Consider the following 57671-nt stretch of genomic DNA (forward strand, 5'->3'; position numbering starts at 1 on the left):
CAAGACTTTGTTCTGTTTTTTTATTTATGTTCATTTGTCTTGTTCTTTTTTATCGAAGAGTGCTTTAGTTTTTAGTGCTCTCTCATTGGCTTCTTGCATAACTTTTTGTTTATCAATTATTAATTCTCCCGCTGAGTTCTCTAAGAGTGCTGTATTAAGACCAATTCGCCCTTTTTTAAGATCAATTTCAGATATTAAAGCTTTTATAATTTCCCCTTCTCTAAAAATTTCTCTTAAAGAACGAATCGATCCGTTTGTTAGTGATGATTGATGAAGAAGTCCACTAGCTCCACCTAAATCAATAAAGAAGCCATATGGTTTTACTGCTAAAACTTCTCCTTCAATTAATTGACCTAATTCTAGACTTGTAAGTTTAGAGACTAATGATGCTTTCTTTTCAGAGAGAACTAATTTTCTGGATTCTGGATTCACCTCAAGAAACGCTACTTTTAGAGTTTTGCCAACAAAAGATTGATAATCTTGACCATCTTCAAGCTGGGATCTTGGGATGAATCCTCTCAATCCATCTACATCACACGTAAGTCCGCCTCTGTTAAATCCATTAATTAAAACTTCAATTAATTCTCCATTTTTAGCGGAATTTGAAACTTTCTCCCAACTTTGCCTGAGAATTAATGCCCTAGCGCTCACTGTTACCATCCCATCAGCATTTTGTTCTTTTATAACCAAAACTTCCATTTCAAGGCCTATGGAGAATTTTTCTTTAAAGTTAGTTATAACGCCCAACCCACATTCTTTTTTTGGCATATAACCAGGTGCTTTCCCACCAATATCAACATATAGCCCATCACTTTCGATTGCTATGACCTTCCCTGAAATTGTTTCTCCTGTAGCCCCAATTGGCTCATTTTCATTTAAAGCCTCCAAAAAAGCACTTTCATCAAAATCGAATTCATCAACTGTTCTTTCTAATTGAAAATCTGTGTTTTGCTCAGAAAAATTAAGGGGTCTATTTAAGTCTTGTTGAGAACTCTCAAAAGCTTTAGTGTTTTTATTACTGTCCTCAATTTCTTTTACTGATTCACCTTTAATTATTTGAGGTTTGATTGCGATATTTTCTTTTTTAATTTCTTCTTGCGAATCGTTTCGCTCATTCTGTATTTCTTGAGATTTTTTTTGAGTATCCTTCTTGCTTATGTGAAGTACCTGAAGAGGTTTTTTAAAATCTTTTTTAATGCCCTTTGGTTGGATATTATCTTGGGCATTTTTATTACTGACTCCCATCGTAGGTAAAATAAGAATAATTAATTAATAACATACTCTAAATGTTAGTACTCAAAATTAAAATTAATGAACTTTAAACCAATACCTAATAAATTTGAATATTTAAATTGGCAAGAAATTGAGAGTATTGCAAAAGACAAAAGATCAACAGTGATTTGGCCATTCGGCGCTGTTGAGCAACATGGGCCACATTTGCCCCTTGCTACAGATAGTATTTTTGTTGATGAAATCATTAGCGAAGTTTTTAAATTATTCTCTTCCGATATTCCATTAAAAAAACTTCCAACACAATATATTGGGTTTTCTCCAGAACATAAGGGTTTTGCTGGGACAATTTCACTTTCCTCAAATTTAATAACCTCAATGATTAAGGAAGTCGGAGGACAATTATCTGAAATGGGTTTTAAAAGATTGATATTGATTAATGGACATGGAGGACAAATCTCACTACTAAATACAGCTGCAAGAGAGCTAAGAAGTTTTGCACCTGGGATAGCTGTATTCCCTTGTTTCTTATGGAGTGGTGTTAATGGATTAAGTGAATTGTTAACAAAAACTGAGATGGAGGATGGGCTTCATGCTTCTTTAGCTGAAACAAGTTTGATGCTCGCTTTAAAGCCAGAATTAGTAGGTGATGAACGTCCTAATGAGGTTATTAAAGGACAGATCCCAGAAGGTTGGAGTCTAGAGGGTAATGCGCCTACTGCTTGGCTTACTGACGACTTCAGTAAATCAGGCGTTATAGGGGATAGCAGAGGAGCAAATGAGTCTTTAGGAAAAAATTTAAAGGAATTATTGATTAATCATTGGTTTAAATTGATAATGAATCTGATGCAATCAGATTGGCCAAACAATTCTTAAATATATTTAAGTAAAAATGGCACTTAACAATTGAAACTATTTTCATGATATTTAAATAAACTCACTATAATCATGTAATATTCATGCATAATGAGCTAAAGATTACTGACATGCAAACTCTAGAATCAAATAAAAAAACTACTGAAGAAACCACTAATACGATTTCTTTAAATTTGCCGGACTTTACTACAGATTCTTATAAGGATGCATATAGCAGAATAAATGCAATTGTTATAGAGGGAGAGCAAGAGGCTCATGATAATTACATTTCCATAGCAACTTTATTACCAAATGAGTTAGAAGAGTTAACTAAATTGGCGAGAATGGAAATGAAACATAAAAAAGGCTTTACTGCATGTGGGAGAAATTTAGGAGTTGAAGCTGATATGGAATTTGCTAAAAAATTCTTTTCTAAATTACATGGTAATTTTCAAATTGCTCTAGAAAAAGGAAACATAACAACATGTCTTTTAATTCAAGCTATTTTAATCGAAGCATTTGCAATCTCTGCTTATAACGTCTACATACGAGTTGCAGATCCTTTTGCAAAAAAAATAACAGAGGGAGTGGTTAAAGATGAATATCTTCATTTAAATTATGGTCAAGAGTGGCTTAAAGAGAACCTGTCTACATGTAAAGAGGAATTAATGGAAGCTAATAAGGTTAACCTTCCTTTAATTAAAAAGATGTTAGATGAAGTAGCAGATGATGCATCAGTTTTAGCTATGGACAGAGAAGAATTAATGGAAGAATTTATGATTGCTTACCAAGATACTCTTATGGAAATAGGTCTAGATAATAGAGAAATTGCAAGAATGGCTATGGCAGCCATCGTTTAATTATACTTCTACTTAATTAAGCATTTTAATAATTAATCTTTCTATTTAAGTAGTTACCTCTGTGCTATTCTTCATTACATCGTATAGAAACCATTTATAAATTTTAAATGTTTGGGTTAATAGGCCACTCAACTAGTTTTGAAGATGCAAAAAGAAAAGCTTCTTTACTAGGATTTGATCATATTGCAGATGGCGACCTGGATGTTTGGTGTACAGCTCCTCCTCAATTGGTTGAGAATGTAGAAGTTAAGAGTGCTACTGGAATATCTATTGAAGGTTCTTACATAGATTCTTGCTTTGTTCCTGAAATGCTTTCTAGGTTTAAAACGGCTAGAAGAAAAGTATTAAATGCTATGGAACTAGCTCAGAAAAAAGGGATTAACATTACGGCTTTAGGGGGATTTACTTCTATTATTTTTGAGAATTTTAATCTTCTTCAGCATAAACAAATCAGAAATACTTCATTAGAGTGGGAAAGGTTTACTACTGGTAATACTCATACAGCATGGGTTATTTGTAAGCAATTAGAAATAAATGCTCCTCGCATCGGGATAGACCTGAAAAAAGCAACTGTTGCTGTAATTGGTGCTACAGGGGATATTGGTAGCGCTGTTTGTAGATGGCTTATCAATAAAACTGGGATTTCAGAACTTCTTATGGTGGCTAGACAACAACAACCGTTAACTCTATTACAAAAAGAATTAGATGGTGGCACTATAAAAAGTTTAGATGAAGCATTGCCTCAAGCGGATATTGTTGTATGGGTTGCAAGTATGCCTAAAACTATTGAAATTGAAGTTGATAACTTAAAAAAACCATGTTTAATGATTGACGGTGGATACCCTAAAAATCTTGATGAGAAATTTCAGGGTGAAAATATTCATGTTTTAAAAGGCGGTATAGTAGAGTTTTTCAATGATATTGGCTGGAACATGATGGAACTTGCGGAAATGCAAAACCCTCAGAGAGAGATGTTTGCTTGCTTTGCAGAAGCTATGATTTTAGAATTTGAAAAGTGTCATACCAACTTTAGTTGGGGAAGAAATAATATTTCTCTTGAAAAAATGGAGTTTATTGGAGCAGCTTCTTTGAAACATGGTTTTTCTGCGATTGGACTTGATAAACAGCCTAAAGTATTAACTGTCTAAATTATGGCTAAACGTTACCTCCTAGATTTTGAAAAGCCTCTTGTTGAGCTTGAGAAACAGATAGAGCAAATTAAAGAATTAGCTCGAGATTCAGAAGTAGATGTTAGTCAACAGCTCCTGCAGCTTGAAACCTTAGCTGCAAGGAGAAGAGAAGAAATATTTAAATCACTCACGCCTGCACAAAAGATTCAGGTGGCTAGACATCCTCAAAGACCTAGCACTTTGGACTTTGTTCAAATGTTTTGTGATGACTGGATTGAATTACATGGAGATAGAAATGGAGGGGATGATATGGCCCTTATTGGAGGGATAGGCTCTATAAATAATCGACCGGTGTTGATGTTGGGGCATCAAAAAGGAAGAGATACAAAAGAAAATGTTATTAGAAACTTTGGAATGGCAAAGCCAGGAGGTTATAGAAAAGCGCTTAGATTAATGCAGCATGCTAATAGATTTTCTTTGCCAATTCTTACATTTATTGATACTCCTGGAGCCTATGCAGGTTTAACCGCTGAAGAACAGGGGCAAGGGGAAGCGATAGCAAGAAACTTGAGGGAGATGTTTGGTTTGACAGTCCCTATAGTGGCTACTGTTATTGGAGAAGGTGGTTCTGGTGGCGCACTTGGAATAGGTGTTGCTGATAGGTTACTAATGTTTGAACACAGTGTTTATACAGTTGCGAGTCCAGAAGCATGTGCATCAATTTTGTGGAGAGATGCAGCAAAAGCTCCTGAAGCTGCATCAGCACTTAAAATTACGGGTAAAGATTTACTTAAATTGGGAATAATAGATGAAGTATTGCCAGAGCCTTCGGGTGGAAACAATTGGGCTCCTTTAGATGCTGGTAATACACTAAAGGAGGCTATTGAAAAACACCTTAATGCTTTACTTCAAATGACTAAAGATGAACTCATTGAGGAAAGATATAAAAAGTTTAGGGTTTTAGGTAAATTTATTGAAGCAAATAATATTGAAGAAATTTATAGTGAAATTCCCCAAAAAACTGAATAAATTGAAACTAGCTTTTATAACAGGTGCTACGAAAGGTATTGGTAGATCTACCGCAATTACTTTTGCTAATGCTGGCTGGGATTTAATTTTACTTTCTAGAAACATGGATTTATTGGAGAAACTAAAGAGTGAATTATTGACTACTAAATCAAAAATTAACCTAGTTAAATGTGATTTATCTAATCCTCTTGGAATAGAGAATTGTGTTAGAGAAGCAATTGATAAATATGGGTGCCCTTCAGTCTTGATAAATAATGCCGGTTGCGCATTTAATGGTTCTTTAGTTGAAATGGATTTTGAGCAATGGGAACAAACTATTCAAACAAACCTCACAAGTGTTTTTCAAATTTGTAGCTCAATAATCCCTCAAATGAGAAAAAATGGTGGTTTAGTTATTAATGTCAGTAGTCATGCGTCTTATAATGCTTTCCCTCAATGGGGAGCATATTGTATTTCAAAATCTGCACTCACTATGTTTACTAAATGCTTGAGGGAAGAGGAGAGATCTAATTCAATTCGAGCATGCACAATAACTTTAGGTTCAGTAAATACTCCTCTTTGGGACTCCAAATCAATTAAGTCTGATTTTGATAGAACTTCTATGCTCTGCTCAAATAAGGTATCAGATACTATACTTTATATGGCACAACAACCCGAATCGCAATTGATTGAGGACTTAACTTTGATGCCTTCTGGAGGGGCTTTTTAAAAATTCTGTTTCTCTTTTTGTTCTTTAAAAGGTGATTTTTTCAGGACTATTTGAACCCGATTTAACAATAGAATGTGATATAGTGTATAAGCAATTAAGCCTTTAGAAGATACAGTAAATTAAGTTGCATACAATTTTCTGTTTAAAATTTTATGACCTCTACATTACCCAACGATAATATTAAAAACTTTGATGACCAGATTACTAATAAACTAATCTCTGAAATCATCAGAGACAGAATTAAAAATGCCGGGATAAGATTCAGTGCAAATGATAACATTGCAGATTTTATAAATCATGGCGAATTAGAAATTCTAGAAAAAGAAGTTGCTTCAAGAGTTAAAGACTTACTTAAGTCCTTAGTAATTGATGTTGAAAATGACCATAATACTCAAGAGACTGCAGAAAGAGTCTCCAAGATGTATTTAAATGAAGTTTTTAAGGGGAGATATCATGAACAACCTAAAGTTACTAGTTTCCCAAATGATAAGAATCTTGATGAGATTTATACTGTTGGCCCTATTTCTGTAAGATCTGCATGTTCACATCATTTAGTCCCAATTTTAGGCGAATGTTGGATAGGTATTAAACCTGGAAATAAGGTTATAGGACTCTCAAAATTTGCCAGAGTTGCCGATTGGGTTTTTTCAAGACCTCATATTCAAGAAGAAGCTGTAATGATACTTGCAGATGAAATTGAAAAATTGTGTGAACCTAAAGGTTTAGGCATTATTGTGAAGGCTCAACATTATTGTATGAAATGGAGGGGAGTTAAAGAGCCAAATACAAGTATGATTAATTCTATAGTAAGAGGGGATTTTAGACATGATTTAAGTTTAAAACAAGAATTTTTTGAGCTTGTAAAACAGCAATCTGCAACCAATAATTATTAATTCTTTTTTAAAAACTTAATTAGATCTCTTGTTTTTTCTAGATCTTTTAATCCTGGAGATATTTCAATACTGCTTGAAATGTCTAGGCCATATGGTTTGATGTCTGTTAAAATTTCATCAATCCATTCAATTGATATTCCACCTGCTAACCACCAAGGTTTGCTGAATTTCAGATTCTTTAGATAAATAGGATTTATTTTTTTCCCTGAACCCCCATAAGTTTCTTTATTCCAAGAATCAAGTAGAATCGCATCTACAAAATCTTCAAAAGGTTTTATTTTATCAAAGTCATTTTTCGTTTTTATTCTGAAAGCCTTCCATAGGCCAATATTTGGAATTTCTCCCCTTATTCTTTTGCAGTAATCAATATCTTCATCTCCATGTAATTGAATGATAGTTTCACTTGGATTGCCTAAGAAATTTTTAATAATTAAATCTATAGGACAATTTTTTACAACAGATACTCTCTCGATTTTTGGATACAAACTTTCTAAGGTTTTGAAAATTTGTTTCTTAAGTTCAGCTGGTATATACCTTGGTGATTCTTCAACAGAAATAATGCCTATTGCATGGGCTCCTAATTTAGCGACTTGAAGAGCTTGTTCTTCGGACGTTAGTCCACAAATTTTTACTAAAGTTTTAGTCTTGGGCATATGATTATCCTGTATGTAAAATTAATATTATTGATAAATATAGCGGAGATTATTTTTGAGAAGTTGGCAAATTTTTAAAATATGGGGAATTCCCTTCAAAATTCATCTTTATTGGTTTGCGTTTCTTTTTTTATTCTCATGGAGTATTAGTAATCAGGTTAATTTAACCTTAGGTGATATCTATAATACTAAAGAGTCTTGGATTATAGGATTTTTAACTTCTTTTTTCTTATTATCTTCAATTATTTCTCATGAGGTTTTACATACTTTTGTTTCCCTTACTCAGGGTGTAAAAATAAAAAAAGTTACTTTTTATTTTCTAGGAGCAATTTTACAAATAGAAAAGTATTGTCAAACTGCTTTAGGTAATATAAAAATTGCAGTTGTTAGACCTCTATTATGTTTTTCTACAGCATCTATTCTACTTTTAATTAGTAATTCCGGTTCCTCTAAAGAACTAATGGCCATCAATATAATTTCTAGAGTAGGTATATTAAATTTATTTTTAGGCTTCTTAAATTTGATTCCAATTAGTTCTTTAGATGGAGGAAATTTATTAAAAAGTATTATTTGGCATTTTTCAGGGAGTAAAAACAAAGGAAGAAATTTACTCAATAAAGTAAATTTATCTTTATCTTTTTTAGTTCTAATATTTGGGATAATTTGTTTATTTAGATTTAACTTTTACTATGGTTTTATTCTTTCTTTTTTAGGTTTGTTTGGAGTGAATTCTTCAAAATCAGAAAGTCAATTTTTTAAAATTGAAAACATACTTAAATTTAGTAAAGTTTCTGAGCTTAAATTAAAGCCTTTGAGAAAAATTGAATTCGATTCTAATTTCTCAGAATTTAATAAATTAATAAAAAACAAAAAGGATACAGCAGATAAATATTTTTTTGTTGCGAATAATGGTAGATGGACTGGTGTTGTTGATGAAAATATTTTGAAAACTGTCTCCATAAAAAAATGGGAACGGAGCTTTGTTGGAGATTTCAAGAAACCAATTAATAGTTTTGTGACTGTATATAGTAATAACAAATTATGGGAAACTATAGAAAGACTTGAAAAAACTAGTGAAGGTTTTATATTGGTACTCAACGCTTCAGATATCCCTTTGGGGATAATTGATAGGTCTAAAATTGGAAACTTTGTGTTGAATAAATTAGGTTTTAATTTACCTTCACAGATTGTCAATAAATTTAATTATAAAAATCAGTATCCTTTGGGAATTGAATTGCCTAGAATAATTAAATCAATGAAGCAGAAAGGAGATCTTTAAGAATTCTTATCATGAAAAATTTTCAATGTTTTTATTATCTATGACAACATTTTTGAACCTTATATTTGATTTATTCTTTAGGAATGAATTTCTTAAATGTTCAACTATTTCATCATTTGTGAGGTCTAGATTTACTTTGGGTGGAGCTTCTTCTTTAAATAATTTGAACCACAAATCTTTTGAAGGATTTGTTTGTATTTCTCCATGTAGAAGAAATCCATCTTTTTTGCGATATTGTGCACTTCCTATTCTCTTGAACCCATCTTGATCAATCAAATCAGAAATTAATGAAGTCCCAAAACAATTAGTTTTTATGGGTGATTTTTGTAAATTACCATTCTGCAAGTTTAGACCTAATTCTTTGAAACTTTTAATTAACCAATCGTTAACCATCCTATAACTTAGGGTTTTGTAATGACTTTTTTTAAAAGTTAATGCATATGTTATGCCACCTGAATGTAAAACAGCTCCCCCGCCAGAGGGACGTCTTATAACATTAATTTCCCCATTAAATAATAATTGTTCCCAATGCGGAGGCATTTCTTTTTGGTGATAGCCAATTGAAAGCCAATCTCCAGACCAATAGTAGAACCTCAATGTGAGAATTATTTCAGAATTTGAAATTGTCTGATCTAAAGAATTTAAATCTAAAGCCATTTGATCAAATCCAGGTAAACTATTTGTCGAAAAAATTAAAGCTTGATTTTTAATTCCCAAAATTAACTTTGTAGGTTTATTTATGATAATTTCCAATAAATTTTTTCTTTCAATTTATTAATTTCGTAACATCATTTTGTAATAGTGTGTCAAATCACCTCTTTTAGGTGGAGAATATAGGAAATATTATTTTTAAACATGGAGCCAACTCAAACAATAAATTTAATTGCATTAAGCCTCATAGTAGTTATGCATGCAGGAGTTTTAGCACTAAGGCTAGGAATTAGTTTAGGTAGAAACTAAAATTTATTAGAAAATATATATTTTTAAGGTAATAATATAACAAGACTGAATTGACTTATTCAGTACAATTACCAAGCACTGAATTTGTCAAAATCTTTTTATAAAAATAGAATTTTTTACAAAAAATATCTAGGCTCAGCATTTAAAATTAAGCACCAGAAGCAGGAGCATTTTGTATCTTTGTTTTTTTTAAGTTTAAAAATGTGCTTTTCCCTTTTGGCGATAATAAGCTTGATTAAACTTGGCTATAGTTCCAAAGTTAGGTTAATCAGATTAAGGGAAATTCAAGACTCATTTTTATACGAAAAAAATCGATTCAATGTTTTGACAAGTAGGTTTGATGATTTATTTTCTTCTGAAGGTGAGCAAAGATTTATGAAGGATCAGGATCAAATGATTTCTAGAGGCATTATCAGAGTAATATGGCGTTGATAAGGATGACCTAGAATCATCTTACTTATCATTTTTCTATTAACTTTTTTGCTAGTGAGTAAGAACATTAAGGGTTTAGTCCTAATAACAGGAACAACTTCAGGAGTTGGATTAAATACTCTAAAACCTCTATTGAGATTTGGATGGGAAGTTATAGCCGTCAATCGATCAAATAAAAGAGCGATTGCAATAGCTGAGGAATTTTTGACAAAAGACGAAATTAAAAATGTTCACTTTATAGAAATAGATCTTTCTAACTTGGATGATATAAGAAAAGGTTGCGATGAAATATTGGGAAGATTTAAAAATCCAATAAATTCCCTTATTTGTAATGCGGCAGTTTATAAGCCGAGATTAAAGAGACCTGAAAGATCTCCTCAAGGTTTTGAAAATTCTATGGCAGTTAATCATTTTGGACACTTTCTTATGATAAACCTGCTTATGGACAATATTTTATCTTCAGAAAGAGAAATTTTCTTAAATGGTAAATCTACTTTATTTAAGCCAAGAATAACAGTATTAGGAACTGTTACAGCTAATTATTCAGAACTGGGAGGGAGAATACCAATCCCTGCTCCAGCGGATCTAGGAGATTTATCTGGATTTAAAAATGGTTTTTTATCTCCAATAAGTATGGCGAATGGAAAGAAATTCAAACCTGGTAAGGCTTATAAGGATAGTAAACTTTGCAATATGGTGACTGTTCAGGAATTATCAAAAAGATATCCTGCAGAGAAAATCATCATTAATTCTTTATATCCTGGATGTGTTGCTGACACTAAACTTTTTAGAGACACACCTTGGATATTTAGATTTCTTTTCCCTATATTTCAAAAATTCATAACAAGAGGATATGTGTCTCAAAGATTGGCAGGAGAGAGGGTCGCTCAAATTGCAACCTATAAAGAATTTGCTAAACCATCAGTACATTGGAGCTGGGGAAATCGTCAAAAAACTGGCAGAAAAGCTTTTTCTCAAAAGTTGTCAAAAAGAATAATTGATAAGCAGACCTCTAAACAAACTTATGATCTAACAAGAAAATTGGTTGGATTAGATTAATTAAAACTAATCAAATCCTAATAAATCAAAAATTTCTCTATCTTTAAGGGGATTTCCTTCTAAAGGTTCTACGTTTTCAAGCATATTTTTGGCAAGAGATAAATATTCATTTTGAACTTCAATGACGTCTTCAGTTGGTTCCATTTCAAAGATGGTACATTTTTTTAGTCTTGATCTTCTAATAGCATCTACATCTTTAAAATGAGCCATAGTTTTTAAACCTGTTCTTTCATTAAATTTATCAATTTGGTCAGTATCTTTTGATCTATTTGCTACTACCCCACCTAATCTGACTTTGTAATTTTTTGCTTTTGCTTTAATTGCTGAGACTATTCTATTCATAGCGAATATTGAATCGAAGTCATTAGCAGTAACAATTAGACAGTAATTTGCATGTTGCAATGGAGCTGCAAATCCCCCGCAAACGACGTCTCCAAGGACATCAAAAATAACAACGTCAGTATCTTCTAATAAATGATGTTCTTTTAATAGCTTAACTGTCTGACCAGTTACATATCCACCGCATCCTGTACCAGCAGGAGGGCCTCCACTTTCCACGCACATTACGCCATTAAAACCTTCAAACATGAAATCGTTTGGCCTCAATTCCTCACTATGAAAATCTACTTCTTCGAGAATATCGATAACTGTAGGTACCATTTTGTGTGTCAAAGTGAAAGTGCTATCGTGTTTTGGATCGCATCCAATTTGTAAAACCTTTTTACCCAATTTTGAGAATGCTGCAGAAAGGTTTGATGATGTAGTTGATTTCCCGATACCGCCCTTTCCGTATACGGCAATAACTAAAGCCCCTTCTTCAATATTTATTTTTGGATCTTGCTTTACTTGAACACTCCCTTCCCCATCAAGAGGTTTATTTATAGTACTTGTCATTTAAAGCTGGAATTTACACGTTAATACTTATATTCTTGCAGGTATATGCCTCCTAGAATGCATTTCTCAACAAATAGTTATTTATTAAGATTAAAGATACAAGATATATGTTTATAACTAAATATTCTAGACTTTTTTATTTGTTTCCTGAGTGAAAATACTCATGCCTAAATAACATTTTATTTGTAAGAATCAACCAAAAAAAGCTTTTGCGTCGTAGAGGGTCTCATCATTAATTTCAGGAAGACCTTTTGATAGAGCATATTTTTCTGTATTTGATTTAACTTTACCTCTCACAAAAAATGGTACTTTTGTAAGTTCTGCTTTTCCAGATTCTGTCCAAAGAATACTTTTTTCTTCTTGAATACTTATATTACTTTGATCGTGCTTAGTTTCTTTATTATCAGGAGCATTAGTCGCAGTATGTCCTAGATGACTTTGATGACCGTCAACAAACTCAAAATCATGTTTGAACATATCAATAAGATGCTCTTCTAATCCCATCATTAGAGGATGAACCCAATCGTCAAAAATCACATTTGCTCCTTCCCATCCCATTTGAGGACTATATCTAGCTGGGACATCCTGGACATGCATTGGGGTACTTATCACTGCACATGGAATACCAAGTCTTTTTGCGCTATGCCTTTCCATTTGAGTACCTAAAACCAATTCAGGGGATGCTTTTTTCATGGCATCTTCAACTTCTAGGTAGCTATTAGTTATTAGTGCTTCTATATTTAAATCCTTAGCTGCAGCTCTTACTTGTCTTGCCATTTCTCTACTGTAGGTTCCTAGGCCTACAACTTCAAAGCCTAATTCATCTTTGGCAATTTTGGCAGCTGCGATTGCATGAGTACCGTCACCAAATATAAAAACCCTTTTCCCCGTCAAATAATTTGAATCAACTGACTTTGAATACCATGGGAGCTTTGACTTGTGCTCTAGTTCTTCTTTATTCGTTAAAGGGAGGTCAAGCTTTTCATGTACTTCATGAATAAAATTAATTGTATTTTTTATACCAATTGGAATAGTAGTGGTATATTCCATTCCGCAATTACGCTTAAGCCATTCACAAGAAATCTCAGCAATCTCATGATATAGGCAAACATTAATATCAGCATCAGTTAATCTCTCAATATCTTCTGGGCTTGAACCGAGTGGTGCAACAACATTAGTATCAATACCTTGCTCTGAAAGTATACGTTGAATCTCGATTACATCATCTCTGCATCTAAATCCTAATAATGTAGGGCCTAATATATTAACTTTAGGTCTTCGACCTAAAGACTTCCATCTTTGAGGGTTGATTTTATCAATTTCATTTACCTTATCTTTTAATAGAGTTCTAATTATTTGATAAAAGGTTTCTGAAGCTCCCCAGTTTTCTTTTTTGCTGTAGGCAGGAAGTTCAAGGTTAACAATTGGAATATCAAAACCCATACCCTTAGCAAGAGCACCTGGCTGATCTTGTATTAGTTCAGCAGTACAACTTTCTCCTACTAAAAGGGTTTTTGGTTTAAATCTTTCAACTGCCTCAGTAATATTCCTTTTAACTAATTCGGCGGTATCTCCTCCTAAATCTCTAGCTTGAAACGTTGTATAAGTTACAGGAGGTCTCTGACCTCTTCTCTCAATCATTGTAAAAAGGAGATCTGCATAAGTATCTCCTTGAGGAGCATGAAGTACGTAATGAATGTCTTTCATTGATGAAGCCACTCTCATTGCACCTACATGAGGAGGGCCTTCATATGTCCAAAGAGTTAATTCCATAATTTAATGAGTCGCTAATGTTTTGGATGTAAGTATTTGATTCCTTTTTAAAGGTCTTGAGAAAAGTCCAGCTAAGTCAGCTGCTTGATCAATTCCGTGGATTGGGCTAAATACCATTTCTATGGACCATTTTGTACTAATACCCTCTGCTTCCAGTGGGTTGGCTAAACCCATTCCACAAACTACCAAGTCAGGACTAGAAGCTCTAACACGATCAAGTTGTTTCTCTACATGCTGACCTTCAACTATTTTTGTATCATCCGGTAATAAATTAAGCTCCTCATCCATCAAATCTTTATTTAAATAGGGAGTTCCAACTTCAATTAGCTCCATTCCACATTCGTTATGTAAAAATCTTGCTAATGAAATCTCAAGTTGTGATTCAGGTAAAAGGAATAATTTTTTTCCTCTTAATATTTCAGTATGTTTTTCTAGTGCCTGCCTAGCTCTATTAGCTAAAGGAGCAATTACCTCATGAACTTTTAGTTCATGAATTTTAAAAGCCTCTGCCGCAGATAAAAACCATTTTGTGCTGCCCTCTACACCTAATGGAAACGGAGCATAAATTATCTCACAACCACGATGCTTAAGGTCCCTGACCGTATCACTTAAATATGGTTGAGTTAATAGAACCTTTGTGTTCTTCCCAATTTTTGGTAATTCAGTTGATTGTCTGGGAGGAAAACTTTCAACATTAGTTATCCCAATTTGATTGAAGATCTTCTTGAATCTATCTTCGACATTATTAGCTAATGTGCCGACTAATAATAATTTTTCATCATCTGTAGATTCCATTAAGGGGACAAGAGCTTTTAATGCGCCATCTTCTCCTTGTGTAAATGTAGTTTCGATTCCACTACCTGAGTAGTTCACAAACCTTACTTGACCTAAAAATCGTTTGTTTAATTTCTCAGCAACAGTTGCAAGATCAAGCTTAATAACTTCGCTAGGGCAAGAACCAACTAGGAAAAGAGTCTTTATTTCAGGTCTCCTAGAAATAAGATCATTTACTACTCTATCGAGTTCTTCGTGAGCATCGGCAAGACCCGCAAGATCTTTTTCTTCAAGAATAGCTGTACCAAATCTTGGTTCAGCAAAAATCATTACCCCAGCAGCACTCTGGATTAAATGTGCGCATGTTCTTGATCCAACAACCAGAAAAAATGCGTCTGGCATTCTTCGGTGTAACCAAACTATTGAAGTTAGTCCACAAAAGACTTCCCTTGGCCCTGTTTCTTTATTAAATTCTACTTTACTCATTAAAAATATTTAGAGCTTATCCTTTAAGCTTGCATAAACTTTTTAATTTAAGAAAGTAATTAATAAGTTCTCTTACAAAATGCACACATTTAAAAAACTTATATGAATGTTTAAATACTTAAATGAGAATTATTAAATAGATTTTTTACAAGTGTTGTTAATTTCTGTAGAAGGAATTCCCTTGACTTGTTTTTGAAATCCTCCATACATTTCTAGCTATTTTTGTAGCTAATAATCCTGCTCTTTCTAACTTAGATTTCCCGGGCTTTGCTCCAATTAAAGCTGTAACTTCTGAAGTCGATAAGGGTGCTCCGGTATCAATAGCTAATTGCGTTAATTCCAATCTATCCCTAAGGTTCTTAAGATTTACTTTCTCTATTTTATCTTCTTCTAACCAACTAAAAGATGGGTCTTTCTGAGATAGTTTTTGCATCAAGCTTAAACTTACTAATCCAAGAGTTTGATCAGGAGTTAATTCTTTTTCAATACCAGAAATATTTGGTTCTTTTTTTTGAGATGTTCCCATAAAAATGCATATCTTTTACTTGAAGTTATCGTTTTGTGGGAAGCATGCAAGTAAATTTAATAGAAAAAATGAACCATTATCCGTTATAGTCGCGTGAATGGAACCAACTTCTAGCTTTAACAGAGGGGAACGGAAAAGATCGAGTTCTCTTGTCACAGGATCTGAGGTGCAATCTCAGGCCAGTGGCGCGAGCTGTTTTATTACTACTGATTCAGAAAAGTCTTTGGTATCCAGACAAGCAAGTCAAGTTGAGCAAATCGAGTTAAGAACATATGTTTTTTTAGATTCTCTGCAACCTCAATTAGCTGCATACATGGGAACTGTTAGTAGAGGTTTTTTACCTATTCCAGGTGATTCATGTCTTTGGATGGAAGTTTCTCCTGGGATGGCAGTTCATAGAGTCACTGATATTGCATTAAAAGCAAGTAATGTAAGACTTGGTCAGATGATTGTTGAAAGAGCATTTGGATCTCTTGCTCTTTACCATAAAGATCAAAGTACAGTTTTACATTCTGGAGATGTTGTTCTAGATGCTATTGGAAGTGAAGTTCGAAAAAGAACAAAACCTTCAACAAGTTGGACTGAAGTTATTCGAGCTATTACTCCAGATCATGCCGTTTTAATAAATAGACAAAACAGAAGTGGATCAATGATTCAATCTGGAATGAGCATGTTCATATTAGAAACCGAACCAGCTGGTTATGTTTTAAAAGCAGCAAATGAAGCTGAAAAAGCATCTAATATAACCGTTGTTGATGTTAAAGCAGTTGGAGCTTTTGGTAGGTTAACTCTTGCTGGGAAAGAAGGGGATGTAGAAGAAGCCGCAGCTGCTGCTATAAGAGCAATTGAAGAAATTTCAAATTATTGAAAATTTTTTAATTTAAACCAATTTCTTTTTTTAAAAAAGGCGACATCATTTTTGCAGCTTTACCCCTACTACCTAATTTACTTAGTTGTGATTGTGAAAGATCTCCATAAACACAGTTAGCTTCTTTAACCCAAAAAATAGATTCGAATTCCCCATTTGGGTATTTTGGATTTTTAAGAATTTCTCCCCAGCATATTCCAGTTGTATCCTTAACTAAGTTTCCTGAGGGATCGCACAAAACCATACAACTTATAAATCTTGCGCTTCTATAAGGACTATCGGAAAGTTCCTTAATCAATTTTTTAATTTTTTCAGCGTTGTTTTTGGCATACCTAGCAGAATATATCCCTGGTCGACCATCTAAAATATCTACTTCAAGACCAGAGTCATCAGCTAATGCCCAAGTTTTTGTCTCTAAGGAAGCTGCCTTGGCTTTTAGTAGTGCATTCTCAAAATATGTGTTTCCAGTCTCTTCGACATTTAAATATTCTGGTTGCTTATTTACCTTTAAAGACAGGACGTCTAGCATTTCCGAAATTTCAGAAACCTTTTTTTGGTTGCCACTTGCAATGGTGAGAACTGGAAGGTTCAAAACAGAATAAATTTATTGTGAATATTATCTTACTTCAAAGGTTGATACGGAGACAGGAAAGGTTGAACATTCCACACCTGTGTAGACAGGGCCCGTCTCGTACGGAAATAACATAATGTAAATTTTTTATTAACACAACAGTATGTTTTGATGTACTAACTAATTTCTATAAGTATTGATATATCAATAGTACCAAGGGTCATAAGTTTATCTTATGAATGATAGAAAAAACATTAATGGAGATTTTATCGAAAATGCTTGACTTATAACTACTAAATGAAGCATTCTTCGGATTGAACATTCCACATTTAGTAATTTAGTAGGCAATGGCTACAGAAACAATGGGTATCGCTCTCGGCATGATCGAGACACGCGGACTTGTACCTGCAATTGAAGCAGCAGACGCAATGACCAAGGCAGCAGAAGTTCGCCTTATTGGTCGTGAATTCGTTGGTGGCGGTTATGTCACAGTATTAGTTAGAGGCGAAACAGGCGCAGTTAACGCAGCTGTAAGAGCTGGTGCTGATGCTTGTGAAAGAGTTGGTGACGGTTTAGTCGCAGCTCACATTATTGCTCGTCCTCATAGAGAAGTTGAACCTGCTCTTGGTAATGGTGAATTTCTTGGTCAAAAGGACTAATTAAGTAAAGCAAGATTTATGAATTTTGCACAATAATTATTTTCCCTACACAGACCTAAATTTATCCTTATGAGTAAGAAGTATGATGCAGGGGTAAAGGAGTACAGAGATACCTACTGGACTCCTGAGTATGTACCCCTAGACACCGATTTACTAGCCTGTTTCAAATGTACAGGCCAAGAAGGTGTTCCAAGAGAAGAAGTTGCAGCGGCTGTTGCGGCTGAATCTTCAACAGGTACTTGGTCAACAGTTTGGTCCGAGTTACTTACAGACTTAGAATTTTATAAAGGACGTTGTTATCGAATAGAAGACGTTCCTGGAGATCCTGAAGCTTTTTATGCTTTTATTGCATATCCTTTAGATCTTTTTGAAGAAGGTTCTATCACAAACGTATTAACATCTCTAGTTGGAAACGTTTTTGGATTTAAAGCTTTAAGACATTTACGTCTAGAAGATATAAGATTCCCAATCGCTTTCATTAAGACTTGCGGTGGTCCACCAAATGGAATCGTAGTTGAGAGAGATCGTTTAAACAAATACGGAAGACCTCTTCTTGGTTGTACCATTAAACCTAAATTAGGATTATCTGGTAAAAACTATGGTCGAGTTGTATATGAGTGTCTTAGAGGCGGTCTTGATTTAACGAAGGATGATGAGAATATTAATTCTCAACCATTCCAGCGTTGGAGAGAAAGATTTGAGTTTGTTGCAGAGGCGGTTAAGCTTGCTCAGCAAGAAACTGGAGAAGTTAAAGGTCACTATTTAAACTGTACTGCTAACACTCCTGAAGAACTCTATGAAAGAGCCGAATTTGCAAAAGAACTAGATATGCCAATCATCATGCATGATTACATAACTGGTGGTTTTACTGCAAATACTGGATTAGCAAACTGGTGTCGTAAAAATGGCATGCTTCTGCATATTCATAGAGCTATGCATGCTGTTATAGATAGACATCCAAAGCATGGTATCCACTTCAGAGTTCTAGCAAAATGTTTGAGACTCTCCGGAGGAGATCAATTACATACTGGAACTGTTGTTGGAAAACTAGAAGGTGATCGTCAAACAACTCTTGGTTACATCGATAACTTAAGAGAGTCATTTGTTCCTGAAGATAGGTCAAGAGGTAACTTCTTTGATCAAGATTGGGGTTCAATGCCTGGAGTGTTTGCCGTCGCATCAGGTGGTATTCACGTTTGGCATATGCCTGCACTTTTAGCGATTTTTGGAGATGATTCTTGTCTTCAGTTTGGTGGAGGAACACATGGTCATCCATGGGGTTCAGCTGCTGGAGCTGCAGCTAACAGAGTCGCTTTAGAAGCTTGTGTTAAAGCACGTAATGCAGGTCGCGAAATTGAAAAAGAGAGTAGAGACATTCTTATGGAAGCTGCTAAGCATAGTCCTGAATTAGCTATTGCTCTTGAAACTTGGAAGGAAATCAAGTTTGAGTTTGATACCGTCGACAAGCTTGACGTTCAAGGTTAAACCAAATTTCAAAATTGAGGAGATTCTTTTTCTCCTCAAACTTCTATAAATCTCGTACTATTTCGAGTAATTTTCATTCACATTTAGATTAATTATGCCTTTCCAGAGCACAGTAGGCGACTATCAAACAGTTGCAACCCTGGAAACATTCGGTTTCTTACCACCGATGACCCAGGAAGAAATATATGATCAAATTGCATACATAATTGCTCAAGGTTGGAGTCCTGTTATTGAGCATGTTCACCCTAGTGGAAGTATGCAAACTTATTGGTCTTATTGGAAACTCCCATTCTTTGGGGAAAAAGATCTTAACTTGGTTGTAAGTGAATTAGAGGCATGTCATAGAGCATACCCTGATCATCACGTGAGAATCATCGGCTACGATGCTTATACTCAAAGCCAAGGAACAGCTTTTGTCGTTTTCCAAGGACGCTAAATCTACTTAATGTAGTAAATACCTTTCTCCAAAAAAAATTGGAGAAAGTTTTTTTAAAAGAGTTTTTTAAAGAGTTTTAAATTTGAAGATTATGTCAAAAAAAACCAGTAGAGAGATTGCACTAGAAAGAAGAAAGGCGATGAGTGATAGCGGTAAAAAAGCTGCTGCTTATTCTTCGACTACTCAAGATAGAGTTCGATCTTCTCAAGACATACAGATTTCTGGTACTCAGTCTTCTTCTAATAATCAAAATATTATTAAACCCGCTACAAAACATATTCCAAAAACTAAGGTAAATAGAAAGTCTTCTTCAACAACTTTATCTGCTAAAGAGTTAGTTATAGAGAGAAGAAAAGCAATGTCTACTCATGGTAAATCAGCTATAGCTTCATCTGATAGAACTCGTACTGATTTTAAAAAAGAAATTTCTGTAAACGAAGTCAAACCAACTGTTGTTGAAAATCAAGAAATGAAAAACTCAAATAATACAGAAACTAAAACACTAAAACCAAACGTTAAAAGAAGAATTAATCAAAAGAGAAAGCCTATCGCTAATACAAGTAGAGATATTGTTTTAGCCAGAAGAGAAGCTCAATCTAAGCATGGTAAATCAGCATCTAAACAAAATACTAGTGCAGCTTCTCTAGCTAGAAGGGGAGATCCAGATTTAAGTAGTAGAGAAATTTCTCAGAGAGTAAGAGAATTAAGAAGTAAAACCGGTGCTACAGGTAGTAATAAAGGTAATGGTAAATGTAGACCATGTGGTCCAAATAAAAATGGAGCCAAACAAAATATTGCTGATGCAAGTTGGAAAGTTGGCAAAAGTGAAACTGATTCAGGTCAAATAGTTACTGGAACACAAGCCAATAGATCTATAAAAACTACAGGTAATGAAGCAAGTACATGTAGAACAGTTACTGGTACCCAATATATGGGAGCAGATGTGATTGATCAATTTTGTCAAGATAGACCAAGTTATAAACAACCACTAAGATCTACTGTTACCTCAACAACATCAGGTAATAAAGTAACTGGGAATGAAGTTGGTAGATCTGAGAGGGTCACAGGGGATGAGCCAGGAACTTGTAAAAACCTAACAGGTACAGAATATGTATCTGCTAATCAATCGCAGAAGTATTGTGGTGAAGTTCCAAAAAATCCTTCAAAGGTTAAACATAGTACTACAACTGATGGATTAAAAGTTTCTGGATCTCTTCCTGGTAGATCAACCCTAGTTACTGGAGATGAATCAGGTTCTGGACATCAATTAACTGGAGATCAATATCTTGGCTCTGAGCCAAATCCAAAAGGTAAAGCATTTGAAAAAGTAGGCATTTACAACACTCTTAATGGCAATAATGTAACTGGTACAGGGGTAGGAAGATCAGACCTTATGACAGGTAATGAACATGGGAGTTGTAAAAATGTAACTGGTGATGAGTACATAGGATCTCAGCAATATGAGAAGTTTTGCGGTTCAAAACCCAAACCAGAAGCTAGGAAAGTTGGTTTAAGTCTTTCTTCAAAGTCTAATTTGATAAGTGGGACTATGACAGGAAGATCAAAAACAGTAACTGGAGATGAACCAGGCTCTTGCAAAGTGTTAACAGGAACACCATACGCAGGCTTAGATCAGATTAATGAGAATTGTAGTACTGAAACTTCTGAAGATGTGAAATCCCGAGCAACAGTTAATTCTGGAAATAATTCCAATGCCAGACTTACAGGCCAGCAACCAGGAATTGGCGGAGTAATGACAGGGGCGAAGAAAGGTGCTTGTAAGAATCTGACAGGAACTCCTTATATTGGAGGAGATCAGTTCTCGAAAACTTGTGATAATCCTCCAGATGATAATGAGTATGCGAATCCGGAAAAGTCAGCAGGTAATTCTTGGAACGAATTTTCTGTTAAGTCACCATCGAGAGAAAAATATTCCGAAAAAAATACTCAAGGCGTTACCGGTAATGAATATGAAAATGGTTCAAAGATAACAGGACCTTTTGATATGGCTGTAGATAAAGTCACTGGAACTGAAAAATTTAGATTCGAACCGAATAAAAATATTACTTATAAACAAAAAATGCAAATTGAAGAGGCAGATCGTGCTGCAAAGACACCAGAAAAAAGAGTTGCATCTAGGATTACTGGTGAGGGACAATCTGTGGGAAACGTAACTGGCGATGATTGGGATCGCGGTGATAAGGTAACAGGAACAGAGGGAGCTTCTTCTAGAAAGAGAAATCCATCAAGAGCAGGAAATATGAGTGCAATGCCCCCTTTAGAAGTTAAAAGAAATGAGGAAACAGAAAAACCAGATTTCTTGATAACTGGATCTAGTGGTAATACTCGTGATGGACAACTTGTTACCTTTTCAGGTGGTGCCAGAGGTTAAGTAAATAATGCCTTTAAGAGGACTGGCTAAAGCCAAGAACTTCACATTGGGGCCAACAGCTCCAATGAAAACTTTTACTGAAAATATTCATATACACACTAAAAAATCAAATGATATAAAAAATCCTGGAAAGTCTCATGAATTAACTAATAATATTCAAAATGAAAATTTATATAGGTATGAAAGCAAAATAAAAAGTGATTTTGACGAAATTGTTCCAACTCTAAAGGAAATTGCTCGAATACAACATCATAAAGATTTTATAAATATGGCTCAGAAAATATCAAGAAAAAATTTAGGAATAGATTTACCCCTTCATATATTAGATAAATCTTGGGTTAAACCTCTTGATATGAGAGCTCTATATGCATGGTGTGCTTTTAAACAACATGAGAAACTAAGTGACAATTTTTTTAAAAATGATCCTCTTGAAGGTGCTTCTGGTAGTAATAGTGCCCAAGACTTTGAAAAACTTCTTTTAGATTGTGGAATACATTTACTTGATATAACTCCTTGTTCAGATGGGCGATTAGCTCATTCAGTGGCATATGTTATGAGAATACCTTTTAGTTCAGTAAGAAGAAGATCCCACGCTGGGGCACTTTTTGATATTGAAAATACAGTAAATAGATGGGTAAAAACTGAACATAAAAGATATAGAGAGAATATCCCTAATGAAGCTCATAAAGATACCAGATACTTAAAAGTTGTAACTTATCATTTCAGTTCTGTAGATCCTTTGCATCAGGGATGTGCAGCTCATGGGAGTAATGACAAGTTAGCTGCAGAAGAAGGTAGAAATAAACTCTATGCTTTCAAAGAGGCTGTAGAGAATAGCTTTTGCTGCGGAGCATCTGTGGAGTTAATGTTAATTGGACTTGATACAGACACTGATTCACTAAAAATACATTTGACAACTAATGATGGGAATATAGATTTAGAAAAAACTATTTCTACTTTAGAAATTTATAACTCAACAATAAACTTTTCTAAAGATGATTCTGAGAGAGAAATATGTCAGATAATTTCTCAACAATCTTCAAAAGATAAACTCCAAGGAATAGAAAAGTTTATCTATAAATTAGTTATTAATAATATTTCTCAAATTGATTATGTGAAAAATTTTCATAATGGCTCTTATAATGATATTGGTCATGCTGAGAGATTTATTGGTGTTGGTATAGGTTTCAAAGAAGTACATCTCAGGAATTTAACTTATTTTTCTCATTTAGATACTGTCGAAGAAGGGGCGCCAGATTTAGATGTAGGAGTGAAGATTTTTACTGGATTAAATGTTTCAAAAGATCTACCTATTCCAGTAGTTATAAGATTTGATTACTCTGGCAAAGTACCTGGTGCAAAAGAGAGAGCAATAAAAGATTGTGAAAGAGTTAATAATGCGATATCAATTAGATATAAAAATTTAGTTGATCAAGGTTTGTTACATACTTGCTCTACTATTAGAGATAGGGACAACATTCATTCCGCCCAAATTATTGGAATGTCTTTAGATAAAAAAACAGAGGAGGCTCACTAGTTATGTTGATTTGCAAGGTTGTGAAACCACTTGTATCTACCAATAGGATTCCTGGTTTTGAACATAAACATCTACAGGTTGTTTTGGATGGATCCTCAAGTAAGGTTGCAGTAGATGCTGTTGGCTGTAAGCCAGGAGATTGGGTTATTTGTGTCGGAAGTTCTGCTGCTAGAGAAGCTGCAGGAAGCAAATCTTATCCAAGTGACTTAACGATTGTTGGAATAATAGATCATTGGGATCCTGATAACTCAAAAAATTAGGAGGACAGAAATCGTGGAAATAATGAAGGTATTAGGAAGGATGGTATGTACTCAAAGAGTCGCTGGCTTGGGTCATATGAATTTAAGAATTTTGGAAAATAATAAGGGAAAGAAATTAGTTGCTGTTGATCCTGTTGGTGCTAGAGAAGGTAACTGGGTTTTTACTGCTAGTGGCTCGGCTGCGAGATTTGCTTGTCCTAATCCAGAAGTTCAAACTGATTTAACAATTGGAGGTATTATTGATTATTGGGAGAGTGATTAAAATTTTTAACTTAAAAAAGTTTATTGAGAAACTTTGCTCACTGTATAGTGTAATTAGTCTTGAATAAAGAATTTAATGTGGAATGAAAGAGAATCACCTTTGAGGATTGAAAAAAGATTTGAATTTGAGGAATACTCAAAAATCAGTAAATTTATCAAGAAAATTGAGGAATTATGTAAAGAAAAGGATATTTATCCAAATATTAGCTTTGGTAAGAATTTTGTTAGTCTTACAATTTTTTTAGATAATAAAAAAATATCTGATAATGAAAAAGATTTTTCAAAGTATATAGATAATTTTTATTTAGAAGATTAATCCCTTTTAATAATTATTAGGTTTGGCAATATCTCTTTTAATTAAAGCCATTAAATATGTAGGTGCTTTATATCTTCCTGGCAAACATCTATTTAAAGTTTCGAGATGCCCCCAACAAACTGTCTTTTCTATATCTTTAACTGAGTTACCTTTTAAAATTAATAATCTAAGAGCTTTACAAAATAAAGGATAACCTGCTTCTAATTCATCTATATTAAGCTTTGCTGCCGACATAGACCAATAAGAAATAACCAATTAATAATCTATACAAATATGGTGCAGAATTGGATCATATTTCAAATTTCTCAATAATTAGAAATTAATCTAGAAATGCAACGCAATCTATTTCAACTAAAACCCCTTTGGGTAAAGATGAAACTTCTACACAGGCCCTTGCGGGAGGATTTTCTACGTTGAAAAAGTCGCTATATATCTTATTGACAATTTGAAAATTACTTAAGTCGGTTAAATAAATAGTTGTTTTCACTACATCCTCTATATTTGCTCCACCAGCTTTAAGAACTGCTGAGAGATTTTTTAAAACTTGAATAGTTTCCTTCTCTATATCACCCAAACATGTTATTTCATTTGTAGCTGGATCTATAGCAATTTGACCAGAACAATAAATAAAACCCGCAGCTTTTATTGCTTGATTATAAGGTCCGACTGGATCTGGAGCATTAGATGTTTTAATTACTTGCTTAGAGGACATTTGTTTAAGATGATACCTATCTATTTAAACCCATAAATCTTTATTTTCTCTTAAAAAAGTAAATTCTTTTAAATTTTTTGCTCTTAAGAAAAGGTTTATTTTTATTTCTTCATCTAGTAAAAATGGAATTGTTAATTCGTTAATAGAAAGTTTTTTTTCAACTTGCAAAAGTTTATTTTTTATATCTTGATCTTTAGGTTTTAGATTCAATGCCCACAATAGATTTGCCTTGGTATATTCATGAGCACAATATATTAAGGTATTTTTTGGTAAAGACTTTATTCTTTCTAGAGAAGAGTACATTTGTTGATAAGTTCCTTCAAAAATTCTTCCACAACCTCCTGAAAATAATGTATCACCAATAAAAAGAACAGGATTTTTACCATTCAAAAAGAAGGCGATATGTGAGCTTGTATGCCCTAATACTTCAATTATTTTTACTTCTTCACCTAAAATATTCAAATTTTCTCCATCCTCTACAGATATATTTTGAAAAGGTATTCGCTTTTTTTCTTTGGAAGAAGCAATCACCTTAACATTTGGCCATCTTTTAATAAGATCTTTTGTTCCTCCAATATGATCTGAATGATGATGAGTTTGCAAAATAGCTTTTAACTTGAAATTGTTTTCTTCTATATATCTAATCACTGGTTCGTGTACAGATGGATCTACAACTACTACTGATGAATCTTTCTCCCATAACCAAATGACATTATCACTTAAAACTCTGAGTCCAATTATATTTTGAGCTTTATTAAATTCCATTGTTAACTTAGAATGAAGAATTCTTGTAAGAAATTAATCTATGATTACTATAGCTTTACCAAAAGGAGCTCTGTTAGAAGATTCAATTTCAATTTTTAAAAGGGCAGGGTTAGATTTTTCTGATGCTTTAAATGATAATAATAGATCATTAACATTTGAATCAAATTGCAAACGGGCTAAAGCTTTATTGGTAAGAAATGGAGATGTTCCTGTTTATGTAAGTTATGGACAGGCTGATTTAGGTATTGTTGGATATGACGTTTTAAGAGAATCTGAATTAAAAGTCGCAAAGTTACTAGATTTAGGATTTGGGGGTTGTCATATGTCATTGGCGGTTAAGAAAAATAGCAATTATTTAAAACCAACTGATCTGCCTGCCAATTGTAAAGTAGCAAGTAAATTTACAAAAACAGCAAGATCTTATTTTGATGAATTAAATATACCTGTAGAAATAGTTCATTTAACAGGATCTGTAGAGCTTGGCCCCATAACAGGTATGGCAGAGGCAATAGTTGATTTGGTGGCAACAGGAAAGACTCTTAAAGAAAATGGTTTAATTAAAATTGATGACCTTTTTTACTCAACTGCAAGACTAATTGGAAATCCTTTATCTATGAGGTTAGATGATAATTATCTCAAAGATACGATTTTATCAATAGAATCAACTAATGGTTTATAGAAGATTAGCTAAATGTTTTTCAATGATTTTAGAAGGATTAAAAAGTTAGGTAAATATTTAACTAAAGATAAAAAATCAATCTATTTAATCTTAATAGTTTTGTTACCCGTGTCTTTCTCTGGCGCTATTCAACCACTATTGGTAGGTCAAGCAATTACTATTCTTAAAAAAGAAAGTACTGATGTTTGGCTAAGTAAAACTTTCTTTGGACAGTCAATAAATGCCATAATCTTAACTTTATTTGTAACTGTTCTTTTTAGGTTGGTTTTGCAAGGATATCAAACATACAATATCCAAGCAGTGGGTCAACGTTTGACAGCAAGGATAAGAAGAGAACTTTTTGATCATTCAATATCTTTATCTCTTAAGTATCACGATAAGATGCCTGTAGGAAAATTGTTAACGAGATTAACAAATGATGTTGATGCTTTAGCCGAGGTTTTTGGGAGTGGGGCAGTTGGTGTTATTGCTGACTTTGTAAGTTTGATAGTAATTTCTTTGACAATGCTTTCAATTGATCGAGGACTTGCTATTTTATTACTCTTAACTCAAATACCGGTTTCATATTTTATTATATGGCTTCAAAAACGCTATAGAAAGGCCAATTATCAAGTAAGAGAAGAATTATCTCAACTCAACTCTGATTTTCAAGAAAATCTTCAAGGTCTAGAAGTCGTTCAGATGTTCAGAAGAGAGGCTTTCAATAGCAAGAAATTTTCAAATACTGGAGTTGCTTATAAGAAAGCAGTAAATGGAACAATATTTTATGACAGTAGCATTTCGGCATTTATAGAGTGGATTTCGCTTGCTGCAGTTTCCTTGGTTTTAGCAGTTGGAGGTTATCTTGTTACCTCTGGAAATATTGGTTTAGGGACATTAACAACTTTCATTTTATATTCCCAAAGACTCTTTGAACCCTTAAGACAGCTTGCAGAAAGATTTACTCAGATTCAAGGAGGTCTTACAGCTGTTGAGAGAATAAATGAATTATTGGATGAAGAAATTCAGATTAAAGACTCTGTTTCCTCAAAAGATTTTTCAGAAGATGCTCAAAATGTAAATAAGGAATTTAAGGGTAAAATTGAATTCAAGAATGTTAATTTCTTCTACAATGAAGGAGAGCATATCCTAAAGGACCTATCTTTCTTGATCAATCCAGGAGAGCATGTGGCTTTCGTAGGCCCAACTGGTTCAGGTAAAACGACCATAATTAGATTGTTATGTAGATTGTATGAACCTCAATCAGGCAAAATTTTAATTGATGATATTGATATAAAAGATATTCCTATAGCAACCCTTAGAAATATGTTGGGAGTAGTTCTACAAGATACTTTTATCTTTAGTGGAAATGTTGCAGATAATTTGAAACTAAATACGAATATAGACAATCTTGAATTAGAAAATCTTTGTAATGAATTAGGATTAAATAGTTTATTAAAAAAATTACCAGAAGGTTTGAACACTTTTCTTAGAGAAAGAGGTGGGAATCTCTCTTCTGGAGAAAGACAACTGCTTTCAGTAGCTCGAGTAGCAATTAGAAATCCTGTTGTTTTGATAATGGATGAAGCAACAGCGTTTATGGATCCATCTACAGAAGCTACTTTGCAGAAAGATCTTGAAAGGATTCTGACAAAAAGAACAGCATTAGTAATAGCTCATAGACTAGCAACGATTGAAAGTTCTGATAAGATTTTAGTCTTAAAAGGGGGATCATTAGTTGAAGAGGGAACGCATAATCAATTAAGAATGAAAAAGGGCTTATATTTTCAGCTCTCTGAGCTTCAGCAAAAAGGATTTGCGAATTTTTAATGATTTTTAGAAACCAAGGTTCATCAATAAAAAAATCGAACAGTATATCTGGAGATAAACTTTTGGATATTTATGGTTTAAATTCTTATGAATTCACTCAAAAAAATAAAGAAGAAATTTTTGTATGTAGTAAAAGTAAAGAGTTAGATCTAATAGACCTAGATCAACTTTTGCAAACTGTTGGTTGGAGCAGACGACCAATAAGAAGAGTTAAAAGAGCTTTGGATTTTAGTATTTTGGTGGTTGGTTTATGGCGTCATGATGATAAATTTCCTAGGCTAGTAGGCTTTGCAAGATGCACTGGCGATGGAATTCTAGAGGCGACAGTGTGGGATGTAGCGATTAATCCTATCTATCAAGGACTTGGATTGGGGAAAGAATTAATGAAATATATCCTAAAAGAATTAAAAAACATTGGCATTTCAAAAGTTACCCTTTTTGCTGATGCGGAAGTGGTTTCCTTTTACAAAAGACAAGGTTGGATATTAGAACCAAGAGGCTCTAAATGCGCCTTTTGGTATTCAAATTAATTATTTTTTATAATAATCAGAATATATAGATTTTAAAGATTCGCCATTTAACCACCTTCTTCTAAAGTTCCAATTCTTGATTGTTTGGAGAAAAATATTAGTTCTTTCCCATTTCCTTGGACTCGTAAAAATAGGTAAATTTAATTGCTTTAAATATTTTTTACTGTTTAATCTCATAAAAAAATCTAAGTCCTCCATTAAAGGAATATTTCTAAAACCATTATTCTTAAGATAAATTGATTTATGAATTATTAAACCTTGGTCTCCATAAGGTTGTTTAAAATATTTGCTTCTAAAATTAACAAGAATCTCTAGGACTCTGTAAATTATTTTTTTATTACTAATTTTAAATTTAAAATAGTAAATAAAATTTTTGTCTCCCTTAAAAACTGATTTTATTTTTGTAAACCAATCATGAGTTAATCTAGTGTCAGCATGTAAAAATATTAGCCATTCTCCTTTTGAATTTTTAGCACCAATATCTAACTGTAAACCTCGATTTCTTTCTTGGGATTTATATACTTTTGCTCCATAAATATTTGCTACATCAATAGTTTTATCTTCACTACCACAGTCCACAATAAGAATTTCTCCCTCTTCCTGAATAATTGACAAGTCTGAAAGCAACAATGGCAAATTATTGGCTTCATTGATAGTTGGAATGATAATTGAAATTTTAGACAAATTGATTACTTCTATTTTCAATATCAATTATCGTATCTATATCTATTTTTTTATCTAACAACTTATATTTCAATTTTGTATGAGCAAAATTATTAATTGTATTTTGAAGAACATTTTCTTTGCTCCAACTAATATTGATAAAAGGTAAATATTGATGTTTTGATATTATTTCTGCTGATAAACCAATCAGCCAATAACCTCCATCATTAGATGGCCCTAGAACAAGATCATTTTGTTTTAGCTGTCTGATAGTATTTAATAAATCTAAATGACATAAATCTGGTAGGTCAGTTCCAACAAAAATAATATTTTTTATTTTATTTCGAGTACAAAATTTTTTATTGATAATTATTTGTCTTTTCATTTTTTCTCCCAGGCAGCCTCTACCCTGTAAATTAAACTTTTTAACACCTAATTCTTTACACCATCTTTTACAATTTCCCCCTCCTAAACCAGATATGGCTAAAGAAATATCTATTTGTTTGATTTTTTGGAGAGATTTGGCTACAGAAATAGTGTGGTTGGTCATCAAACTTTGCACTTTTGCAGAATTAATTTTTCCAATATCTTTTGCTAATCTTGTTTTGCATCTTCCAAAACCATGCCATTTTGCCATAATAATAAGTAATGCTTTATCCAATACTTCAGCAAGATTTATAATAATTATATGCCTATAAAAAAAATATAAAATTTATTCTTATAAATTTAGACTATTCTTTGTTAAGTAATTTTAAATTTGTCGTGATCTTGTGATTAGATAATGGCCAATTATTAAATTCCAACTAGATTAATAATCTAGAGAATAAAATTTTGCAAGCAACTAATCCTATTTGGGCGGAAGTTCAACAATTACTCCAAAAAACTTTAAGTAAACCTTCATTTGAGACATGGATAAGGCCTGCTAAATTTAATTGCTTTGAGAATGGCTTATTGACCTTAATCGCTCCAAATACATTTTCCAGCGATTGGTTAAGAAAGAATTATTGCGAAACTATTGAAAAAGCTGCAAAAGAAATTTGTGGCCATAATGTAAAAGTTGTTTTTAAGTCCGAAACAAATATAAGCAACGATATAACAAATAAAGAGAACATTAATGAACAGAAGGTTTATCATAAAACTAAATCTTTTTCTAAAAATAGCCAAGATAATTCTTCAAAAAATCGCTCTAAAAATCCTAATGGTCTAAATTTACGCTACGTCTTTAAAAGATTTGTTGTAGGTCCAAATAGTAGATTGGCCCATGCTGCGGCTTTAGCAGTAGCCGAATCTCCTGGGAGAGAATTCAATCCACTATTTATTTGTGGTGGAGTAGGTCTAGGTAAAACTCATTTAATGCAAGCAATAGGTCATTATCGAGTTGAAATAGATCCAGAAGCAAAAGTCAAATATGTATCTACAGAGACTTTCACTAACGACGTTATAAGTGGAATCAGAAGGGATGGAATGACTGCTATTAGAGATAAATATAGGAATGTAGATCTGATTTTAATAGACGATATACAGTTCTTAGAAGGTAAAGAGTATACACAGGAAGAATTTTTTCATACTTTTAACGCTCTTCATGAATCAGGAAGTCAAATAGTTATTGCAAGTGATAGGCCTCCAAATCAATTGTCGGGAATTCAAGAGAGATTAATTTCTAGGTTCTCAATGGGCATGACGGCTGATATTCAACCGCCTGACCTTGAGACGAGGACGGCTATCCTTCAAAAAAAGGCAGAACAAGAGAGGATGAGTCTTCCAAGAGATTTAATTCAATTTATAGCAGGAAGATTCACTTCGAATATTCGAGAATTAGAAGGAGCATTTACTAGAGCTGTTGCATTTGCTTCAATAACAGGCTTGCCAATGACAGTCCAATCAATCGCTCCAATGCTTGATCCTACTAGTGTTGGAGTAGTGGTAACTCCAAAACAAGTTATTAACAAAGTGTCCGATTTCTTTAAAGTTTCTATTGATGAATTGATTAGTTCAAGTAGAAGAAAACCAGTAAGTCAAGCTAGACAAATAGGCATGTATCTTATGAGACATGGAACAGATTTAAGCCTACCAAGAATTGGAGATGAATTTGGGGGGAAAGACCATACAACGGTTATGTATGCTATTGAACAAGTTGAAAGGAAATTGTCTACTGATCCTAATATTGCAAGTCAAGTTCAAAAAATAAGAGATTTACTTCAAATAGATTCAAGAAAAAATTTATAGTTTTACTATTAACTAGAAATGAAATTTATAGGATCTTGATCATATCTATGCCTGAAAGGTATCTTATCGATTTCATTGATATCACTGAGTGACTCAATTTTATTTAATGATTGCCTTAATAACCTCGCTGAAATGATTGGCATATCTCTAGGAACTGAGATTCTATTTTTTAAGTATTTTAAAGAGATTCCTGAAATTTTTTTAGGAATTAATACTTCACCTGTGATCATATGAGTCAAAGCTGATCTCAATGATTCCTCAAAGGATTCTTTATTGTATGGGTTTACTTTTAGTAAATTGTCTTTATGCTTTATCACTCTTTTAAGAGCAATTTTTGCGAAATATTTTGAATCATAATTTTTATTTAATTCATAATTACCTAGACCCTCTCCAGTATCAATTAGCTTAGAGAAAGTAATCTGTTGTTCATTGCATTCTTTATAACATCCTCCCATTTGTGGGGGTAAATCATGAGAATGAGTATGAAAATCTCCTTGAGTGCCTCTATAAGCACTTGTCCCTTCAAAAAGGGTAAGCCAGTTATCTATATGACGGTAATTAGATCTTAAATTAAACCCTTTAAAATAAATCAGTGATGCATTCATTCTCTCCATATAGGGAATAAAAATTATATCTCCAACACCTGGCTCTATATCACCCGTATTAGTTGCTGATGGATCAATATACCCTGATTTTGACCTACTTAAGATTTCATCGAGTTTAGAAATGGATTCTTTAAATCTTTTTTTTCTAAAAGAGTTATCTATAAAATTAAAGCTTTCTCGGCAGAGCCAATTACACCAGGATCTGAAAATTTCTCTTTCTAATTCTCGAATTTTGATAAGGTGACTAGATGTAATAAAAGATCCAAGTGCTCCAAATTTATTTTCTAAAAAAGCTATGATATCGTCGCTTTCAGTTATAACTTGCCCTTTAAATTCAATTGCAGGTAATTTCCCCGATCTGACTTTTTCAAGGAACCAACTTTCTTTTTGACCGTAGCAAAACATATTTATTTTTTTGACTCTGTATGGAATTCTCTTAAACTCAAGCCATAACCATATCTTCTGACAGTAAGGACACCAAGAATGTCTATCCCTATAGAGGGTAACTAATACATCATTTTCACTATGCCCAAATAATCTTAAATTTGCGTAGGAATTATTTATACCATGAACTCTATCAAGATCTTTAACTTCAAATTTATTTAAATCAGCCCATGTCAAAATTCCATTCATTATTTGAATTAAAGCTATAAACTAACGTTATAATAATTGATTAAAAAAAGTCTTGGAATTTGAATTTGATTTAATTGTTGTTGGCGCTGGATCTGGAGGACTCGCGGCGGCTAAACGTGCGGCTAGTTATGGAGCAAAAGTCGCAATCATAGAAGTAAATCAAATAGGAGGAACTTGTGTGATAAGGGGATGTGTTCCTAAGAAATTGATGGTTTATGCAGCTAAAAGTAAGAAAAATATGGATTCTTCTGAAGGATATGGATTAAAAAATGAAGGTATTAATTTTGAATCAAATATTTTATTGAAGAATGTTAGAGAGGAGGTTTCTAGATTAAGTAATTTACATAGAAATTCTTTAAAAAAATTGAATATAACTGTTTTTGAGGGTTTAGGAAGATTTACTACTCAAAATCAATTAGAAATTAGTTGTCCAAAAACGAAGAAAATCAAAAATAAAATAAGTTCAAAAAAAATTCTTATTTCAGTTGGAGGTAAACCAAAGAAATTAAATATTCCTGGGGTAGATTTGGCATGGACTAGTGATGATATTTTTGAATTAGAAAAGTTTCCCAAATCAATATTAATAGTAGGAGGAGGATATATTGCTTGTGAATTTGCTTCTATTTTCAGAAATTTAGGTACTGAAGTAACTCAATTAATTAGAGGTCAACATTTACTTAATGGTTTTGATGAGGATCTTTCTTCATGCCTAGAGGAATCACCTACTTTTACTGAAATCAATATAATCTCCAATACTCAATTAAAGTCTATAAAAAGAGTATATGGAAATCTGGAATCTACCCTAGACTCGGGAGATAAACTGCTTACTAATAATATCCTTATTGCTACAGGAAGAGAACCAAATCTTTTGCCTTTAAATTTAGATTTTTTAAATCTAAAGATGGATGGCCAATATTTAGATGTTGATGAACTTAATCAAACAAGCAACGCAAATATTTTTGCAGTTGGCGATATCATAAATAAACCAAACTTAACTCCAGTAGCAATAGAACAAGGGAGAGTTTTTTCAGATAATTTTTTTAATGACCAAAAAAGAAAAGTAAATTATGAAAATATCCCTAAGGCCGTTTTTACTATTCCAGAAATTTCAACAGTTGGCTTAAGTGAGAAAAGAGCTAAAGAGATTTACTCTGAAGAAAATATAAAAATTTTCAAATGCAAATTTACCCCTATGTCTAGTACTTTTAAAGAGAATAAATCAAAATGTATGTTGAAGATTGTAGTTCATAAGCTAACCGACAAAGTCCTGGGATGTCATATGTTTGGAGAAACATCATCTGAGATTATTCAAATGGTATCAATTTCATTAAATGCAGGGATAACAAAAAAAGACTTTGATATTACTATGGCTTTACACCCAACTATCTCAGAAGAATTTGTGACTATGTATGGCTAAAATGATGAATTAGAAAATTTAAATTTTTCTTGAGCAAATAGAATTACTACAAGGAGTGAAAAGTAAATAAATAAACCTATCCTTAATTCATAGAGATAATTAAATCCATTCAAAAAGAGTATTTTATCGAGAATGTAAAAAATATAAAGATTAATCAAAATGAATCCTTCAATTCTAGTGATTTTCCCTTTGCTCCAGAAAATTGGTAAGCATGCAAAGGTAGTTAAAACCATAAAAGGTAAGTCAACTTTTATAAGACTTTGTTCAATTACTAAACCTTTAAATCCTGAAAAAATACTACAACTTCCAAGTATTAGAAGTTGATTTAGCAAATTACTTCCTATTACATTGCCAATCGCAAGATCCGTTTTGCCTTTAAATGCTGCAATTATTGAAGTTACTAATTCTGGTAAGGATGTTCCAGTGGCTACGATAGTTAAACCAATAACAATTTCATTAACACCCAAAAGGGTGGCAAGCGTTTGAGAACCATTTACTAAAATATTTGAACCAAAGCTTAAAAGAACTATTCCCAATATTAACTTTAGTAAAATATTCATCTTCCCTTTATAGTTATCTTTTAATTCTTCTATCTCTGGTTCAGCATCTTTTGTCTCCTCTCCTTTCTCATTGATGGTATTGATTTCCCATATTGTATTTAAGATTAAACAAAATATTAGAAATACCCCTGCTTGCAATGTTAATAAGCCTGTTGATGACATGGCCCAAACTGCACAAGAAATTGCCATTAAAAGAGGCACATCTCTTTTGACTATTCTGCTTTTTACCTTAAGAGGTGTTATCAATGAGCTTATGCCCAAAACAACAAGAACATTAAAAATATTGCTTCCAATTACATTGCTAGCCGCAAGTGAATCACTGCCTTTTAAAATTGAACTCAAACTTACCAACAACTCAGGAGAGCTTGTTCCAAGAGAAACAACTGTCAAACCAATTACTATTTGAGGTATTCCTAAAATTAAAGATAAAAATATGGCTCCTTGAATAAAGAACTCTCCTCCAGCAAAAAGTAGAACTACGCCTAAAACTATTTCTATTATTGGAAATAAAAAATCACTCATATTTAGGCTTTTATTTAGATAATAAAAATTTTCATAATTGGTTAATAACTATCCTCGAATATCTATAATTTATTGTCAATTTTAATTTGCTGTTAAAATTGATTAAATAGAAAAAATTTTGAAGACTTTAACCATAATAAAACCTGATGATTGGCATTTACATTTAAGAGAAGGTCTTGTATTAAAAAATATCATTCAGTTTACTTCGGAATATTTTGGAAGAGCCATTGTCATGCCAAATACTAAAAGTCCCATAACATCAATCAATAGCGCTATTTCTTATAGGAAATCTATTGTTGAAGCATTACCTGAAAGTTCTAATTTTGAACCATTAATGACAATTTATCTTACAGATGAGACTGATAAAGGGCAACTAATTAATGGTTTTAAAAATAATGTTTTTTTTGCAGCAAAATTATATCCTGCTAATGCCACAACAAATTCCAGTCATGGAATTAGGAAAATAGAAAATCTATATAAGATCTTTGAATTAATGCAAGATTCTGGAATGCCTCTTTTAATTCATGGGGAAGTGACTGATTCTGAAGTAGATGTATTCGATAGAGAAGAAGTTTTTATAGATAAAGAACTTTCTCAAATAACCAAAAGATTTCCAAAATTAAAAATCGTTCTAGAACATATAACCACCTCTTATGCAGTGGATTTTGTTCAAGAAAATAATATTGGGGCTACTATCACTCCGCATCATTTGCATATAAATAGAAATGCAATGTTTTTTGGAGGCTTGAATAGTGATTTTTACTGCTTACCAGTTGCTAAGAGGGAAAATAATAGACTCGCTTTAAGGAGAGCGGCAACAAGTGGGGAAAAATGTTTTTTCTTGGGGACTGACTCAGCTCCACACCTTAGGAAGTGGAAGGCTTTTTGTGGATGTGCAGGCATTTTTAATTCGCCAGTAGCAATAGAAAGCTATTTAACAGTTTTCGAAGAGGAGGATGCTCTAGATAATTTTGAAAAGTTTGCAAGTTTGAATGGCCCTAATTTTTATAATGTCCCCCCAAATAAAGAAAAATTAAAATTAGTTTCTAGACCTAATAAAATTAAAGAATATATTGATGTTGTTGAGGAAAAAAATATTGTCGGACAAATAAAACCATTTCATGCAGGTGAAACTTTACAATGGCAAGTAGAAGGGATAGTAAATTAAAAAATTAGATTTAATCTGACAATTAAAAGTGTAAATATTCCAATTTTTCTTGGTTAAATGGGTTGCTTTCGGCTACGATTAAATAGCGCAAATTCCTTATGGGAGTGTGGCGGAATTGGTAGACGCGCCGGACTTAAAATCTAACCGATAATTAAATACACTAGCGTACAGTACTTTTAGGGATTGGGTAAAAACCCAGTCCCTTACTTAATTTATAACCTGTCCACATTCGTAAATTTATCCAACTTATATCTAGCGCGTTTTATTGGCATACTTTACGGTTCTTCCAGACGGGAGAATTACAATTGATATTGCCTTTCATTCCTTTTCCGGTTGTTTTTATAGACCAATCTTTTATTGGTGGATTTTCATATGGATTTAACCCTTTATCTCTACCGTGAGTATCCTGTGGACCCTGGCTATTTGGGTATCGATAATTTGGAACAGGAAGAGCAATCTGCTTTTTCCACCTGATTAATGCTTTTGCAAAATCTCTATGAGCCTTCTCATTCGTAAAAATAAATAAAGCCTCTCTTATTTCTCCATTCAGAGATTTATAAGTTAAATAACTATAGTGATCAACGGAACTATTAAGGAATTTAAAAGGATCTCCATCATTATCGTATCGATAACGGATGTATTGTGAAGATTCAATTCCACCTTGACCTTCAACCCACATTGCAGGTCCTTGGAAACGTATTCGACATTTATTCTTCATTGATCTGCACCAACCATCGTGGTAACTTTTTGGACTGTTTTGAAATGTCCCAATAGGAAAATCAGCATCTCCAAAATCTGCCTTCACTTCATAAAAACAAGAAATTAAGAAGGATAAAAATAATATCTTTATATATTTTTTCAATTTTTTACCTACTCTCCAAACATTCAAACCCTTTGTATTTTAAGTGAAATCTTGCTCTCTGACTCGACATCCAAAGAACTCCTTGTTCTTCACATTGATCAAGATCTTTCATCGGAATAACTGATGATGAAGATCCATTTACATAGCCAGTGAGAATCATATGAGCACTACCCTGACTTATACCACCAGCCTCTTTTAAAACTTTTAGACTTTCAGACTTTGATTTTTCTAATTGATTTAAAGCAAAGTTAGTTTGATTTCTATAATCTTGAAGCGAAGAACTTTTCAACTTATTTAATTCACTTAATATTTCTTCCTTAGCAGTTTTAATTTCATTAAGAGACTCTTTTCTTACTTTTTTTAATTCAATTAAAGTTTTTGAAATTTCAATTTCAGAATTATTGCTTTTCTTAGTTGTATTTAATATTTGAGTAGTTGATAAGGCTAGTATCCCTATGGTACTTATTGTTGCTAGAGATTTATAAAACAGATTATTCATTCTTGAAACTTTTACTTTTTTAAAATAATAATATTATTAAGTTTGGTTGTCTTTGATTATTTAAAAGACTTAAAAGTAATTCCTAAGTAAAACGTTTTAACTAATTGATAGGAATTTTATAACTAATAAAATAGATCTTTCAATTTGATTAGAAATAACTTGATAATCTAGCGCGTCCATTAAATCCACAAAAGTGTAAATATTGGGATATTTTTTGGTTAAATGGGTTACTTTCAGCTACGATTAGAAAGCGCAAATTCCTTTGGGAGTGTGGCGGAATTGGTAGACGCGCCGGACTTAAAATCCGTCGAGCGATTTAGCTCGTGGGGGTTCAAGTCCCCCCACTCCCATTATTTAATTAATTATTTTTAGTTCTGACGATGACTTTCAATAATTGTTATGTTTTAACTAAGCAACCATAAATCAAAATGGAAAGTTTTTTCAATAATTCATTCGCTACTTTAATTGCTTATATTGCTGTTATTTCCATATATTTATTGGTTATTCCATTATTATTATTTTACTGGATGAATAATAGATGGAATGTTATGGGCAAATTTGAAAGATTAGGAATTTATGGACTTGTATTTCTGTTCTTCCCAGGTTTAATTTTATTTTCCCCATTTTTAAATCTTAGATTAAAAGGAAGTGGTAAAGGGTAAATAATTGACTAAAGGTAAAGTTATACAAATAGGTATATTTGTCTCATTAATAGGATTAATTAGTTATAAATTTGCACCGCAATTTGGTATTGATAATTTTACAGCCTCAACCATCTCAAGTTGCATCTTAATTCTGATTGTTATTACTTGGGTAACATCTTATGTTTATCGAGTTGTAAATGGGAAAATGACATTTATGGAACAAAGGAAACGTTATAGAAAAGAGTACGAAAAAGTTGTTAATGATAAACTAGAAACTAAATTCAATTCATTGTCAAAGGAAGAGCAGGAAAAACTAATGGAAGATTTGGAAAAAAATCCATAAGTTTTTCATAGGAAAGAATCTTAAATTCATGCGAGATAACAAAATGCAAATTACTAAAAATGAATCTTCATCAAAGGTAGATGAGAAGTTTGATGAGTTAAAAAATAAAAAAAAATTAGCTTTGATGCCTTTCATAATGGCTGGGGATCCCAATATTGAAATAACCTCTGAGATCTTATTGAAGTTACAAGAAAATGGCGCTGATCTTATTGAATTAGGTATCCCATATAGTGATCCACTTGCAGATGGACCTGTCATACAAGTGGCGGCATCTCGCGCCTTGAAGTCAGGTACTACCCCAAGAAAAGTAATTACACTTTTAGAGTCTTTAAAAGAAAAATTAAATATTCCCATCATACTTTTTTCTTACTTAAATCCTTTACTATGTTTTGGCTTTGAACATTTTTGTGAGATGGCATCTAATGCTGGAGTATCAGGACTAATAATTCCTGATCTCCCTTTAGAGGAAGCTTATAAATTTTCTAAAATAGTTAGTAATCATTCTATGGACTTGATTTTATTGGTTGCTCCAACTACTCCTTTTGAGAGAATGAAACAAATATCAAATCATACAAAAGGCTTTACTTATTTAGTAAGCGTTACAGGTGTCACTGGTGAAAGAAACAAGATGGAAAATAGAGTAGAAAATCTTATTGGTAAATTAAAAGAAATAAATAATAATCCAATTGCTGTAGGTTTTGGGATATCCACCCCTGAACATGTCAATAAAGTTCGTGAGTGGGGAGCAGATGGAGTAATTATTGGCAGCGCATTTGTAAAACGAATTTCCAGTTCAAATGAGAAAGATGTTGTTGATCTTGTTTCTGAATTTTGTAAAGAAATGCGTATCTCAGCTGATAAATAAATATAAATTTAAACTCTAAATATTGGGTTTTATGTAAAAATTTTTGAATTGAGGGTTTAAAATATTATCTTTAATCTATTGATGAATATCTAAGAATCTTCAGTTGGTGTTAATCTGATTTGTTTTTTTGATAACTTTATGTTGTACTCATCTCCAGGTTTTAAATCTAAAAGAGCAGTATAGGCTTTCCCAATCAAAAGATTACCGTTACCTTGAACCGTAGCTACGTAACTTAATTTTCTTCCGCCTTTACCAACAACACTATTCCCACCCATTTTCATCCCTTTAGCTTCAAGAAGTGCTTTATAGTAAGCAGTATAATTTAAGCGAGGCTCCCCATTTTTTTTTGTGGAAACGTATCCACAAGCACGACATTGCTCTGAATCGCTCAGCCCTTCAACTTCTTTGAATTTTGCCAGAAGATCACTACCAGTGAGCATAATTAATTAAAAGAAAGTTCTTCTTAAATAAGATAGCAATTTGTGTGTAATATATGCAATTATTTAGTATGTATTTATTCTATTATTTATCTTTAAAAATGGAAAAGTTCGTAGTTTTTGGAAAGTACTGTGAAGATGCAATTATAAAAAGGGGACCATTTCGTGAACAACATCTTAATAGACTTAAAAACTTAAAAGATCGCAATATTCTAGTTACTTTAGGACCAACAAAATGTAATAAATATTTGTTTGGAGTTTTTAATGCTGAAAATGAAAATCAATTAAGAGATTTGATTGAGGAAGATATATATTGGGAAAAAGGTATATGGATTAATTATGATATTTATCCTTGGGTGCAGGCTTTTTAAATAGAATTCATAATATTTTTTAGTAATTTATATTATTTATTAAGGTAATATTTATTTAAAAGAAAATACTTAAAAATATTTTGATAAATAATTTAATTTATGATTATGTATAAAAATTATTGCGATATTTATTAATTAATAGGTTAGCTTTTTAAGAGTGATATATTAATTTTAAATCTCTTTATTAAGTTTGAAGATTATTTCTAGTAAAAATATAATGTTCTGAAAACATTTATTTACTAGTGTCTTGATTTATCTGTTTTACTAAAGAGTCTATATCTAATTGATTATATGGTGGTGCTTGTTTAGTCTCTTGATAATCATTTTTGATATTGTTTAACCAATTTTGTTCGATTTTTATGAGATTTTTTGCAATGTTGAAAATACCTCCTTTTTTATATAATTCTTTGATTTTTAGAATAATCTCAGATGTTCTACTCGACTTAATATTTAATTCGTAGGCTAAATCTTTTTGAGTTAGTCCATGAGATTTCAACCAATCCTTAATGAAGGAGATTAGTTCTTTTTCTTCTTGTTGAGATAATTTACTCATTTAAAAAAGGGGAATAGCTTATTAAGTTTATTTTCTGCTCTAGCACGAATTGAAGGAGTCATATATTTACTCCATATGCTAAGTACTGCTGTAAGGGCCACAAAATCATCACTAAAACCAACTAATGGCATAAAGTCAGGGAAAAGGTCAAATGGCATAATTAAATATGCTAGTGCAGCCATCAAAGAAACTCTTACTTGTGCTGGAGTATAAGGATCTATAGCCATCTCCAAAACTTCTAAGGCAGGCTTGGCAATTGTTCTTCCTGCTTTTATAAGAATTTTTATAATAATATTCTCATCTAATGTTGAACTTTCTAAAACTTCAGCATCATATATTTTTTCTTGGTTGCTGTAATTCTCTTTCATCTCGATAAACGAAATTTGAAATGTTTAGGCTGTAAAATTTTAGCTAATACTATCAACCAATCCATTTTGTATTCCCGCCTTTCTTAGCTTTCTTAAGGCACGTTGAACGACTTGTCGGCAATATTCCCTACTACAACTCATATGTCTTGCGACTTCAGCTAAAGTTCTCCACTCATTAGAACCGTCTAAACCAAATCTAAGGCTTACTATCTTTCTTTCTTTTTCAGTTAAATTTGCTTTATCTAATAACTTCCAAGCAGAGTCTGTCCTTTCGGCTAATTCAGCTAACTCCATTGGAGGAGTTTGATCACTTGGAAGAATATCAACCAACTCAGAGGGATCTGACTTTGATTTAACAGTACCTTGCAAACTAACAGTAATACTTCTCAACTCGCAAGAGAGAAGTTCATCAATTTCCTCCCTAGATATTTTCATTTCTTCAGCTAGCTCATTACTATTGGGTGGAATACCTTTAAGCTGCATAAGCTTGGATTTTGCCGATCTTAATTTCGTGAGCTTTTCATTGATATTAACTGGTATCCTTATAGTCCTACTTTGAGTTGATAATGCTCTATTTAAGCCTTGCCTGATCCACCAATAAGCATAGGTGGAAAATCTGTGCCCCCTAGATGGATCATATTTTTCGACAGCCCTTGTTAGACCTAATGTCCCCTCCTGAATTAAGTCAAGTAATTCTAGTCCTTTTCCTTGGTATCTCTTAGCAAGGTTTACAACTAATCTTAGGTTGGCTGTTATCATCTCATTTTTAGCTTTCTCACCAATTTTTATCTTTTTTCTTTCAGCTTCTGAATATTCACAAGCAGGCCCTTTGCCACCTGCCTCTTGACATCTATTAACAAGCACAACCATTTCTTGGACTTTTCTGCCCATAGTGAGTTCTCTTTCGGGAGTCAAAAGTTGATGACGCCCTATTTCACCAAGAAAATCGCTTAATGAACTCACGATTTACCTCATTGTTGATATATTTAACTTATAGTCAATTCGGTAATAAGCCATACATGTAATAATTAATTAATAATTAATTAATAATTATTGATTTGTTAGTTAATATTTTTTTCTCAAATTTTTAGATTAAATAATAATAAATTCTAAATTTTTAATTATTTAATTTTTTCTTCTTGATTCTAGAACAGCAAGTACATCTCTCCACTCAACACCTTTGTGCATAAGGGCTACTTGCAGATGATAAATTAAATCAGCAGCTTCATTTGAGATTGAATCTTTATTATTATCTTTGCAAGCCATTATAAATTCAGCGGATTCCTCTCCTATTTTTTTTAAAATAGTATTACTACCTTTTGTTAATAAATGATTTGTATAACTTTTGTCTGAAGGATTTATTGATCTTTCGTTAATGGTATTGAATAATTCAGAACAAATATTTGAGAAGGGAGTTGTTTTTTTCTCTTTTTTATCATTTTGATTAATTTGAATTTCATTGAAAAAACAACTTTTTTCTCCAGTGTGACATGCTCCTGAACCATTTTGTTCAATCAAAATGATTAGTGAATCATTATCGCAGTCAAATCTTATATCCTTAAGTATTTGAGTACTTCCACTTGTAGCTCCTTTTCTCCAGATTTCGGATCTTGATCTACTCCAATAATGAACGTTTTTGGTTTCAAGAGTCATTGTCAATGATTCTTTGTTCATCCAAGCAAGCATAAGAATTGATCCGTCAAGCCAATCTTGTGCTATTGCAGGGATTAATCCATAATTATCAAAGCGTAGATCTTCTATCGAAAAATTAGTTGAATAATCCATTATGTTCGTTATGTTAAATCCTACTCATTATGTTTTATTAAAAATTATCCTAACAGTTAATTGATGTATATTCATTCTCTGAAATTTTCATGCAGTAAAAGTTACGAGGATTTTCCCTGTTCTCATAGGCAATGGCGTCATGAAGGCCACTGCAGATTTGTTCATGGATATTCAAGATCATTCACCTTTTGGTTTACTGCAAAAAAATTAGACTTAAATGGTTTTGTCGTTGATTTTTCAAGTTTAAAGCCCCTTGAAAATAAACTAAAGCAGCAATTTGATCATACTTTTTTGATAAATAAAGATGATCCTTTATTGAATTACTGGGAAAAATTACATGACTTAGATGCTTTAGATCTGAGAATTATGGATAATGTTGGAATGGAGTTCACTTCTGAATTGATTTGGAGATGGGCTAATGAATACTTACAGGATAAGGATAAGGGCAGAACATGTTGTTGGAAAACAGAATCAAAAGAAAATAAATCGAATAAAGCAAGTTATGAGAAGATTCCTGAGTGGTTCCAATGTTAAATTGAAATTGTTAAATTTCAATTAATATAAAATCCTTTAATTTAGATCTTTAATCAACAATTATCTCTCCATTAAACAGATAAATATTAACCTCGTCTTTATTAAGGTAATTATTATTCAATATATTGTTTGAAATTTTTGTCTCAATTTGTTTTTGAATAATTCTTTTTAATGGCCTTGCACCATAGGCATTATCAAAACTATTTTGGACCAGTTGGTTAATTGCCTCATCGGTAATTTTGAATTTTAAGTTTTTTTTGTTAAGTCTGTTTTCTAAATTTTGAAGCTGGATTTTTGCAATTTCTTTTATGTCATTTAATTCTAAATTATTAAAAATAACTATTTCATCAAGTCGGTTTAAAAACTCAGGCTTGAAAAATTTTTTAAGTTCAGAATTTACAACTTTTTTAATTTCATATGTGTCTTCTTTTCTAACTGATAAATCATTTATTGATTGACTTCCTAAGTTACTTGTGAGAACAATGATTGAATTTTTGAAATTGATTGTACGACCTTGACCATCCGTAATGATTCCATCATCAAGAACCTGTAAGAGAATATCTAAGATGTCTTTGTGAGCTTTCTCTATTTCATCTAGAAGTATTAATGAATAAGGATTTTTGCGTACAGCTTCAGTTAGTTGACCTCCTGATTCGAAACCTAAATATCCAGGAGGCGCACCTATGATTTTGCTAACTGAATGCTTTTCCATATATTCAGACATATCCAGTCTTGTAATTGAAGAATTTGAATCGAATATAATTTTTGCGGTTACTTTACTCAGCTCTGTTTTTCCAACACCAGTGGGACCTAAAAAGAGGAAACTGGCTAATGGCTTGCTTGGATCATTTAGACCAGTCCTTGATCTCTTGATGGAATCAGCAACTGCCCTAATTGCACTATCTTGACCAATGATTTTTTCTTTAAGTATCGACTCGAGGCTTAAAAGCTTATCTTTTTCTGACTGGTTTAAGTTCTGTACTGGAATAGTGGTCCACTTTGAGACAACTTCTGCAATATCATCAAAAGTTACCTCTTGTCTTAAAAGACTCGTCTCTCCGTTCTTGTGAGAATTAACTAGGGACTCACTTTTTTCTTTCAATTTTTTTTGTAAAGAATTTAAAGTTCCAAATTCCAATTCTGCAGCTTTGTTTAGGTCAAAACTCCTTTTCGCTTGATCTATTTGTAATTGAACGGATTCAATTTCTTCTTTTATGGTGCTAATCTCATTAATTTGATCTTTTTCTTTTTTCCATTGATCGCCTAATTCTGTCTGTCTATCTTTAAGTGATATAAGTTCATTATTAATTTTTTTTAATCTTTCTATAGAAAAATCATCTATTTCTCTTTTTAAAGATAATTTTTCCATCTCAAACTGTAGAACTTTTCTATCAATTTCATCAATTTCTTCAGGTTTGGAAGTAATGACCATATTTAATCTTGATGCTGCCTCATCGATTAGATCTATGGCTTTGTCAGGAAGAAATCTATCGTTAATATATCTTTCGCTAAGGGTGGCAGCTGCAACTAAAGCATTATCAGAAATTCTCACACTATGATGAACTTCGTATCTTTCTCTCAATCCTCTTAATATTGATACAGTATCATCTATTGATGGAGCATCAATTTTTATTTTCTGAAATCTTCTTTCAAGAGCAGGATCTTTTTCTATATTTTGTTTGTGTTCATTAATAGTTGTAGCACCAATACATCTAAGTTCTCCTCTTGCAAGCATTGGTTTTAATAGGTTGCTTGCATCTAAAGAACCTCCATTGGCGCCTGCACCAACTACTGTATGAATTTCATCAATAAAAAGAATGATCTTACCGTCTGATTCCTTGACTTTCTTTAGGACATTTTTTATTCTTTCTTCAAATTCTCCACGATATTTTGCTCCCGCTAAAAGTGAACCCATATCTAATGAAATTAGTTGCCTATTTTGTAGTGCAGAAGGCACATCGCCATTAATAATTCTTTGAGCCAACCCTTCAACTATGGCTGTTTTGCCAACCCCAGGTTCTCCAATAAGAACTGGATTATTTTTTGTTCTTCTACTCAATATTTGAATTGTTCTTCTAATTTCTTCATCCCTACCAATAACTGGATCTAAGATCCCATCTATTGCTGATTGGGTTAGATCAATACCATATTTATCTAAAGACTCATTAGAAGTCTCAAAGTCATTTTTTACTGCTGGATCTGACTTCATTTTCTTTATAGTTTCAAGAAATTCTGGAATACCTTTTTGATTTAAAATTTGAAATCCATATTTATTATCATAAGTGAAACCGTAAACTAAGTGTTCTGTTGATATCACTACATCATCTAAAGTATTTTTAATATCATTCGCTTTTAAAAATATTTTGTAAAGAGTATCACCAATATATAAATTATCTTGTTTATTTTTCATTTTTGCCTTCGAATTTAATGAAGACATTATTTCTTTCTCAAGCTCTTTTATATTTACATTATTTTTTTTTAAGATCTTTATTGTAAGGTTTTCTTGTTTTAAAAGAGCTAATAATAAATTGTCAGATTCTACGTCTTGTTGATGATTTTTATAAGCAATTTCTTTAGCAAAAATAAAACAGTTCCAAGCAGAATTTGAAAATTCGCTTGGAACTATTTTCATTAATCAAAATATATGTATAACTTTAATAAATATTAAGTAAAAAAGAGTACTTAAGTCTGAGAAGGTTTATTGAACAATAACTTTACCTACCATTCCAGCTCCTCTGTGTGGCTCGCAATAGTAATCATAAGTTCCTGCAGTATCAAATGTTTCTTCCCAAGACTCTCCTGGAGCAAAAGCTAGGTCTGCATGACTTAATTCCTCATGCCCATCAAAAACAGCATTGTGAGGGGCAAGTTTATTATTGACGAATTTAACTGTGTCACCAGCACTAATGTTTACTGTACTTGGTTCAAAAGCAAGCATTCCTGCATCCGTACCAAGTTTAACTTCAACAGTCTTAGCTGAAACTGATGAAATACCTAGGCCTAGAGTTAAAACTATTGCGAATAACCCTGCAAAGATTGAACGTAACATAATTAAAATTTACTTTTATATATATATTACAAGGCTTAGGTAACCTAACTGTGAGAGTTTTAATTGTTATTACAGCTTGGTAACTTTGATAGCCTTAAAATATCATTCAGTGTTTTAGCATGACTTTTAAGTTTGAAAGTCTCAGGATTAGTGATGGGGACATGATTAAAGTCATATTTTTTGATACTGAAGCCATCCCATGGTGTGGTTTTGATAGGAAGAATTCTTAATAATATTTTTAGAATTTTTTTTGTAAGGGGTATCGCAAAATATCTCTTCATCTTATTCCTTTTTAAAAGTGTAATTATGGCCTCGTCAATTGAAATAAATTTTTGACCTAGCACAAATTTTCTAAAACCTTTGTATTGCTCTTCTTTATGATTTTTAATTAGAAACCCACAAATTTGAGCGATATCATTTGCGTGTATAAAGTGAAATTTGGAATCAAGTTTTAAAAATCTTGCTAACCAAAGCCATTTCCCAATTTCTTTCAATCCACTAGTTAAATAGCTAATAGGATATTTACTTTTTTTGCCAAGATTTCCTCCAAAAACCAAGGTAGGGAAAACAGCAAATGTTTTTTCTGCGAATGAGCTTTCTCTAAGTCTCTGGAAGCATTCATATTTTGTTTGTATGTATTCTGTTCCATAAAATAATGATTCCCTCATTAATTCTGTTTTTGTATCAAGAATGCTTGCTGTTGAAAAATAAATAATTTTTTCTATCTTTTTAATATCAAGCATTTCAAGTAATTCTTCAAAAGCTTTAATATTTACCTCATAGGCTCTTCTTGGATCTCCCCAAGCCGTAGCAGTATGTATTAAATAATTAATTTGACTAATTTCCTTTTTATATCTATTTGATTCTCTGATATCGCAAACTATCAACTTGACTTTTTTATTTTCTTGAATAGAAATTGGTAACTTACTTTTATCTCTTACCATGAGATAAAGCCTGAATTTTGTATTTTTCAAAAACCAATCAACTAAATATTGGCCAACACATCCATTCGCACCTGTTATTAATAAGTTTTTATATGCCAAGTTTTTACTAGTAAGTTAGTTTTTTCCCATGTTCAAAAAATGTTTGAGCATTTTCTTCTGGAGTGCCAGGTAAAATTCCATGACCTAAATTAAGAATATATTTCCTATCTTTAATTTTATTAAAAGTATCATCGATCCTTTCTTTTATTGATTGTTTATTTCCAAATAAAATGCCAGGGTCAACATTACCTTGGATTCCTATCTCACTAGGGATTCTTTTACAAGCCTCTTCAATATCTACTGTCCAGTCTAATGAAATTATATCTACTCCAGTTTTTGCCATTCTTTCTATAACGCCTGCACTTCCCGAAATATAGAGAATAACAGGCGTGTCAGGGTACTCCCCTTTTACAATGTCAACAACTTTTTTTTGATAAGGCCCAGCAAAGATATCATAATCTTGTGGGCTTAGTTGTCCTGCCCATGAATCAAAAATTTGTACTACTTGCGCTCCAGATTTTATTTGAAATTTAAGGTATTCACCAATAGATTTTGCAAAATGATCAAGAAGTTTGTGAAGTAAATCTGGTTCTTTAAAAGCCATTGATTTTATTAAAGAATAATTTTTACTACTTTTACCTTCAACTACATATGCAGCCAGAGTCCATGGTGCGCCAACAAAACCTAAAACTGTTGCCTCATTATTCACATCTTTTTTTAGTGAAGATAGAACTTGTCCAACAAAACTTAAACTCTCACTTGGAATTAATTCTTTTAAACTTTCTATCTGGCTAAGATTTCTTATTGGGTTCTCAATTATTGGACCTTTGCTTTCTATGATCTCAAAATTTATACCCATTCCTGGAAGAGGTGTGAGAATATCTGAGAAGAGGATCACACCATCAGGTTTGAAAGCATGAAAAGGCTGCATTGATATCTCATATGATAGTTCTGGATTCTCAGACCTCTCTCTAAAGCTTGGGTAACGCTCCCTTAAATCTCTATAGATTTTCATATATCTTCCTGCTTGCCTCATCATCCATACTGGAGGCCTATTTACTTTTTTACCTAATGCGGCAGAAAGTAGTAGTGGTAAATTTTCACCCATTTTTCAATACGATATGTTTTTTAAAAAAAATTAAAATTCCAACTTAAAAATCTTACAATGCAAAGCAGATCAAAAGCGTTATATGAACATTTATATGAAGCACTAAGTTAAATGAGCCTTCTTAATTTTTTGATTGATGTTTGAAGATACTCACGCTTAATGGGGGCAAAGCAAGTTCTAAAGCATTTTGATAATCATGAATATTGTAATTTATAGTTTCTTTACCACCCATATTTCCTTTATTACTGCCTCCGTATCTAGATCCATCTGAATTAAATATCTCTTTATAGAATCCTTCTACAGGAACACCTACTTTATATGAATCATGAGTATTAGGTGTAAAGTTCGCAACAATAACAAGCCACTCATTGGTGTCGTTTTCTCTTCTCATAAAACTTATTACTGAATTAGACTTATCATTACAGTCAATCCATTGGAATCCATAAGGATCAAAGTCATTTTTCCATAACGCAGGTTCACTTTTATAAAGTGCATTTAGATCATCAACCAAGTTTCTGATCCCTTTATGAGGTTCAAATTCTAGTAAATCCCATTGAAGATCATCCCAAACATTCCATTCTTGTCTTTGTCCAAATTCCATTCCCATAAATATTGTTTTTTTACCTGGATGAGTCCACATATAAGTTAGTAAAGCTCGAGTATTTGCATATTTCTTCCAGTCATCGCCCGGCATTTTATGTAAAAGATTACTTTTCCCATGGACTACCTCATCATGGCTAAGAGCAAGCATAAAGTTCTCTGTATAGTTATATGTTATTGAGAAAGTTACACTGTTTTGATGGAATTGTCTGAACCAAGGATCTATCTCAAAATAATCGAGCATATCGTGCATCCAACCCATATTCCATTTTAAATTGAACCCTAATCCCCCCATATCTGTTGGTTTGGTTACCATTGGCCAAGTTGTTGATTCTTCAGCAATAGAAAGTGCACCAGGGAAATGTTGGAAGAGTACATGATTAGCCTGTTGAAGAAATTTAACGGCTTCTATATTTTCATTCCCACCATTCTCATTAGGTATCCATTCTCCATCTGGGCGTAGATAGTCTCTATATAGCATTGAAGCTACCGCATCTACTCGTATGCCATCAATATGAAATTCTTCAAACCAATAAATGAGGTTTGCTACTAGGAAATTTCTTACTTCGTTTCTGCTGTAATTAAAGATTAAAGTTCCCCATTCTTTGTGTTCACCTATGCGTGAATCCCCATGTTCATAAAGATGACAACCATCAAAAAATGCTAAGCCATGCTTGTCTTTTGGGAAATGACCAGGTACCCAATCAAGAATTACACCAATACCCTCTTCATGACATTTATTTACAAACTCTCTAAATTCATTAGGAGTGCCAAATCTACTTGTGGGTGCATACCAACCTGTGACCTGGTATCCCCATGAACCATCGAAAGGATGTTCAGATATTGGCATTAGTTCAATATGAGTAAACCCTCTCTCTTTTACATAAGGGATGAGTTTTTTGGTTAATTCTGGATAAGTTAATAATCTTGTTCCAGGTTTTAAATCTGCAGCAGGTACTGGTTTTCTTGGATTCCCATTGTCTTCAAGATATTTATTATCTATTGATTCATGGAGCCAACTTCCTAAATGCATCTCATAAACTGAAATTGGCTTGTTAATTTGACTAGAGGAATCTCTATTTGTAATCCAAGAACTATCACTCCAATTAAAGTTTTTCAATTGTGAAACTATTGAACCATTTTGAGGCCTGATTTCATGAAAGAAACCATATGGATCAGCTTTTTCATAGATATGACCCTGTTGTGTTCTTATTTCATATTTATATGTGTCTCCCTCTTTCATTATTGGCATGAATAGTTCCCAAATCCCCCCTAATCTTTTTTGCATTGGATGATGTCTTCCATCCCAAGAATTTATATCTCCAATTATTGAGATTGATTTTGCATTTGGAGCCCAAATGCAAAACATGACCCCCTTTTGATTCTTATTTTCAATGAGATGTGCTCCCATTTTTTCCCAAATATGATGATGATTACCTTCTGCAAAAAGATGCCTATCAACTTCTCCCATCCACTCTTCTCTATAAGACCAGGGGTCATGTTGTGTATGAGCGATCCCTCCTCTTGAAATATTTATTTTGTAATTAGAATTTGGATTTTCAGGCAGGTTTGCTTCAAAAAGCCATTTATGATTTATGGTTTCTGCCTTATAGGTTTTATTTTTAAAATTTATTGTAACTTCATCTGCGTCAGGCATCCATACCCTTATTACCCATTGCTCTTCATGAAAATGAGGTCCTAGTATTTTTAATGGATTATCATTGCAACAATTTTCTAGGTTGATAGCTTCTGATTTAATCCAGTCTGTTTGATTTGTCTCTATCATGACTGGTTGATGTTAAGGATTAATAATATCAAATGATTAACCAAAAAATAATTATTTATCAAAAAAAAGGGGTCATTTTCATAAATGTTTTATTAAGGAGAAAACTTAGAGTGATAATTCTATGATTTAATGAAGGCGCTCCAATGTTTCCCTCCCCATATCCAGGATTAACTCCAATAGCAGGATAAGCTGCTGCTGATATAGATAATCGAAGCTTACTACCTTTAATTAAACAAATATTTGTTGGCTGCATTGTGATTTTATAAATGCATTCTTCACTTATTTTGGGGTTTTTAACCCTTAAGAATCCAGTTGAGAATTGATTCACTTTCTCATTCTCTTCTTCAACTAGAGATAAAGCAAGGCAGATATCGAAGTTGGGCTGATCACTTTTTACAGGGATTTCTAATGTGGGGACTCCTTTTAAATATTGATCTTCTTTAAAAGAATTGGTTTGAAAAACGCCTACATCTAGACGTTTGTCAATAATATTTCTATTAAACTTTCCTGGATTTGGACCTAAATGACCACCGTCAGATGGAGTAGGTCTCCATGGGTCATTAACAATTGTGAACCATCCTGATCCTTTTGAATTTATGGTAAGACTTCCATCTTTAATATCTACATTTGCGGTGCCATCGCTTTTGAGCCCAAAAATAAATTCAGGGCAAGGTTTATTATCTAATTCGTCCCATTTATTTAATGAAATATTCCATATTTTTTTTTCTCTTTTAGTGTCCTTAAAATTAAATTTTTTATCTAATTTAAGATGTTTATCAAAAAATTTTAATAAAGATTCTTGTGATCCCTCCCACCAATTTAGATGAGTTGCATTCCCAATAAGTATCTCCGGACTGCCTCCAGCTTCTTTAGATTTTTTATAAAGATCAAATGCACCTTTTAAATGTGGGTCCCAAAGTCCTCCAATTATTAACATGGGTTGTTTAATCCATGTTGAAATTGGCTTAAATTCCTCAAAGGGGTAACCATACTCGAAATTTTTTAACCATTGCAAAACAAAGCTATTTGGATCATATTTTTTTAAAATATCAATTCCTTCCATTAGATAACTTTTATTTTCTAAGGCTAATCTTATCTTTCCCCAATTAAATAAATTATTTTCTCTTTTCATTTTCAGTGCCGCGATTTGCAGTCCCCATGCAATATTGTTATGCCACCAATATGCTCCTCCATCTGAGCACCAATGATCTTTAACACTCACCCCAGTCATTGCTGGAGATAAACAATCGGGGGGCTTTGAATTTGATTCACCGGTTAGTTGAGTAAATCCTTGATATGAAAATCCATATAAGCCAAGTTTTCCATTGCATTCTTTGAGAGACCTTACCCATTCATGTGTTTCTGAAGTATCGCTAGCTTCTTGTTTGAAACCATTAAAAACTCCTTCGGAAGAGCCCATCCCTCTAACATCCTGAATTATTACCATATACCCTTTGGAAACCCACCATTCAGGGTGAGAATAGGTAATTGTTGAAGCTATTTCCCTGCCATATGGTTGTCTCATTAATAATGCAGGCCATGCCCCATTGCTATTAGGTAGCCAAATCCTTGATGTGAGCCTGACTCCATCTCTTAGTACTAGAGACTTGTCAAACCATCTTGAAGCATGCATTTAAGCTTTAGATAATATCTGGACAGTGCAGTCCAATAACGTAAATAGAAAAGATCTCAGCGTTAACGGGAGTTAACTTATTTCTTTTTGAAATATACTCTATAGCTTTGTCTGAACTAGCTGAAATACCTTTTGAATTAAACTCTCTAAACTTATTACATATATTTCTAGCTTCGTTTGGATTCTTTTTTACACTTTCTAATAAATTAGATTGACTAAAAACAGGGTATAAAGAGTTGGAAAACAAAAATAATAAAAATAAAAAAGATTTCATTAATTACTAACTTTTTATGAATTCTACATGAAAAAATTTTTTTAACAAAGATTTCAAATAGATTTGTAGATTTGACTAGCTCTTTTAATCCATTTTTTTAAAAGAGTAAAAGTTATATCTGTCTCAGTTTTCACTCTAAGACTTCTTTCTAATCTACCAATTTTGCGTTCTAATTCATAAGGAGTAGATAATGATAATGATTTAATAGAACATATACCGCAATGTAAAAGTAGATATGCTTCTGGTGGGGAAATTCCAATTTCTTTTTTAAAAATAGCTATAGCTCTAATTTTCTTTAGATTATTTAATGTACATAGTGATGATTTTACTTGAATCTCATTTATGTCTAAATCTGAAAGATTACTTAGTTTTTCAAAGTCAGTTAGATTATTTTGAATAAAAAAAGATTTCTCATGTCTAAAGTTACTTGGCAAAAAATCTAAAAAGGTTTTGCTTTCCATTATTTTTTTGGAACTAATTCATTTTTACATTTTTCTGAACTTCACCTATTACCACTGGTTTACTTACGCCATCTGAAATTTTTTTAAGTTTCCTTATCTTTATTTTTACGTTCGCCCCCGACCTGCTACCTTTTCTCAGGTTTTCTGAAAGTTGTTTTAATGTTGGTTCAATAGACTCTTCTGGGAAGTCATCCTCTGCTTTAGCAATTATCAAATCAAACCCATTGTCATAGACAATTGGGACATATTTGGCATCTTCTATTACTACTTTTTCTGTATAACTTTGTATAAATGCCCAACTGCTTAAAGAAAGTAATAAAGAGAAAATGGTTGCTCCTATTATTCGAAATTTAAAACCAAAATTAAATAAAAAAGCTGCTAGAGTGCAAATAAAAAGAAATATTCCCAAAAATCCAAAAATTCTTGGCGTGTTCTCTAATAGTTCAAAAAAAGACATTTAGTGGCTTTGACCTAATTAATTTCTTATATTTTGTAAGCCTACTCTATTTTTGGGTTCTAACTTGAAAAAAATTAGATCTCTAAATTTAAATACAAAAATTCTATTGTCAGGGATTATTTTGTCCTTAGGATTTTTCGGCACCTTTTTATTAAATAATTTTTTAAGAGATAACTATAATTCTAGGAAATCAGGACTTGAAGACAGTCTGGAGAAATTTTTAAATAAAAAGGTTTCTTTGGGTGATTATTCCGGAATTAGATTTTTAGGTTTTTCTTTGGGAAATTCAAAAATAATTAATAAAAAAAATATTGATTCTGAAATTAAAGCTAAAAATGTATATGTAGGGATTATGCCTTTTAGATCTTTTTTAAAACAAAAATGGATATTAAAAATAAGACCTGACCAAACTGAAATAAATGTAGATAGAGATTTTTTTAAAAGTGATGAATCTTATAAAAAAGCTCGAATTACAAAAAAATCAAAATTAAACTATGAACTAAATTTTAACTTAAATAAATATTCAATTTTTAATTTTAAAAATACAGGATTAAAAACAAAAGTAAAAGGTAATGTTATTTTTAAGTCTAGTAATAAACAAATCATTGCAAATGTAAAATCTAAATTTGATGGAAAAGGTTTTATAAAATTTAAATTTAATACGAAGTTAAATCAAGACTTTTTAAGGATGGAGTTATTCTCTGGGGGATTAGATCTTGAGAATTCTGAATATATTTTTGGTAGCAGAAAAATTACCTTTAAAAAAGGAAATTTTAAAACTAACTTTAAATTTAATAAATCATCAAACCAAACATTTTGCAAAGGAAGATTTTCTTTTACTAATTTAAAAATAAAACCCGAAGCTTTCTCGGAGAATATAAATTCAGATTTAACTAGTTTTTTTTGTAAAGAAAATAATTTAATAGGAAATTCAGAAAACTTAAATTATGGGACTTTAACTTCAAATTTTAATCTTAATGTTCCATTAAGCAAAAGTTTAAATAATATTTATTTAAAAGGAAGTATTGGATATGTTGATAGTCTGAATCCAGATATTAAATTATTGGGAAATATTCCTTATTGGGTTGACAAAAGAGGTATTAATTTTGGGAATATCGATTCTAGTTTCAGGATAAATAGAACTCAATTATCTAATTTAAATATTTTCCGAAATAATGATATAAGGGGTTTCGTTACTGCTAAAGGAGAATTAAAAGGAAAAATTAGTGATCCTGATATTTTTATTAAATTTAATGTTGATTATCCTCACTATAAAGGTATTCGTATTAGGGAAATATGGGAGGGAGATTTTAAAAATGATAATAATGAATTTCTGTTAAATATGAAAAATAGATATTCACCAATACCTTCATTTCTCTCAGTTAACTTTGATTCTGAACTTAAACTAGACAAAATAAATTTTATAAGAGTTTTTAACTCAAATAAAGGGCGTATAGAGATATTCAAAGAAGATGATCGTTATAGTTGGAGAGCTGATAATTTCCCTCTTGATGAACTTGAATTATCTATAAGCAAAAATCAATTCGATAGAATTAAAGGAATCATTAATGGTGCGGGCTCAATATCTTTAGACCAGTCCATTCTTGATGGGCGAATGGCTTGGAGTTTAGGTCAATATAGAAATATAAAGTTAGCAAATTCATTATTCGATTTTAGCTTCAAAAATAATTCTTTTAATGTCAACTCTTCATTATATCCAATCGATGGAGGAATAATTGAAGTCGAATATGACTCAAATAAAAATAATTTAATTAATTTAGACTTTAAAAATATAAGTACTAGCTGGACTATCCTTACTGCAGTTGATATTTTTAATTTTGACAATAAAAAAGTTATTCCAACAAGTAAGTCTAATATCTTGGATGATTTGGAAATAAATAAAGATAATAATTCTTTTAAAGAGAGAATAGATTTTATAAATAACTTTAAAGAAAATAATAATGCGTTAAGGGATAAATTTAACTTGCAAAAATATTTAAATAAATTTAGCAGTAGATATAGTGCAAAGCTAACAATTAAGGGCGATAGGCCAAGCAACTACAAATTAAATGCAAAAATAAATGGTTATCTTAATGTATTTAGAGAGGATAACAAAAATAACAAAGAGGAATTTTCTATTGATTTGGAAGGAGGCTTATTAAAAGGTGATGGTTCTTTAAGAATTAAAAAATTACCATTAAGTGCTGCAAATATCTTTTTAAACAAGCCAAGAGATTTTCTTGGAAGTTTGGATATGAATTTATTTTATGATCTTGATAAAAAATCTTTCTCGAGTGAAATTTCTTCCAATAATTCATCAATTAAAAATAATAAAATATTATTTGATAAAGGACTTATTGAATTTAATAACTCTATTTTTGATATTGATTTTTCCTTGCTTATAAATGACTCAGAAATCCCAATTAAAATTAAAGGCAAAATACCCATAAACACTTCTTCTGATTTGGATCTGAGATTTATTGGGAATGGCAAATTTATTGATTTAATTGATATTTTTGCGGATGAATACTTTAACTTTAATGAAGGTGAAGCGAATCTTAGAATGATAATAAAAGGTACTATTGATAAACCAATATTAAATGGATTTGTGGTAATAAAAGATTCTGAAATAGATTTTTACAACAATATAATTAAAGATATTAATGGCTTAATAATTTTTGATTTTGATTCTTTAGAAATCAAAAATCTAAAAGCAAATTCAGAAAATACTGGAAATATTTTTATAAGAGGTTCTTTGCCTTTTTATAGTCAGAATGATTATGGAAAAGCAGAGATTAATTTGATAACTAATAAATTTACTTTAAAGTCAGATAATTTTAATTTTTTAGTAGATTCAGATATAGATTTAAGTGGGTCATTTGAAAATCCTGTTTTAGGAGGGAATCTATCTCTAAATAATGGATTTGTAAATTTTAATAGCACCAAAAAACCTAATAAAAAAGATAATAATACTAAACTAAAAGACAATAAAAAATATTGGCCAGAACTATATTGGAATAACAATAAGAGCATTGAAATAATTTCAAATGAAACGATTTTGAATAAAGTTCTTTTAGGAGAAACTTTGCCTAATTATTTGGAAAATTTGTTTTTTGATAACCTTAAATTAAAACTTGGACCAGAATTTAAACTTCAATATTCAGAGATAGTTAAAGCTTATTTAGAAACTGTTGTAGACCTTAATATCAATGGTGGAGTAGGAAAAGATTTAAATGCTAGAGGTCTTATTGATATAACAAAAGGTAGGGCTAATCTATATACTACGCCATTTAAACTGGATAAATATAAAGATAACTATATTGTATTTGCACCAAGAAGTGGTGTAGTTCCATACATTAATTTTTCTCTGGTGAGTAAAGTTCCGGATTCTATAATTCCAATAAGTGAAAATAATCAGGATTCAAATATCTCAAGTGATATTG

At 32.1% G+C, this 57671-nt stretch carries 63 protein-coding genes and 1 tRNA gene (2 of these 64 only partly in view); 32 read left to right on the forward strand and 32 right to left on the reverse strand.

The features are described from left to right. Positions 1–34, reverse strand: the 5' portion of a protein-coding gene (locus EU96_RS03615) for a Tab2 family RNA-binding protein (RefSeq protein WP_032526834.1). Its footprint begins 872 nt before the window's first position; only the first 34 of its 906 coding nucleotides appear in the window; it begins with the start codon at positions 32–34; its stop codon lies beyond the left edge, outside the window. Next, the gene (locus EU96_RS03610) at positions 31–1245 is read right to left on the reverse strand and encodes a S1 RNA-binding domain-containing protein (RefSeq protein WP_032526835.1); all 1215 of its coding nucleotides are present in this window, start codon (positions 1243–1245) and stop codon (positions 31–33) included. The genes EU96_RS03615 and EU96_RS03610 overlap by 4 nt, the downstream gene beginning before the upstream one ends. Before the next feature lie 66 nt (positions 1246–1311). Between EU96_RS03610 and EU96_RS03605 the strand changes: the two genes are divergently transcribed. The 6 genes from EU96_RS03605 (at position 1312) to folE (ending at position 6706) form a co-directional block, all read left to right on the forward strand. Beyond that, complete coding sequence (locus EU96_RS03605; RefSeq protein WP_032526837.1) at positions 1312–2106, forward strand: creatininase family protein; 795 nt, start codon at positions 1312–1314, stop codon at positions 2104–2106. A gap of 110 nt (positions 2107–2216) precedes the next feature. Then, positions 2217–2945 (forward strand): aldehyde oxygenase (deformylating), encoded by a 729-nt coding sequence (locus EU96_RS03600; protein WP_032527017.1) that lies wholly within the window; start codon positions 2217–2219, stop codon positions 2943–2945. 107 nt (positions 2946–3052) lie between these two features. Continuing rightward, positions 3053–4093: a long-chain acyl-[acyl-carrier-protein] reductase gene (locus EU96_RS03595; protein WP_032526838.1), complete on the forward strand. Its 1041-nt coding sequence runs from the start codon at positions 3053–3055 to the stop codon at positions 4091–4093. A gap of 3 nt (positions 4094–4096) precedes the next feature. Next, a complete protein-coding gene (locus EU96_RS03590; RefSeq protein WP_032526839.1) occupies positions 4097–5104 on the forward strand; it encodes an acetyl-CoA carboxylase carboxyltransferase subunit alpha in 1008 nt (335 codons plus the stop codon). Beyond that, a complete protein-coding gene (locus tag EU96_RS03585) occupies positions 5079–5813 on the forward strand; it encodes an SDR family oxidoreductase (protein WP_032527018.1) in 735 nt (244 codons plus the stop codon). The genes EU96_RS03590 and EU96_RS03585 overlap by 26 nt, the downstream gene beginning before the upstream one ends. A 152-nt stretch (positions 5814–5965) precedes the next feature. Continuing rightward, positions 5966–6706 carry a GTP cyclohydrolase I gene (folE, locus tag EU96_RS03580; RefSeq protein WP_032526841.1) on the forward strand — a complete coding sequence of 247 codons (741 nt, stop codon included), beginning with the start codon at positions 5966–5968 and terminating at the stop codon, positions 6704–6706. On the opposite strand, the gene EU96_RS03575 is transcribed toward folE, so the two are convergent. Next, positions 6703–7359, reverse strand: coding sequence for a phosphoribosylanthranilate isomerase (locus EU96_RS03575; RefSeq protein WP_032526842.1), 657 nt, complete (start codon positions 7357–7359; stop codon positions 6703–6705). The two genes, folE and EU96_RS03575, sit on opposite strands and share 4 nt — an antisense overlap. A gap of 55 nt (positions 7360–7414) precedes the next feature. Here EU96_RS03575 and EU96_RS03570 point away from each other — a divergent pair, with 55 nt between their 5' ends. Then, on the forward strand, positions 7415–8638 hold the full coding sequence (locus EU96_RS03570; protein ID WP_032526843.1) for a site-2 protease family protein: 1224 nt from the start codon (positions 7415–7417) through the stop codon (positions 8636–8638). A 9-nt stretch (positions 8639–8647) separates the two neighbouring features. Here the strand turns inward: EU96_RS03570 and EU96_RS03565 are convergent, their stop codons facing one another. Then, on the reverse strand, positions 8648–9391 hold the full coding sequence (locus EU96_RS03565) for a lipoyl protein ligase domain-containing protein (protein WP_032526844.1): 744 nt from the start codon (positions 9389–9391) through the stop codon (positions 8648–8650). A gap of 102 nt (positions 9392–9493) precedes the next feature. Here EU96_RS03565 and psaM point away from each other — a divergent pair, with 102 nt between their 5' ends. The 3 genes from psaM to EU96_RS03560 all read left to right on the forward strand — a co-directional run bounded on the left by psaM (position 9494) and on the right by EU96_RS03560 (position 11089). Beyond that, positions 9494–9598: a photosystem I reaction center subunit XII gene (gene psaM / locus EU96_RS0109235; protein WP_025887817.1), complete on the forward strand. Its 105-nt coding sequence runs from the start codon at positions 9494–9496 to the stop codon at positions 9596–9598. 201 nt (positions 9599–9799) lie between these two features. Then, positions 9800–10030 carry a hypothetical protein gene (locus tag EU96_RS0109240; protein WP_416406691.1) on the forward strand — a complete coding sequence of 77 codons (231 nt, stop codon included), beginning with the start codon at positions 9800–9802 and terminating at the stop codon, positions 10028–10030. Between the two features lie 54 nt (positions 10031–10084). Then, positions 10085–11089, forward strand: a complete 1005-nt coding sequence (locus EU96_RS03560; protein WP_032527019.1) for an SDR family NAD(P)-dependent oxidoreductase — start codon at positions 10085–10087, stop codon at positions 11087–11089. 6 nt (positions 11090–11095) lie between these two features. Here the strand turns inward: EU96_RS03560 and bchL are convergent, their stop codons facing one another. The 4 genes from bchL to EU96_RS03540 all read right to left on the reverse strand — a co-directional run bounded on the left by bchL (position 11096) and on the right by EU96_RS03540 (position 15542). Then, positions 11096–11983 (reverse strand): ferredoxin:protochlorophyllide reductase (ATP-dependent) iron-sulfur ATP-binding protein, encoded by an 888-nt coding sequence (gene bchL / locus EU96_RS03555; protein ID WP_002805445.1) that lies wholly within the window; start codon positions 11981–11983, stop codon positions 11096–11098. Between the two features lie 192 nt (positions 11984–12175). Next, entirely contained in the window at positions 12176–13756 is a 1581-nt protein-coding gene (locus tag EU96_RS03550; RefSeq protein WP_032526846.1) for a ferredoxin:protochlorophyllide reductase (ATP-dependent) subunit B, read from the reverse strand. Between the two features lie 3 nt (positions 13757–13759). Then, positions 13760–15016: a ferredoxin:protochlorophyllide reductase (ATP-dependent) subunit N gene (locus EU96_RS03545; protein WP_032526847.1), complete on the reverse strand. Its 1257-nt coding sequence runs from the start codon at positions 15014–15016 to the stop codon at positions 13760–13762. 157 nt (positions 15017–15173) lie between these two features. Then, a complete protein-coding gene (locus tag EU96_RS03540) occupies positions 15174–15542 on the reverse strand; it encodes a hypothetical protein (protein ID WP_032526848.1) in 369 nt (122 codons plus the stop codon). Between the two features lie 97 nt (positions 15543–15639). Between EU96_RS03540 and EU96_RS03535 the strand changes: the two genes are divergently transcribed. Next, the gene (locus tag EU96_RS03535; protein WP_032526849.1) at positions 15640–16410 is read left to right on the forward strand and encodes a microcompartment protein; all 771 of its coding nucleotides are present in this window, start codon (positions 15640–15642) and stop codon (positions 16408–16410) included. 7 nt (positions 16411–16417) lie between these two features. Here EU96_RS03535 and EU96_RS03530 read toward each other — a convergent pair whose 3' ends face one another. Continuing rightward, a complete protein-coding gene (locus EU96_RS03530) occupies positions 16418–17002 on the reverse strand; it encodes a non-canonical purine NTP pyrophosphatase (protein ID WP_032526850.1) in 585 nt (194 codons plus the stop codon). Between the two features lie 326 nt (positions 17003–17328). Between EU96_RS03530 and EU96_RS03525 the strand changes: the two genes are divergently transcribed. The 8 genes from EU96_RS03525 to EU96_RS03490 all read left to right on the forward strand — a co-directional run bounded on the left by EU96_RS03525 (position 17329) and on the right by EU96_RS03490 (position 24327). Next, the gene (locus EU96_RS03525; protein WP_002807869.1) at positions 17329–17640 is read left to right on the forward strand and encodes a BMC domain-containing protein; all 312 of its coding nucleotides are present in this window, start codon (positions 17329–17331) and stop codon (positions 17638–17640) included. A gap of 69 nt (positions 17641–17709) precedes the next feature. Next, positions 17710–19125: a form I ribulose bisphosphate carboxylase large subunit gene (locus EU96_RS03520; RefSeq protein ID WP_002805854.1), complete on the forward strand. Its 1416-nt coding sequence runs from the start codon at positions 17710–17712 to the stop codon at positions 19123–19125. Between the two features lie 94 nt (positions 19126–19219). Further along, the gene (locus tag EU96_RS03515) at positions 19220–19561 is read left to right on the forward strand and encodes a ribulose bisphosphate carboxylase small subunit (RefSeq protein ID WP_011376108.1); all 342 of its coding nucleotides are present in this window, start codon (positions 19220–19222) and stop codon (positions 19559–19561) included. 91 nt (positions 19562–19652) lie between these two features. Next, positions 19653–21953: a carboxysome assembly protein CsoS2 gene (csoS2, locus tag EU96_RS03510; RefSeq protein WP_032526851.1), complete on the forward strand. Its 2301-nt coding sequence runs from the start codon at positions 19653–19655 to the stop codon at positions 21951–21953. Positions 21954–21960: 7 nt separating this feature from the next. Then, complete coding sequence (locus EU96_RS03505; RefSeq protein ID WP_032526852.1) at positions 21961–23490, forward strand: carboxysome shell carbonic anhydrase; 1530 nt, start codon at positions 21961–21963, stop codon at positions 23488–23490. 2 nt (positions 23491–23492) lie between these two features. Then, positions 23493–23750 carry a carboxysome peptide A gene (locus tag EU96_RS03500; protein WP_025929977.1) on the forward strand — a complete coding sequence of 86 codons (258 nt, stop codon included), beginning with the start codon at positions 23493–23495 and terminating at the stop codon, positions 23748–23750. 13 nt (positions 23751–23763) lie between these two features. Next, positions 23764–24012, forward strand: coding sequence for a carboxysome peptide B (locus tag EU96_RS03495; RefSeq protein WP_011376112.1), 249 nt, complete (start codon positions 23764–23766; stop codon positions 24010–24012). Between the two features lie 75 nt (positions 24013–24087). Further along, positions 24088–24327 carry a 4a-hydroxytetrahydrobiopterin dehydratase gene (locus EU96_RS03490; protein WP_032526853.1) on the forward strand — a complete coding sequence of 80 codons (240 nt, stop codon included), beginning with the start codon at positions 24088–24090 and terminating at the stop codon, positions 24325–24327. A gap of 6 nt (positions 24328–24333) precedes the next feature. Here the strand turns inward: EU96_RS03490 and EU96_RS03485 are convergent, their stop codons facing one another. The 3 genes from EU96_RS03485 to gloB form a co-directional block, all read right to left on the reverse strand. Continuing rightward, on the reverse strand, positions 24334–24561 hold the full coding sequence (locus EU96_RS03485; RefSeq protein ID WP_002806681.1) for a DUF3136 domain-containing protein: 228 nt from the start codon (positions 24559–24561) through the stop codon (positions 24334–24336). Between the two features lie 85 nt (positions 24562–24646). Further along, entirely contained in the window at positions 24647–25039 is a 393-nt protein-coding gene (locus tag EU96_RS03480) for a Rid family detoxifying hydrolase (protein ID WP_032526854.1), read from the reverse strand. 24 nt (positions 25040–25063) lie between these two features. Then, positions 25064–25804 carry a hydroxyacylglutathione hydrolase gene (gene gloB, locus EU96_RS03475; RefSeq protein WP_032526855.1) on the reverse strand — a complete coding sequence of 247 codons (741 nt, stop codon included), beginning with the start codon at positions 25802–25804 and terminating at the stop codon, positions 25064–25066. A gap of 40 nt (positions 25805–25844) precedes the next feature. Between gloB and hisG the strand changes: the two genes are divergently transcribed. The 3 genes from hisG to EU96_RS03460 are packed head-to-tail and all read left to right on the forward strand — an operon-like array spanning position 25845 to position 28822. Beyond that, on the forward strand, positions 25845–26483 hold the full coding sequence (hisG, locus tag EU96_RS03470) for an ATP phosphoribosyltransferase (protein ID WP_032526856.1): 639 nt from the start codon (positions 25845–25847) through the stop codon (positions 26481–26483). A 12-nt stretch (positions 26484–26495) separates the two neighbouring features. Further along, complete coding sequence (locus EU96_RS03465; protein ID WP_032526858.1) at positions 26496–28292, forward strand: ABC transporter ATP-binding protein; 1797 nt, start codon at positions 26496–26498, stop codon at positions 28290–28292. Further along, positions 28292–28822: a GNAT family N-acetyltransferase gene (locus EU96_RS03460; RefSeq protein WP_032526859.1), complete on the forward strand. Its 531-nt coding sequence runs from the start codon at positions 28292–28294 to the stop codon at positions 28820–28822. Before EU96_RS03465 ends, EU96_RS03460 begins: the two co-directional genes overlap by 1 nt. Here the strand turns inward: EU96_RS03460 and EU96_RS03455 are convergent, their stop codons facing one another. Both EU96_RS03455 and EU96_RS03450 read right to left on the reverse strand, forming a co-directional pair. Further along, complete coding sequence (locus tag EU96_RS03455; protein WP_032527020.1) at positions 28823–29506, reverse strand: TIGR04283 family arsenosugar biosynthesis glycosyltransferase; 684 nt, start codon at positions 29504–29506, stop codon at positions 28823–28825. Further along, complete coding sequence (locus EU96_RS03450; RefSeq protein WP_032527021.1) at positions 29499–30122, reverse strand: TIGR04282 family arsenosugar biosynthesis glycosyltransferase; 624 nt, start codon at positions 30120–30122, stop codon at positions 29499–29501. The genes EU96_RS03455 and EU96_RS03450 overlap by 8 nt, the downstream gene beginning before the upstream one ends. Before the next feature lie 194 nt (positions 30123–30316). Between EU96_RS03450 and dnaA the strand changes: the two genes are divergently transcribed. Further along, a complete protein-coding gene (gene dnaA, locus EU96_RS03445) occupies positions 30317–31711 on the forward strand; it encodes a chromosomal replication initiator protein DnaA (RefSeq protein WP_032526860.1) in 1395 nt (464 codons plus the stop codon). A gap of 8 nt (positions 31712–31719) precedes the next feature. Here the strand turns inward: dnaA and EU96_RS03440 are convergent, their stop codons facing one another. Then, positions 31720–32949 (reverse strand): glutathione S-transferase, encoded by a 1230-nt coding sequence (locus EU96_RS03440; protein ID WP_032526861.1) that lies wholly within the window; start codon positions 32947–32949, stop codon positions 31720–31722. A gap of 52 nt (positions 32950–33001) precedes the next feature. Here EU96_RS03440 and gorA point away from each other — a divergent pair, with 52 nt between their 5' ends. Beyond that, positions 33002–34366 carry a glutathione-disulfide reductase gene (gorA, locus tag EU96_RS03435; RefSeq protein WP_032526862.1) on the forward strand — a complete coding sequence of 455 codons (1365 nt, stop codon included), beginning with the start codon at positions 33002–33004 and terminating at the stop codon, positions 34364–34366. On the opposite strand, the gene EU96_RS03430 is transcribed toward gorA, so the two are convergent. After that, positions 34363–35448, reverse strand: a complete 1086-nt coding sequence (locus EU96_RS03430; protein ID WP_032526863.1) for a calcium/sodium antiporter — start codon at positions 35446–35448, stop codon at positions 34363–34365. The genes gorA and EU96_RS03430 overlap by 4 nt on opposite strands. A gap of 118 nt (positions 35449–35566) precedes the next feature. On the opposite strand from EU96_RS03430, the gene pyrC reads away from it, so the two are divergent. After that, positions 35567–36616, forward strand: coding sequence for a dihydroorotase (gene pyrC, locus EU96_RS03425; protein WP_080735244.1), 1050 nt, complete (start codon positions 35567–35569; stop codon positions 36614–36616). Positions 36617–36878: 262 nt separating this feature from the next. Here the strand turns inward: pyrC and EU96_RS03420 are convergent, their stop codons facing one another. Further along, positions 36879–37421, reverse strand: coding sequence for a hypothetical protein (locus EU96_RS03420; RefSeq protein ID WP_241434571.1), 543 nt, complete (start codon positions 37419–37421; stop codon positions 36879–36881). 61 nt (positions 37422–37482) lie between these two features. Then, positions 37483–37977, reverse strand: coding sequence for a hypothetical protein (locus tag EU96_RS03415; protein WP_052044260.1), 495 nt, complete (start codon positions 37975–37977; stop codon positions 37483–37485). Between the two features lie 264 nt (positions 37978–38241). On the opposite strand from EU96_RS03415, the gene EU96_RS03410 reads away from it, so the two are divergent. The 4 genes from EU96_RS03410 to trpA all read left to right on the forward strand — a co-directional run bounded on the left by EU96_RS03410 (position 38242) and on the right by trpA (position 39829). Further along, positions 38242–38327, forward strand: a tRNA-Leu gene (locus EU96_RS03410). A 78-nt stretch (positions 38328–38405) separates the two neighbouring features. Beyond that, a complete protein-coding gene (locus EU96_RS03405) occupies positions 38406–38639 on the forward strand; it encodes an NAD(P)H-quinone oxidoreductase subunit L (protein ID WP_032526865.1) in 234 nt (77 codons plus the stop codon). Positions 38640–38643: 4 nt separating this feature from the next. Continuing rightward, complete coding sequence (locus EU96_RS03400; RefSeq protein ID WP_032526866.1) at positions 38644–38964, forward strand: DUF3007 family protein; 321 nt, start codon at positions 38644–38646, stop codon at positions 38962–38964. Positions 38965–38992: 28 nt separating this feature from the next. Continuing rightward, positions 38993–39829: a tryptophan synthase subunit alpha gene (gene trpA, locus EU96_RS03395; protein WP_032526867.1), complete on the forward strand. Its 837-nt coding sequence runs from the start codon at positions 38993–38995 to the stop codon at positions 39827–39829. Between the two features lie 89 nt (positions 39830–39918). On the opposite strand, the gene EU96_RS03390 is transcribed toward trpA, so the two are convergent. Further along, a complete protein-coding gene (locus tag EU96_RS03390) occupies positions 39919–40269 on the reverse strand; it encodes an AbrB family transcriptional regulator (RefSeq protein ID WP_032526868.1) in 351 nt (116 codons plus the stop codon). A gap of 98 nt (positions 40270–40367) precedes the next feature. Here EU96_RS03390 and EU96_RS03385 point away from each other — a divergent pair, with 98 nt between their 5' ends. Next, entirely contained in the window at positions 40368–40637 is a 270-nt protein-coding gene (locus tag EU96_RS03385; RefSeq protein ID WP_032526869.1) for a YciI family protein, read from the forward strand. Positions 40638–40869: 232 nt separating this feature from the next. On the opposite strand, the gene EU96_RS03380 is transcribed toward EU96_RS03385, so the two are convergent. From EU96_RS03380 to hisIE, 4 genes are all read right to left on the reverse strand, one after another. After that, positions 40870–41190 carry a hypothetical protein gene (locus EU96_RS03380; protein WP_032526870.1) on the reverse strand — a complete coding sequence of 107 codons (321 nt, stop codon included), beginning with the start codon at positions 41188–41190 and terminating at the stop codon, positions 40870–40872. Next, positions 41187–41558 (reverse strand): YkvA family protein, encoded by a 372-nt coding sequence (locus tag EU96_RS03375; protein ID WP_032526872.1) that lies wholly within the window; start codon positions 41556–41558, stop codon positions 41187–41189. Before EU96_RS03375 ends, EU96_RS03380 begins: the two co-directional genes overlap by 4 nt. A 39-nt stretch (positions 41559–41597) precedes the next feature. Then, entirely contained in the window at positions 41598–42521 is a 924-nt protein-coding gene (locus tag EU96_RS03370; RefSeq protein WP_032526874.1) for a sigma-70 family RNA polymerase sigma factor, read from the reverse strand. A gap of 162 nt (positions 42522–42683) precedes the next feature. Next, complete coding sequence (hisIE, locus tag EU96_RS03365; protein ID WP_032526875.1) at positions 42684–43343, reverse strand: bifunctional phosphoribosyl-AMP cyclohydrolase/phosphoribosyl-ATP diphosphatase HisIE; 660 nt, start codon at positions 43341–43343, stop codon at positions 42684–42686. A gap of 63 nt (positions 43344–43406) precedes the next feature. Here hisIE and EU96_RS03360 point away from each other — a divergent pair, with 63 nt between their 5' ends. Then, positions 43407–43877: a 6-carboxytetrahydropterin synthase gene (locus tag EU96_RS03360; protein WP_032526876.1), complete on the forward strand. Its 471-nt coding sequence runs from the start codon at positions 43407–43409 to the stop codon at positions 43875–43877. Positions 43878–43926: 49 nt separating this feature from the next. On the opposite strand, the gene EU96_RS03355 is transcribed toward EU96_RS03360, so the two are convergent. From EU96_RS03355 to EU96_RS03315, 9 genes are all read right to left on the reverse strand, one after another. Then, positions 43927–46509 carry an ATP-dependent Clp protease ATP-binding subunit gene (locus EU96_RS03355; RefSeq protein WP_032526877.1) on the reverse strand — a complete coding sequence of 861 codons (2583 nt, stop codon included), beginning with the start codon at positions 46507–46509 and terminating at the stop codon, positions 43927–43929. Between the two features lie 66 nt (positions 46510–46575). Further along, positions 46576–46926 carry a plastocyanin gene (petE, locus tag EU96_RS03350; protein ID WP_032526878.1) on the reverse strand — a complete coding sequence of 117 codons (351 nt, stop codon included), beginning with the start codon at positions 46924–46926 and terminating at the stop codon, positions 46576–46578. A 59-nt stretch (positions 46927–46985) separates the two neighbouring features. Beyond that, positions 46986–47969, reverse strand: a complete 984-nt coding sequence (locus tag EU96_RS03345) for an NAD-dependent epimerase/dehydratase family protein (RefSeq protein WP_032526879.1) — start codon at positions 47967–47969, stop codon at positions 46986–46988. 7 nt (positions 47970–47976) lie between these two features. Then, entirely contained in the window at positions 47977–49017 is a 1041-nt protein-coding gene (gene hemE, locus EU96_RS03340) for a uroporphyrinogen decarboxylase (protein WP_032526880.1), read from the reverse strand. A 121-nt stretch (positions 49018–49138) separates the two neighbouring features. Further along, positions 49139–51403: a 1,4-alpha-glucan branching protein GlgB gene (gene glgB, locus EU96_RS03335; RefSeq protein ID WP_032526881.1), complete on the reverse strand. Its 2265-nt coding sequence runs from the start codon at positions 51401–51403 to the stop codon at positions 49139–49141. Between the two features lie 58 nt (positions 51404–51461). Further along, a complete protein-coding gene (locus tag EU96_RS03330) occupies positions 51462–53036 on the reverse strand; it encodes a CocE/NonD family hydrolase (protein ID WP_032526882.1) in 1575 nt (524 codons plus the stop codon). 7 nt (positions 53037–53043) lie between these two features. Beyond that, on the reverse strand, positions 53044–53310 hold the full coding sequence (locus EU96_RS03325) for a hypothetical protein (protein WP_032526883.1): 267 nt from the start codon (positions 53308–53310) through the stop codon (positions 53044–53046). A gap of 53 nt (positions 53311–53363) precedes the next feature. After that, complete coding sequence (locus EU96_RS03320; RefSeq protein WP_032526884.1) at positions 53364–53771, reverse strand: DUF4332 domain-containing protein; 408 nt, start codon at positions 53769–53771, stop codon at positions 53364–53366. A 13-nt stretch (positions 53772–53784) separates the two neighbouring features. Next, on the reverse strand, positions 53785–54228 hold the full coding sequence (locus EU96_RS03315; protein ID WP_032526885.1) for a DUF2518 family protein: 444 nt from the start codon (positions 54226–54228) through the stop codon (positions 53785–53787). Positions 54229–54343: 115 nt separating this feature from the next. Between EU96_RS03315 and EU96_RS03310 the strand changes: the two genes are divergently transcribed. Continuing rightward, a protein-coding gene (locus tag EU96_RS03310) for a translocation/assembly module TamB domain-containing protein (RefSeq protein WP_032527025.1) crosses the window boundary here: on the forward strand, positions 54344–57671 show its 5' portion. 569 nt of this gene lie beyond the right edge of the window; 3328 of the gene's 3897 nt are visible here — the first part of the coding sequence; its start codon is at positions 54344–54346; its stop codon lies beyond the right edge, outside the window.

Source organism: Prochlorococcus marinus str. MIT 9302 (assembly GCF_000759975.1).
Classification (GTDB): domain Bacteria; phylum Cyanobacteriota; class Cyanobacteriia; order PCC-6307; family Cyanobiaceae; genus Prochlorococcus_A; species Prochlorococcus_A marinus_M.

Excerpts from the sequence above, each read along its gene's own strand:
- EU96_RS03610 (WP_032526835.1), bottom strand. The coding sequence starts at position 1,245 with ATGGGAGTCAGTAATAAAAATGCCCAAGATAATATCCAACCAAAGGGC.
- EU96_RS03605 (WP_032526837.1), top strand. The coding sequence starts at position 1,312 with ATGAACTTTAAACCAATACCTAATAAATTTGAATATTTAAATTGGCAA.
- EU96_RS03600 (WP_032527017.1), top strand. The coding sequence starts at position 2,217 with ATGCAAACTCTAGAATCAAATAAAAAAACTACTGAAGAAACCACTAAT.
- EU96_RS03595 (WP_032526838.1), top strand. The coding sequence starts at position 3,053 with ATGTTTGGGTTAATAGGCCACTCAACTAGTTTTGAAGATGCAAAAAGA.
- EU96_RS03590 (WP_032526839.1), top strand. The coding sequence starts at position 4,097 with ATGGCTAAACGTTACCTCCTAGATTTTGAAAAGCCTCTTGTTGAGCTT.
- folE (WP_032526841.1), top strand. The coding sequence starts at position 5,966 with ATGACCTCTACATTACCCAACGATAATATTAAAAACTTTGATGACCAG.
- EU96_RS03575 (WP_032526842.1), bottom strand. The coding sequence starts at position 7,359 with ATGCCCAAGACTAAAACTTTAGTAAAAATTTGTGGACTAACGTCCGAA.
- psaM (WP_025887817.1), top strand. The coding sequence starts at position 9,494 with ATGGAGCCAACTCAAACAATAAATTTAATTGCATTAAGCCTCATAGTA.
- EU96_RS0109240 (WP_416406691.1), top strand. The coding sequence starts at position 9,800 with ATGTGCTTTTCCCTTTTGGCGATAATAAGCTTGATTAAACTTGGCTAT.
- bchL (WP_002805445.1), bottom strand. The coding sequence starts at position 11,983 with ATGACAAGTACTATAAATAAACCTCTTGATGGGGAAGGGAGTGTTCAA.
- EU96_RS03550 (WP_032526846.1), bottom strand. The coding sequence starts at position 13,756 with ATGGAATTAACTCTTTGGACATATGAAGGCCCTCCTCATGTAGGTGCA.
- EU96_RS03545 (WP_032526847.1), bottom strand. The coding sequence starts at position 15,016 with ATGAGTAAAGTAGAATTTAATAAAGAAACAGGGCCAAGGGAAGTCTTT.
- EU96_RS03540 (WP_032526848.1), bottom strand. The coding sequence starts at position 15,542 with ATGGGAACATCTCAAAAAAAAGAACCAAATATTTCTGGTATTGAAAAA.
- EU96_RS03535 (WP_032526849.1), top strand. The coding sequence starts at position 15,640 with ATGGAACCAACTTCTAGCTTTAACAGAGGGGAACGGAAAAGATCGAGT.
- EU96_RS03525 (WP_002807869.1), top strand. The coding sequence starts at position 17,329 with ATGGCTACAGAAACAATGGGTATCGCTCTCGGCATGATCGAGACACGC.
- EU96_RS03520 (WP_002805854.1), top strand. The coding sequence starts at position 17,710 with ATGAGTAAGAAGTATGATGCAGGGGTAAAGGAGTACAGAGATACCTAC.
- EU96_RS03515 (WP_011376108.1), top strand. The coding sequence starts at position 19,220 with ATGCCTTTCCAGAGCACAGTAGGCGACTATCAAACAGTTGCAACCCTG.
- csoS2 (WP_032526851.1), top strand. The coding sequence starts at position 19,653 with ATGTCAAAAAAAACCAGTAGAGAGATTGCACTAGAAAGAAGAAAGGCG.
- EU96_RS03505 (WP_032526852.1), top strand. The coding sequence starts at position 21,961 with ATGCCTTTAAGAGGACTGGCTAAAGCCAAGAACTTCACATTGGGGCCA.
- EU96_RS03500 (WP_025929977.1), top strand. The coding sequence starts at position 23,493 with ATGTTGATTTGCAAGGTTGTGAAACCACTTGTATCTACCAATAGGATT.
- EU96_RS03490 (WP_032526853.1), top strand. The coding sequence starts at position 24,088 with ATGTGGAATGAAAGAGAATCACCTTTGAGGATTGAAAAAAGATTTGAA.
- EU96_RS03485 (WP_002806681.1), bottom strand. The coding sequence starts at position 24,561 with ATGTCGGCAGCAAAGCTTAATATAGATGAATTAGAAGCAGGTTATCCT.
- EU96_RS03480 (WP_032526854.1), bottom strand. The coding sequence starts at position 25,039 with ATGTCCTCTAAGCAAGTAATTAAAACATCTAATGCTCCAGATCCAGTC.
- gloB (WP_032526855.1), bottom strand. The coding sequence starts at position 25,804 with ATGGAATTTAATAAAGCTCAAAATATAATTGGACTCAGAGTTTTAAGT.
- hisG (WP_032526856.1), top strand. The coding sequence starts at position 25,845 with ATGATTACTATAGCTTTACCAAAAGGAGCTCTGTTAGAAGATTCAATT.
- EU96_RS03465 (WP_032526858.1), top strand. The coding sequence starts at position 26,496 with ATGTTTTTCAATGATTTTAGAAGGATTAAAAAGTTAGGTAAATATTTA.
- EU96_RS03460 (WP_032526859.1), top strand. The coding sequence starts at position 28,292 with ATGATTTTTAGAAACCAAGGTTCATCAATAAAAAAATCGAACAGTATA.
- EU96_RS03450 (WP_032527021.1), bottom strand. The coding sequence starts at position 30,122 with ATGGCAAAATGGCATGGTTTTGGAAGATGCAAAACAAGATTAGCAAAA.
- EU96_RS03440 (WP_032526861.1), bottom strand. The coding sequence starts at position 32,949 with ATGAATGGAATTTTGACATGGGCTGATTTAAATAAATTTGAAGTTAAA.
- EU96_RS03430 (WP_032526863.1), bottom strand. The coding sequence starts at position 35,448 with ATGAGTGATTTTTTATTTCCAATAATAGAAATAGTTTTAGGCGTAGTT.
- EU96_RS03415 (WP_052044260.1), bottom strand. The coding sequence starts at position 37,977 with ATGAATAATCTGTTTTATAAATCTCTAGCAACAATAAGTACCATAGGG.
- EU96_RS03405 (WP_032526865.1), top strand. The coding sequence starts at position 38,406 with ATGGAAAGTTTTTTCAATAATTCATTCGCTACTTTAATTGCTTATATT.
- trpA (WP_032526867.1), top strand. The coding sequence starts at position 38,993 with ATGCGAGATAACAAAATGCAAATTACTAAAAATGAATCTTCATCAAAG.
- EU96_RS03390 (WP_032526868.1), bottom strand. The coding sequence starts at position 40,269 with ATGCTCACTGGTAGTGATCTTCTGGCAAAATTCAAAGAAGTTGAAGGG.
- EU96_RS03385 (WP_032526869.1), top strand. The coding sequence starts at position 40,368 with ATGGAAAAGTTCGTAGTTTTTGGAAAGTACTGTGAAGATGCAATTATA.
- EU96_RS03380 (WP_032526870.1), bottom strand. The coding sequence starts at position 41,190 with ATGAGTAAATTATCTCAACAAGAAGAAAAAGAACTAATCTCCTTCATT.
- EU96_RS03375 (WP_032526872.1), bottom strand. The coding sequence starts at position 41,558 with ATGAAAGAGAATTACAGCAACCAAGAAAAAATATATGATGCTGAAGTT.
- hisIE (WP_032526875.1), bottom strand. The coding sequence starts at position 43,343 with ATGGATTATTCAACTAATTTTTCGATAGAAGATCTACGCTTTGATAAT.
- EU96_RS03360 (WP_032526876.1), top strand. The coding sequence starts at position 43,407 with ATGTATATTCATTCTCTGAAATTTTCATGCAGTAAAAGTTACGAGGAT.
- EU96_RS03355 (WP_032526877.1), bottom strand. The coding sequence starts at position 46,509 with ATGAAAATAGTTCCAAGCGAATTTTCAAATTCTGCTTGGAACTGTTTT.
- petE (WP_032526878.1), bottom strand. The coding sequence starts at position 46,926 with ATGTTACGTTCAATCTTTGCAGGGTTATTCGCAATAGTTTTAACTCTA.
- hemE (WP_032526880.1), bottom strand. The coding sequence starts at position 49,017 with ATGGGTGAAAATTTACCACTACTACTTTCTGCCGCATTAGGTAAAAAA.
- glgB (WP_032526881.1), bottom strand. The coding sequence starts at position 51,403 with ATGATAGAGACAAATCAAACAGACTGGATTAAATCAGAAGCTATCAAC.
- EU96_RS03330 (WP_032526882.1), bottom strand. The coding sequence starts at position 53,036 with ATGCATGCTTCAAGATGGTTTGACAAGTCTCTAGTACTAAGAGATGGA.
- EU96_RS03325 (WP_032526883.1), bottom strand. The coding sequence starts at position 53,310 with ATGAAATCTTTTTTATTTTTATTATTTTTGTTTTCCAACTCTTTATAC.
- EU96_RS03320 (WP_032526884.1), bottom strand. The coding sequence starts at position 53,771 with ATGGAAAGCAAAACCTTTTTAGATTTTTTGCCAAGTAACTTTAGACAT.
- EU96_RS03315 (WP_032526885.1), bottom strand. The coding sequence starts at position 54,228 with ATGTCTTTTTTTGAACTATTAGAGAACACGCCAAGAATTTTTGGATTT.